The following is a 54,818-nucleotide window of genomic DNA, read 5'->3' as shown; positions in this document are numbered from 1 at the left end:
GCCGAGCCCTGGGTCTCGACCTGCACGTCGATGCCCTTCTCCTTGCCCGCGGCCACGAGCGAATCGGCGGCCATATAGGTGTGGGCGATGCCCGTCGGGCAGGCGGTGACGGCGACGATGCGCTTGTGGCCGCCCGAGGCAGCATTCGCGAGGCCGACCTGTGCTGCGGCTCCAGCGCCGGCGGCTGCCGTCGTCGCGCCCGCGGGACCGAGCCCGAGGGCATCGTTCACCAGCGCCACGACGTCTTCGCGGGTTGCTGCCGCGCGGAGGGCTGCCGTGAAGTCCTTCTTGATGAGGCTTCGGGCGAGCTTGGCGAGGAGCTTGAGATGCTCCTGGTCTGCGCCCTCGGGCGCGGCGATGAAGAAGACGAGATCGGCGTTGCCGTCCTTGGCGCCGAAATCGACAGTTTCGGAGAGGCGGGCCATCGCGAGCGACGGCTCCGTCACCGCGGCGGAGCGGCAGTGCGGGATCGCGATCCCGCCAGGTACCCCGGTGGCGGTCTTCTGCTCGCGGGCGTATGCGTCAGCGAACAGGCCCTCCACCTCGGTGGCGCGGCCAGCGTCGGCCACGAGGCCGGCCAGATGCCGGATCACGTCGGCGGGCGAGGAGCCCAGCGACGCGTCGAGCACCACGAGCTCGGGGGCGATGAGTTCGGTCATGGTCAGTCCTTCTTCTACAGGGCCGTGATGTTCACGGCTGAGGGGGTGGTCTGGTTCGCTGCCGGGACGGTGGATCCCGGCAGGGACGCGGCGGCGGCCCCATGGGCCACTGCCTGGCGCAGGCGGCCCTCGGCGTCCGCCCCGATGGAGTCGGCCAGGAGATACCCGGCCAGGGAGGAGTCGCCGGCACCCACGGTGCTGACGGCCTTGATAGGGGAGTGCGTGGCGTACCACGCGCCGTCTGCCGTCACCAGGACGGCCCCCTTCGAACCGAGCGTCGCGAGCACCGCTCCGACGCCGGCATCCACAAGCGCACGGGCCGCTTTGGCCGCGCGCTCCGGTGAGGCCTCAAGCTCGGCCGGGGTGCCGGCGTCGTGCAGGCCTACCATCGCGGCCAGCTCGGCGAGCTCGTCCGCGTTGGGCTTGAGCAGCTCCGGCTTGCCCTTCAGCGACGCCGCGAGCGGGGCGCCCGACGAGTCGATGGCAATCCTCGGAGCCGACCCATCGGCTGCAGCGCGCAGGCGCTGCGCAGCCGTGGCATAGAAGTCCTCCGGAACACCCGGAGGAAGCGAGCCTGCGAGGACCACCCATGTGGCGCCCCGGGCCCGATCGACGAGAAGGGAGAGCAGCTGCTCCTGGAGCTCGGAGGAGAGCTCGGGGCCCGGCTCGTTGACCTTGGTAGTGACCCCGTCCGGTTCGGTGAGGGCCACGTTGGAGCGAAGCGGAGCGCCGATGGGGAGGGCGACGAAGGGCACGCCCGTCGCGCTGAGCCCGGCGAGGACCGGATCGCCGGCGTCTCCGGGAAGCACGGCGAGGGTCTCAAGGGCGGAGGCCCGCAGGGCGCGGGCAACGTTGACGCCCTTGCCCCCTGACTCCTGCCGCACGGACACTGCGCGCTGCACCTCTCCCCGCTCGAGGGGACCGCCGAGCTCGACCGTGCGGTCAAGGCTAGGGTTCGCGGTGAGGGTCACGATCATGGTGTGCCAGCCTCCACAACTTCAACTCCGGCCTCGGCGAGCGCCGCGGCCACGTCCCCTTCAGGGGCCCGGTCTGTCACAATGGCGTCCAGCTGGTCGAGCCGCGCGAACTGCACGAGGGTCTCGACGCCGAACTTGGTGTGGTCCACGAGGGCCACGACACGCCGGGCGCAGCGGACGAACGCGGCCTTGACCCCTGCCTCCTCTGCGTCAGGCGTGCTGAGCCCGAACGCGGCATGCAGGCCGTTGGTCCCCACGAAGGCGAGGTCGGGGCGCAGCCGTTCAACGGCTTCGACCGTCGCCGGGCCGACGGCCGCCCGGGTGAGCGGCCGGATCCGGCCTCCGAGGAGCTGGACGTTGAGGTTCGGGTCCGCGGCGAGCTTGTCTGCGATGGGCAGCGCGTTGGTCACGATCACGAGACTATTCCCGTCGGGACGCGTGCCCATGAGGCGCTCCGCAAGCTCCTCCGTGGAACTTCCGGCGTCGAGCAGCACGCTGCCCGCGCGGGACGATGCCACGAGTTCCGCCGCCGCCTCCGCGATGGCGTGCTTCTCGAGCAGGTTCTGGATCTGCCGCTCGAGAAGGCTCACCTCGGAGGTGACGCCGCGCTCGGCGGGGACAGCGCCGCCGTGGACCCGGCGCAGGGCACCGGCTGACTCGAGCGCCGCGAGGTCACGCCGCACGGTCTCGGTGGTGACAGAGAACCGCTCGGCGAGCTCGGTGACGCTCACACGCCCGACCTCGGCGACGCGGTCCGCAACGAGCCGCTGGCGCTCTTCGGCGAACATCGACATGCCCCACTCCCGCCCTTTTCCGAGCCGCTGACGCGGCGGATTCTGTCTGTGGTCTCCATCACACGAATGTGGGATTGATTGACTGTATCTTCGTATCCGTTGGTATGTCAACAGATCCCACAGAAACACAGATCGGCCCGGCGGAGCGCTGTGCTCCGCCGGGCCGATCCGGGCGGTGAATCAGGTGGGTATGTGCGGTGTGGGGCGGAAGCTGCCCGCCTGGACGCGCGCCGTCTAGATGTCCCGGATGTCGCGGTGGGTGACCGTATCTCCGGTCTCCGGATCGACGATCCGGCGGGACGAGCTCACGCGGCGGCGGGTGCCGGAGTTGAGCAGGGCAAGGGTCATGATGAGCCCGAGCACCCCCACGCCCATGAGGATGTAGCCCACGAGGGCCTGGTCGATGAAGGGGATCAGTCCCGGCGTGAGGGCGAAGGATAGGATCGCCCCGATGGCAATGAGGAAGATTGACGCACCGATGCCCATGGTTGGGGTCCTTTCCGTGCTGCAGGTCGTTGCTGCAGGTCGTTGTACGGAGGACTATTACCCGGAGGCGGACGATCCACACATGGTGCGGACCAGGCGGACCCGGGCGACCGCGATCATCCGAACGGTTGATGCCGCGTCCACTATGCCCACGGGATGCTGGAAGCATGCTCAACAGACTCCTCACCACCTCGTTCGTGTTCGCCGCCGTGGGCCTTGCCTCGGGCCTGTTCTTCCGCGCGTGGAGCAAGGCCTTCCACTTCGACGGCCAGACCCAGCTCGCCCTCGCGCACACGCACTTCCTGGCGCTCGGCTTCATCGTCACGTTCCTGGCCTTCCTCGCCGAGAAGGCGTTCCGATTCTCTGCCGCGGCCCCGCGGGTGTCGTCGTGGTTCGTGTGGACTTGGGTGCTCGGCGTGGCCGTGACTGGCGGCATGATGGTGCTCAAGGGCGCCCTTGAGGTGACCGGCGCGGATGTGTCCTCGCCCGGGTTCGCGGGGATCGCCGGGCTGGGCCACGTCCTGCTGACGGCCGCCTTCGTCCTGTTCTTCCTCGCCCTCCGCCGGTCGATGGTTGCCTCCGGCGTCTCCACGCACGACGCCGGTGGCTCGCCGTCGGCTTCCCTGCCCGGCGGCGGCGCGCCGTCGCGATCCGCTAGCTGATACGCCTACGCCCAGCGCGAAGCGGCCGCGGCGCGCGTCGGGGCCCGGCGCTACTCTAGGGGCCATGGCGAAGAAGAATGTGGCACTTCGTATTGCACAGGACACCGCCCACCAGACGATGTTCGACTCCCGAGGCCGGGCGACCCCGCGGGTGCACCGCGCACTCCTGCGGGCAGTCGATGTCCAGCGGCCGCTTGTGCTGGCCAATCTGAGACGCCTCCGGCGCCAGCGCCCGGGGTACACCCCCGAGCAGCTGGCGCGGCAGCTCGAACGCGACTACCTCACCGCAGTGGCCGGAACAGGCGCCGCTGTCGGTGGCACCGCCGCAGTGCCCGGCGTCGGCACCATGGCCTCGCTCGGCCTGTCCGCCGCGGCAACGGTCGGATTCCTCGAGGCGACCGCCGTGTACGCGGCGTCGATCGCCGAGCTCCATGGCGTGCACCTCGAGGACCCCGAGCGGGCGCGGACCACGATCATGGCCATCATGCTGGGGGAGGAGGGCACCTCCCTGCTCTCGGCGCTGAGCGGTCAGGCGCTCGGCCGGGGTGGGCACGCCACCAAGGCCTGGGGTGCGGCCCTGAACCGGTCTGTCTCCTCCTCGGCCGTCAAGGCGTTGCAGGGGACCGTCCAGAAGCGGTTCCTCAAGTGGATGCTCAAGAAGCAGGGCGGGGCGCTCGTGGGGCGCGCCCTGCCGTTCGGCATCGGCGCTGTGGTGGGTGGTGCGGGGAACCTCGTCATGGGCCGCGCGGTCATCAGATCGACACGCGAGGCCTTCGGTCCCGCGCCTTTGGTCCTTCCCGGCGAGTTCCACGTGAAACCGGAACAGGTTGAGAAGCGGCGCGGTCTGCTCGCGCTCATGCCCACGCCCGGGAGGGCCTCGGCTCTTGGGTCGCCAGCCGAGACGCCTGAACAGGCCGTCGAGCGCGAGATCGAGGAGCACCGCGCGCGTCTGCGGTCGGAGGGCGCGTAGGCCGCCGGTGGCTTCGGCTACCCCCCGAAGATGGCGTGTGCCACGGCGAAGATAAGCACCCCGGCGAGGGCGCCGACTACGGTGCCGTTGATTCGGATGAACTGGAGATCCTTGCCGACCTGGAGCTCGATCTTCTGCGAGGTCTCCTCGGCATCCCACCGCGCGACGGTGTCCTCGATGACTCCGGCGATGTCGTCTCGGTACGTCGCCACGATGTAGGCGGCGGCATCGGCCACCCACGCGTTGACCTTCCCGGCCAGTTCCTCGTCCTCGACGAGCCGGGCGCCGAAGTCCCGCACCGCCGTCGTGAACCGCTGGTGCAGCTCGCTGCGCGGGTCGGACACGGCCTCGAGGAGCACGCGCTTGATGGTGGCCCACGTGCGGCCCGCGAGGCTGCGGACCTGCGGGTCCCCGAGTACCTGCGCCTTGATGCCTTCGACCCGGGCGATCATCGCCGGCTCGTGCTGGAGGTCCAGCGCGAGCGAGCGCAGGTAGGCGTCGATGGACTGGCGCGCCTGGTGGTTCGGGTCGGACTGCACGGCCGCAACGAACTTGGACAGCTCGATGTAGACCTTGTCTCCCACGAGATCATTCGCGAAGTTCGGCACCCACGAGGGCGAGCGGTCCGTGACCACGCGGGTGACGGTCGCGTAGTTCGCGGCGACCCAGTCGGCGGCACGGTCCACGAGGAGGTCTACGAGCTGGTGATGGTGCCCGGCCTCGAAGACCTGCTCGGCCACCCGGCCGAGCGGGGGGCCCCACGGCGGGGTGAGCAGGTGCTTCCGGACCATGCCCTCGATGACGGACTGCACGTCATCGTCATTCAGAACGGTGAAGGCACCGCGGATGACTGCGGCACCCTCCTTCGAGACGCGCTCGGCGCCCCCGGGGCTCGCCAGCCAGGTGCCCGCCTTGCGGGCGACGTCGACGGTGTCGAGCTTCGCCCGCACGACGGCCGAGGAGAGGAAGTTGTCCCGCACGAACCCGCTCAGCGAAGCGCCGATCGCGTCCTTGCGGGTGGGGATGATCGCGGTGTGGGGGATGGGCAGCCCGAGTGGGTGCCGGAACAGCGCGGTCACGGCGAACCAGTCCGCGAGGGCACCCACCATCCCGCCCTCGGAGGCCGCCCGCACGTACTGAAGCCACGCGTACTGGCCCTGGAGCGCGAAGGACACGGCGAACACGACCGCCATCCCGAGCAGGAGGGACAGGGCGAGGGTCTTCATCCGGCGCAGCGCGGCGGCCCGCTCGGCGTCGGCCGGACTGAGGCCCGGCGGGGTGCCAAGGAGCCGATTCAGCGTCACCATGGGTCAACCCTACCGGCGGCCTCCGACACGGGAACGCGGTGTTCGCCGACGGCGGCGAGCCGGGAGCTAATCCCGGCCCGCCGCCGTCGTGCGTCGCCTTGTGCTTCGCTTTCGTGCGCCGAGGGCACCGACCACACCCGCACGTCGAGCCTCCGACGGGCCTACTCGGCGCGGACACGGGGTTGGGCGCCTGCGGGCTCAGGGCGGTCACGTCGGTGGCGTCAGCAGCTGTTGCTTCGCTGCGGCTTTGGGCATGGCACTGGGCCCGCCGGGGGGAGCGGGCCCAGTGCTGTCTGGCGGCCTCTGGAGGCTGGGGTCAGTTGGCCGTGACGGTGTCCTGAGTCGTCTTCCAGGCCTCCCAGCCCGCGTAGGATCCGTCGAGCTCGACCACGTCGTAGCCCGCGCGGCGCAGTGCGCTCGCGGCGACCGAGTTGCGGACACCGCTCTGGCAGTAGGCCACGATCGTGCCCTCTGCGGGGAGCTCGTCGGTGTGCCACAGGACGCGGGCTGCGCTCAGCTGGGACGAGCCGGGGATGTGGCCGTCGGCGTGCTCCGTCTTGTTGCGCACGTCGAGGACCAGTGCGGCGTCGAAGCCCTCGAGCTCTGCCGGGGCGAGCAGCTTCGGCGTGGCCATGGGGAGACCCTCGAGGCTCGGGGTGAAGCCCGCGACGTTGTCGATGCCCACGCGGATGAGGTGGTCCCACATGGTGCGCGCCGCGTCCTTGTCGGAGGCGAGGAGCACGAGGGGGCGGGAATCGGTCTCGGGATCGTAGGCCCACGCACCGTAGGTGGCGAACTTGCCGCCGGCGGGGATGTTGAGAGAGCCGGCCACAGTGCCCTCGTGGACCTCGCGGTTCGAGCGGGAGTCCACGAACGTGATCCTGTCCGCGGCGAGATCCTCGGCGACTGCGCTGTTCTCGAGCTCGGGGAGCTCGCCACGCTCGCCCAGGACGGCCGGCCCCTGGCGGTTCTGGCGCTTCATGCGGCCGAAGTAGGCGTGCGCGTCGGGCTGGCCGCTGAGGAGCTCGTTGACGAAGCCCTCCTCATCGTTCGCGGCGAGGTACGGAGCCCACCAGGCGAAGAGCCGCTCGTAGCCCACAGTGGTGGACGGGATCGCGCCAAGGGCCTTGCCGCATGCGCTGCCGGAGCCGTGGCCCGGGTGGACCTGGATGTGGTCCGGGAGGGTCAGGAACTTGTCCCTCAGGCTCGTGAAGAGCTGCTTGGCACCCGCGAAGCGCGTGTTCACGCCGCCGGCGGCCTCGTCGAGCAGGTCGGGGCGGCCGAGGTCACCAGAGAAGACGAAGTCACCGGAGAGCATGTAGCCCGGCTGGTCGGTGAACGCACCGTCCGTGATCAGGAAGGACAGGTGCTCGGGGGTATGGCCTGGGGTGTGGACGGCCTGGACGGTGATGTTTCCGAGCTTGACGGTGGTGCCGTCGTAGAGGCGCTCGGCCTCGAACCCGTACTGCCAGTCCTCGCCGCCCTCGCCCGAGACGTAGGCAGTCGCGCCGGTGGCGGCAGCCAGCTCGCGGGTGCCGGAGAGGTAGTCGGCGTGGATGTGGGTCTCGGTGACCGCCACAATCCTCATGCCGTTGGCCGCGGCCAGCTCCAGGTACGGCGCGATGTCGCGGCGGGCGTCCACCACGAGGGCCTCGCCCTTGGCCTGGCAGCCGATGAAGTAGCCCGCCTGGGCCAGATCTTCGTCGTAGATTCGCTCGAGCAGCATATGCTTCCCCTTCGTTCTGGATACCCCCTGGGGTATCTTCCTGAGTCAACGATATTACCTAGGGGGGTATCTTGCAAACTTTCTCGTCGGACGGGTCCGCTACCCTATGCGGCATGACCATCCGCCCCTTTGTCTATGCCCATCGTGGCGCGAGCGCGCGCTTCGCGGAACACACCAGGGCCGCCTATCTCCAAGCGATTGCCGACGGCGCGGACGGCGTCGAGTGCGACGTCCACCTGACCCGCGACCAGCACATCGTCCTGCTGCACGATTCCAATCTGGACCGCACCTCGAGCGGTACCGGGCCGGTCGGAGACCGCACGCTCGCCGAACTGCGCGAGCTGGACTTCTCCTCGTGGAAGGGGGCCCGGATCCCTGACGAGTTCGGCGCCCGGACCCAGCAGCTGCTCACGCTGCCAGAGCTGCTCGATCTCCTTGAGGCCGCGGGCCGCGAGATCGGCCTCGCGATCGAGCTCAAGCACCCGAGCCCCTACCGGCTCAAGCTCGAGGATCGGGTCCTGGAGGTGCTGCGCTCGCGCGGGTGGGACCCCCAGTCCTCGCGCGTGGGGAACATCCAGGTGAGCTTCATGAGCTTCGACGCCGAGGCTGTCGAGTACCTCCTCGGCACCGTGCCCGCCCGGCACGTCTGCATGCTCGTCGACGACATATCCGTCGTGGGGCTCCGCGAGTCCACTGCCCTCGGGGCCCTCACCGGCGGCGCGGTCGCGAACGTGCTCAGGGCCGCCCAGCTCGACGCCGAGGCGATCCTCGACGGTGCGCGCGTAGGCATCGCCGGCCCCGGGATCACCTACGTGAAGGATCACCCGAACCGGGTCCGCGCGTGGCTCGACGCGGGCCTGACATTCCGGGTCTGGACCGTCGACGCGCCCGAGGATGTGGACCACTGCGTCGCCGTCGGCATACAGCAGATCACCACGAACCGCCCCGCCGACGTCCTCGCCCAGCTCAGGGCGACGTTTGCCTGAGCACGATCCAGCCGTTCCCTCCCTCCCGTCCGCGGATTCAGCGCACGACGGCGCCGCGCGCCTTCCGCTGAGACGCTCGCCGGGCGTGCGGGTCGGCGTTTCGATCGCGATCGCCACGGGGCTCTACGGGATCTCGTTCGGTGCGCTCGGGGTTGCTTCCGGCCTTGACGTGCTCCAGACCATAGCGTTGAGCCTGCTCATGTTCACCGGAGGGTCGCAGTTCGCGTTCATCGGCGTGGTGGCGGGTGGCGGCTCGGGCAGCGCGGCTGCGGCGGCCGCGACGTTGCTCGGCGTGCGCAACTCCGTGTACGGGATGCAGCTCAACGCCATGTTCGGTCCCAAAGGCTGGCGGCGCTTCGCCGGAGCGCACGTCACCATCGACGAGTCCACGGCAACCGCCGTGGGCCAGGACTCGTCGGTCGAGCAGCGCCGCGGATTCTGGGCGGCAGGCCTCGGCGTGTTCGTGCTGTGGAACGTGTTCACCGCGGTCGGGGCGTTCGCGGGAAATGCCCTCGGCGACCCCAAGCAGTGGGGGCTCGACGGTGCTGCCGTCGCGGCATTCCTTGGCCTCCTCTGGCCGCGGCTCCGCGGTCGTGAACCGGTTGCCATCGCTGTCGTGTGCGGGCTCGCGACCGTCCTCGCGGTGCCGTTCGTCCCCTCGGGCGTGCCAATCCTCGTCGCCGCGCTCGTGGCCGCCGTCCTCGGATGGGTCAGCCACGCGCGGTCGGCGGCACGGGCCGCGGCCGGTGCTGGCGTCGAGGGCCTCGAGCCGGATCTCGATCCTTACTCGTCCCACGCCCACGGACGGCATGACGCGCTCGGTGAGCAACGCCGTCGTGCGCCGGAACCGGGGTCCACGGGGACTGAGGCTCCGCAGGCGGGGGAGGGGGAGGGCGCATGAGCCTGTGGATCTGGATCCTCGTGGCGTGCGCGGCGGCCTATGCGCTCAAGCTGCTCGGCTACCTCGTGCCCCGGCGCTGGATGGACAACACGCGCATGCTGCGGATCGCGGGCACCATCACGATCGGCCTGCTCGCATCCCTGACCGCGGTGAATGCGTTCGGCAGCGGCCAGTCACTCGTCCTCGACGCGCGGCTCGGCGCCCTCGTTGCCGCGGCGATCGCGCTGCTGCTGCGTGCGCCGTTCCTCGTGGTCGTCATCGTCGGTGCGGCCGCCGCGGCCCTGCTGCGGCTGGCGGGCTGGGGCTGAATCCCGCGCCGGAGGCCCGGGCGCGTCAGACCGGGAGTTCGACCCCGGGGATCGGCTCGAGCGGAGGGAGGGGGCGGTTCTCGCGGTGGGTGCGGATCGCGTCCTCGACGAGGGCCACGTAGCGCTGCCATGCGAAGGATCCCGGCTCCACGGTGTCCCCGGCGCCGATGAGCATTGCGACGAGCCGGACCATATCGACCAGCTGGAGTTCCTCGCGCAGCGTGCCCTGCTGCTGACCGCGCTGCAGGAGGAGTCCGAGGGACTCGATGAGCTTGCCCGCCAGCCCGAGCAGGAGGCCGCGGCGCCCTGCAACGGCGGAGAGCAGGTTGTACTCATCGTTGGCAACCTGCATCACGGCGCTCAGGACCTCCACGAGGCCCGCGGCGGCGTCGGGATTCTCGAGGGCCATTTCGGCCACGGGGTCGACCTTGACCTTGAGCTGGCGCTCGACCGCGGCCAGCACGAGCTCGTCCTTGTCCGCGAAGTTGCGGAACAGGGTCGCAGGGCCCACGCCGGCCCGGTCGGCGACGGTCTTGAGGGAGACGTTCGGGCCGTCTTCGCGGAAGCAGTCGAGCGCTGCGGTGATGACTTTTTCGATGTTGCGCGCGGCGTCAGCCCGCATCGGCTTGCGCCACGCTCGTTCCTGCTGCATGTTTCCACACTACATCCGAGAGTTTCGGTGTCGCCTATATGACGGTGCGCTCTCAACACGCGCACGACGGCGAGTGGCAGACTGGCGGCATGATTGTCGCCTTCTCCGTCGCGCCGTCGGGTGCCTCCTCCAGCGATTCGGTTCACGAGGCGGTCGCCGCGGCCGTGCGTGTGGTGCGCGAATCGGGCCTGCCGAACCACACGAGCTCAATGTTCACCGAGATCGAGGGCGAGTGGGACGAGGTCATGGACGTGGTCAAGCGCGCCACCGAGGCGGTGGGTCGATACGGGTCCCGCGTCTCGCTCGTGCTCAAGGCAGACATCCGTCCCGGGCACACGGGTGAGATTACGGGCAAGGTCGAGCGGCTCGAGAGGGCCATCGAGCGGCAGGCAGAAGGCGGCGCTGCCGCCCAGTAGCCTGGCCACCGGCGGGGTGCCAGATTGGCCGTGCAGGGTACGTGACGGGCCAGTTTGGATGTGAGGCCACTGAACGGCTCAAGTTAGATGGTGAGCCCAAAACCCGTCATCCGCCCATCCCTCGGGAATGCCCATCCCAGCGAGGTTCATCGCCGGACGGCCGCTCACGAGCCCGTGGAGGCGTCGTGCCCAGCTGCTGTGCGGCGAGACCACGGCAAGTACTGACTGCAACGACACCAGGACCGGATAGAGGCGTCTCCTCGAGCGCTCAGGAAGGGCGTCCGCGCCCCTCAGCCAGGAGATCGCGGATGAGTTGGGGATTGCTGGGTAGACGCCGAGGCCAACGTTCCACAACCGCCCGTGGTGCGCACAGATGTTCCGGACGCGCACGTAGGTCTGCATCCAGGACTCCAGCACCGGAGCGGTGAGGCCGATGCTCGCCGCGACCGCGGTCCTGTCGGCCCTTTGGCGCAGGTTGCGGTACATGCTGGTGAGCTGCCCGATGGTCAGGGTCTCCATCATGAGCCACGAAGGCGGCAGCTCGGGGGAACGGTAGGTGGTCAAGTAGTGCTCCAGGGCCGAGCGATGGACGAGCGAGTCTTCGCCCGCATCCGGCGTTCCGCGGAGTCGCTCTTCGCAGCTGTCCCTGACAATCCGGAGAAACCGCTCATACCTGACCCGATCTCGAAACAGCGAGGCATCCGTGTACCAGTGAGAGTCTCCGTAGGCCGTGGACATGTGGTCGGTGAGGGCCGCGCGCACCGCGACCTCGACGCGCTCGAGTGCGTCCATGACAAGCAGGCGCAGAGCGCGGTCGAATACGTAGAGGTCGAGCAGGTTGTCGAATGTGACGCCCTCGTTGAAGAGGGCGTCCGGACGCCCCTGCTGGAAGGGGATCGCGTAAGGCGAGAAACGGTAGTAGCCGATGTGTCGCAGATACCTGGCCGCTCTGTCGACGTCAGGGATACAGACCCCGTTCGGAGAGACGGCCCACGAGGTCGCCAAGCGCCAGCGGGGGCTTGTCGTAGTGAAGAGTGCCGCGCGGCCGCGGTGATCCGGGCATCGGCGCTCCTTGGCCCGTAGCGAAGAAAATCCCCCAAGTGCGCATCGTGGAGAGGCGTGGGGGATGTAGTGAGATCAGGCTAGCAGGCGTGGGCATCGCATGAGGGGTTCTCGCAGGCAGAAGACAACGAGGCCGCCCAGTAGCCTCGCCACCGGCCGGGTGCCAGACTGGCCGCATGATCGAGCATGTCGCGCAGCCCGAATGGATCGATGTTGAACGCTGGCTCACCCGCACCGTGGTGAAGCCCGGCCCGGAGCACGAGCGTGCATTGACGACCGCCCAGGAGCGCGGCATGCCGCCCATCGAGGTCCAGCCCACGTCCGGGAAGCTCCTGAACCTGCTCGTGAAGATTTCCGGTGCCCGGCGGGTGCTCGAGATCGGCACGCTGGCCGGCTTCAGCAGCATCTGGATGGCGCAGGCGCTCCCCGAGGGGGGGTATCTCGACACGCTCGAGTACCTGCCTGAGCACGCCGCCGTGGCCCGCGAGAACCTCGCGTCAGCGGGGCTGTCGGAGAAGGTCACCGTCCACGTCGGACCCGCGCTCGACTCCCTCCCGGGCCTCACCGGGTCCTATGACCTGGTCTTCATCGACGCGGACAAGCAGAACAACTCGCGCTACCTCGAATGGGCCGTGAGGCTCGGGCGGCCCGGCACCGTCGTCGTGCTTGACAACACCGTGTGGGAGGGCGCCCTCCTCGACACCTCGCGCGATGCGGCCAATGCGCCGTCGATCGTCGAGTCCCTCGAGCTGCTCGGAGGCCCGCTCTTCGACGCGACCGTCATCCAGACGACGGGGTCCAAGGGCTGGGACGGCTTCGCCCTCGCGATCGTGAAGTAGAGCAAGGGTGCGCGGTGGCTGAGCGGAGAGCCTCAGAGTCGAAACCCTTCGAGATCGCGGACGCCCTGCCCGACGACGCCGAGGCCATCCTCGCCGTCAAGGATGCCGGCTGGCGCGAGGCCTACGCCGACCTCCTTCCGGCCGAATTCCTGGCCGGCGGCCTCGGTGCGGGGCCCGAGCGCACGGAGCGGTGGCGAGGGTTCATGACGCCCGACGCCGCCGGCCGGTTTGCGCTCGCCCGTTGCGGCGGGCGCGTGGTCGGCTTTGCGGGCGCGGGGCCGGCGCGGGACGACGACGCCCCGGCGCCCGAGCAGCTCTACGCCGTGTACGTGCTCGCCGAGATGCACGGAACCGGGGCTGGCCGAGCATTGGTCGAGCGTGTCTTGGGCGACCGCCCCGCGTGCCTGTGGGTGTTCGAGGACAACCCGCGCGCCCGGGCCTTCTACGCCAAGCTAGGGTTCGCACCGGACGGCGCCCGCAAGCTGGATCAGTTCGGCGGCCGGTTCCTCGCGGAGATCCGCATGTCCCGGGTGGTGTAGGAAGGAGAGCATGAAGGCGCTTGTGTACCACGGTCCGCACCGGAAGGAGTGGGAGGACGTCCCCGATCCGGTGATCCATGGGCCCGCGGATGCGATTGTCCGCATGGAGGCCACGACGATCACCGGCACCGACCTGCACATCCTCAAGGGGGACGCGCCGTCCGTGCCCGTGGGCCGGATCCTGGGCCACGAGGGTGTCGGCGTCGTGACCGAGGTTGGCCCGGAGTGCCGGAAGGTCCGCGTGGGCGACGTCGTGATCATCTCGTCCATCACCAAGTGCATGGGCTGCGATTCCTGCCTGTCGGGGCTGACCTCGTACTGCAAGACTCTCGGTGGGATCGGATGGGTCTTCGGCCATCTCATCGACGGCACTCAGGCGGAATACGTGCGGGTGCCGTTCGCGGACAACGGGCTCGTCCCACTGCCCCGCGGCGTGACCGTCGAGCAGGGCACCGTGCTCAGCGACATGCTGCCCACGGGGTACGAGATTGGCGTGCTCTACGGCGGCGTGGGCGAGGGGGACGAGGTGGCGGTGATTGGAGCCGGACCGGCGGGGCTGGCCTCGATCATGACTGCCGGCGCGCTCGGGGCCTCGAGGATCATCGCCGTGGACCGCAACGACTACCGGCTCGAGAGGGCGCTCAGGTGCGGGGCCACCGACACGGTCAGGGTCGCGGACGGGGTCGACCTCGGAGCGGCGGTCAGGGCGCTCAGCCGCGACGGCCTCGGCGTCGACGTCGCCGTTGAGACCGTTGGCCTGCCGAGGACCTACGCCGAGGCGCTCGACACGATCAGGCCCGGCGGCCGCGTGGCCAACGCCGGTGTGCACGGCAAGCCCGCGGTCTTCCCGCCGGACCGAGACTGGATCGCCAACCTCACCGTCATGACCGGACTCGACAGTCAGGCGGAGGAGCCAGACCTCCTCGAGCGCATCGCCGACCGCGAGATCGATCCGGCCAAGCTCGTCACGCACCGGTTCCCGTTCGCCAGGATCCTCGACGCGTACGAGGTGCTCGGGAACGCGGACGCCAGGCGCGCCATCCGGGTGATCGTCGGGTCGGGGAAGTGATGGCGCGCGTTGCGGCCGGTGGCCCCGTTGCCGGCATCTACCCGATCAGCACGGGCACGGCAGAACTCGTCCAGGACGGCGACTCGCCCGACGGTTGGCTCCTGAAGATCAACGGGGTGCAGAGCTCGCACATCGTCCTCAGCGACCCCCTGCGGCTCGACTTCGAGTACATGCGCTGGATCGTCGCCCTCATCGAGGACCGCTTCGAGCCCCATGCGGTGGACAGGCTGCGGGTCCTCCACCAGGGCGGCGGCGGGTGCTCGATGCCCCGCTACCTCGCGGCGCGCTATCCGGAAGGGCGGCAGGTCGTCGTCGAACTCGATGCGCAGCTCGCCGAGTACGTGCGCGAGTGGTTCGACCTGCCCAAGGCGCCGCTAGTGCGCCTCCGGGTCGGCGAGGCGCGGGAGGTGACGGAATCGCTCACGCCGGCCACGCGCGACGTCGTGATCCGTGACGTGTTCGCTGGCGCGCGGACGCCGGACCCGCTCACCACCGTCGAGTTCATCGGGGCATCCGCCCGGCTCCTCGACACGGGCGGACTGTTCGTCGCGAACATCGGCAGCGCACCGAACCACATCACGGCCCGTGCCGAGGCCGCGGCGATCGCAGCCGTGTTCCCGCACACCGCGATCGTCTCGGATCCGGCGATGCTCAAGGGACGTCGCTACGGCAACATCATCGCCGCCGGAAGCACGACGCCGATCCTCGCCTCGCCTGCGATGCGTCGCCGTCTCCTGGGCGGGGGCGTTCCTGCCCAGTTCTGGGACGACGCCCAGGTTCGGGCGTGGATCGGCGCGGCGGAGGCGCGCCGGGACCCGTCGCCTGGGGCAGACACCCTCGACCCGGACGCGCTGCCCTGAAACAGACGCTACCCTGACCCGAGGCGCCTCAGTCGAGCGGGAACCAGGCCGTGGCGGCCGTGCGGGCCCTGTCGGTCAGGACGGTCCACCGGGCGGCTTCGTCCGGGTCTTCCCTGAGGGCTGCGTCGAGGTAGTCGCGCAGGGCCCACACGTCCACCGGCGAGACGTCGGACCCCACCGCGAGGGTTGCGTCGAACCGCTCACGGGTCCATCCGAGGTCGGTCTCGACCGTGCCGCGGGGGATGCCGCTGCGGCGCAGGTTCTCTGCCAGATCCGTGCTCGTCTGCCGGCGTTGGGCTGAGGTCAGTGACATGCGGCCAAGCCTATGTCGAGGCACTGCCGGCGGCACGCCCGCTTGGGGCGCTGCCGAGCAGCATGGGCCGGGCGATCTCCATCTGGGCCTGCAGCGCCTCGGCCACAGCCGCCACGGCAGGCTGGCGGTAGGAGTCGGCGCGCAGGACCATCCAGTAGGGCAGCCGCTCGCTGAAGTAGTCGGGCAGGATGCGCACGAGGTCCTCGTGGCGGTCGGCCATGAAGCAGGGGAGGAAGCCCACCCCGGCGCCGGCCCGGGTGGCCTCGACGTGAACGAACACGTTGGTCGAGGTCAGGCCGTCCCGCATCTCGGGGGCGAGGCGCCGGGGGGCGTCGAGGTCATCGACCTGCAGCATCGAGTCCACAAAGTACACGAGCCCGTGGCGGGCGACCTCGCTGGGCGTCTGGGGCCTTCCGTGCCTCGCGAGGTAGTCCCGCGAGGCGTACATCCCGAGCGTGTAGTCGCCGAGCCGGATGGCCTGGGCGCGGTGGACCTGGGGCTCGCCCACCACGACTTCGATGTCCACCCCCGAGCGCTGCTGCATCGCCCGCCGTGTCACGGTGATGAGCTCGACGGTCAGCCCCGGGTGCTCGGCCCTCAGGGCCGCGACGGCGGGGGATGCGATGTAGGCGCTGAAGCCGTCGGTCGCCGTCATGCGTACTGAGCCGGTGACCGGGTCCTCTTCGCCTTGGCCGAGGCGGCCCATCGCCTCGGCGATCTGCACCGCGACGCCCACGGCGCGCTCGCCGAGCGGCGTCAGCTCCCAGCCGCCCGCCGCGCGGGCGAGCACGCGCCCGCCGAGGGCCTTCTCGAGCGCCGAGATCTTGCGGGCGACGGTCGTGTGGTTGAGGCCGAGGCCCTCGCCCGCCGTCGTGAATTTCCCTGAACGGGAGACCTCGAGGAGGACCAGCAGCAGCTCGGGCGAGGGCGACGTCATGGGCTCAGCCTACGAGTGATCTGCACATCTGCACACGACCCTTGCCTGATTGGTCATTGAGTGCGCAGCAATGCGCAGGGAATACTCGTCCAAGGCATGTGACGGGCGTCATACCGTGGTGGCGTCCGCGAGACTGCCAGTTCCGACCCAGGAGGGCAAACATGAGCGTGAACCAACGCTCCGCCGGTTCCGCCGGCTCCGAGACTTCGCTTCTCAAGAAGATCGTGTCGGCCTCGATGGCCGGCACGGTCGTCGAGTGGTACGACTTCTTCCTCTACGCGACCGCCTCGACGATCGTGTTCAACAAGGTGCTCCTGCCCAAGATGGGCAACGAGTACGACGCGATCATCGCCGCGTTCCTCACCTACGCCGTCGGCTTCGTGGCGCGTCCGCTCGGCGGCATCGTGTTCGGCCAGATCGGCGACCGGATCGGCCGCAAGCAGACGCTCCAGATCACGATCATCCTGATCGGCGTCGCGACGGTCCTCATGGGCTGCCTGCCCACCTACGCGCAGATCGGGGCGTGGGCGCCGATCCTCCTCGTTCTGCTCCGCTTCATCCAGGGCCTCGCGCTCGGCGGCGAATGGGGCGGTGCCGTCCTCCTGGTCGCGGAGCACGCACCTGACAAGAGCCGGGCGTTCTGGGCCTCGTGGCCGCAGGCCGCGGTCCCGCTCGGCAACGTCCTGGCCACCGTAGTCCTGTGGCTCATGACCACGACCCTCTCCAATGATGCGTTCCTGGCCTGGGGCTGGCGGGTCGCATTCTGGCTGTCCGCGATCGTCGTGGTCGTGGGCTACTACATCCGCACCAAGATCGACGAGGCCCCCATCTTCCAGGAGGCCAAGGCAGAGATGGACTCCGAGAAGGCGGCCGGCTACGGCGTGTTCGAGGTCCTCAAGCGGTACCCCAGGGGCGTCCTGACGGGCATGGGCCTCCGCTTCGCGGAGAACATCATGTACTACCTCGTTGTGACCTTCTCGATCGTGTACCTCGGCACCGGCCTGAAGATGAACACCGGGTCGATCCTCGGCGTCATTGCGATCGCCCACATCTGCCACTTCGCGATCATCCCCCTGGTCGGCCGCCTTGCCGACCGCGTGGGCCGCAGGCCCGTCTACCTCGTCGGCACGATCCTGGGCGGCACGTGGGGCTTCTGGGCCTTCCCTGCCTTCGGCACCAAGAACACCGTGGTGATCCTGGTGACCATCATCGTGGGCCTCATGTTCCACGCACTCATGTACGCGGGCCAGCCCGCCATCATGTCCGAGATGTTCCCGACCCGCATGCGCTACTCGGGGGTGTCGATCTCCTACCAGGTCACCTCGATCGTGGCGGGCTCGCTGGCCCCGGTCTTCGCCACGGAGTGGCTCAAGGCGACCGGTTCGTGGTGGCCGACGGCCGTGTACCTTGCGATCGCCGGAGTGATCACGCTCGTCGCGGTGCTCTCCCTGCGCGAGACCAAGGGTGCCTCGCTCCACGCGCTCGACGCCGCCGATGCGGCCAAGCAGCGCAGCGAGGTCCCCGAGGCGGGGGCCCGCGCGTGAGCCTCGAAGGACGCAAGGCCCTGGTCACGGGCGGCGCCGCCGGCATCGGCGCCGCCGTGGCCCGGGGGCTCGCCGAGAAGGGCGCGCACGTGGTGGTCGCCGACCTCGACGGCGAGGCCGCGCAGAAGCTGGCCGCGGATCTCGGCGGGAGCGTCTGGGCGGTCGACCTGCTCGACACGATGCCGCTCGAGGACCTGCGTCTGGACTGCGACATCCTCGTCAACAACGCCGGCATCCAGAAGATCGCGCCCATCGAGGACTACGAGCCGGAGACGTTCCGCCGGATCCAGCGGCTCATGGTCGAGGCGCCGTTCCTGCTCGTCCGGGCGGCACTGCCGCACATGTACGAGAAGGGTTGGGGGCGGGTCATCAACCTTAGCTCGGTGCACGGCATCCGCGCGTCCGCCTTCAAGAGCGCCTACGTGACCGCCAAGCATGCGCTCGAGGGGCTCTCGAAGGTGACCGCCCTCGAAGGCGCCCCGCACGGGGTGACGTCCAACTGCATCAACCCCGGGTACGTCCGCACGGCCCTCGTGGAGCAGCAGATCAAGGACCAGGCCGAGACCCACGGCATCCCCGAGTCGGAGGTCCTCGAGAAGGTCATGCTCACGGAGATGGCAGTCAAGCGGCTCGTCGAGCCCGCCGAGGTCGCCTCGCTCGCGTGCTGGCTCGCCTCGGACGACGCAGGGATGGTCACCGGCGCGAGCTACACGATGGACGGCGGCTGGTCGGCCCGGTAGCCGGTAGCTGCGCGGGGCCGGACCCCCCGGAGCCGATGCCTCCGGAACCTCGGGCGTCCCGCACGACACCACTCAGCGCCGTTTCTGCCCGCATTGGGACGGAAACGGCGCCGAGTTGTGCCCGGCGGGACGCCTGTGCCGCGGCACCCCGATGAGGTCTCGGGCCGCAGACGGTCGTTATGTCTGGAATACCGGACGGTAGCCGGACAGCGGCGGATGCGCATAACCGTCGTCCGCGCGCACACTGGAGTTCGGTATTACAGACAGCGACCCGACCGAGGTGCCATGCCCGAGCTCGACCAGAAGTCAAAGGTGCCCGCCGCCGAGAGCACCCTGCGCATCCTGCGCCTGCTCGCCTCACGCCGTGGGCCGCAGCCGGCCTCCGCGATCGCGACGCAGCTCAGCCTGCCGCGCTCCACCGTGTACCACCTCCTGGCGGTCATGGAGGAGAGCGGATTCGTCATGCATCTGAAGGAGGAGCAGCGCTACGGTCTCGGGATCGGGGCGTTCGAGCTCTCGAGCGCCTTCTCGCGTCAGGAGCCCCTCTCGCGTCTGGGCCGACCTGTGCTCGCGGCACTCGTCGATGCGATCGGCGAGAGCGCGCACCTCGCCGTCCTGCACGGCCGGGACGTGCTGTACATCGCCGAAGAACGGGCCAAGAACCGGCCCTCCCTCGTCACCGACGTGGGCGTGCGCCTTCCGAGCCACCTCACGGCGAGCGGGCGGGCGATCCTCGCCGCGCTACCGAAGTCGCAGGTCCGCGCGCTCTACCCGAATGCCGCCGCGTTCTCGACCCGCACGGATGAAGGGACGCAGATCCGCTCGTACTCGACGCTCCAGTCCGAACTGGACCAGGTGAGGCAGCGCGGCTACGCCACCGAGGACGGTGAGATCACGCCGGGGCTCGCATCGGTCGCCGCCGCGGTCCTGGACCACACCGGGTGGCCCACGGCTGCCGTCGCAGTGACATTCGAGGGAGATCGTGTGCCTGCCGAGCGCCGCGAGGATCTCGCGAGGCGCGTCACGAGGGTCGCGGGCGAGCTCACGGCGAGGATCTACGGGCGCGGCTGACGCTCGAGGTGGTGCGCGGCCCGGTGGCCGGCGGTATGGTGTGCATCACATGTCGGTGCCCTCAAGTGGCGTTCCTCGCCACGCGGTGCGCCGCGCGGAAGGCAGCTCGCATGGGGGAGCAGGCACGCGGTACAGGCCGCCGATTCGCGCCGCGCCGGCGCAGGTGGCCGAAGGTCTTGGCCATCGTGGCGATCGTGGTCACGCTCGCGGCCGCCGGCAGCGCCGTCTACGTGGCGCAGCTGGCGGCGAGGTTCAACGGCAACGTGCGCCGCTCGGACGCGCTGTCCCGCGCGCTCACGGAGCAGTCCGCTAGCCCCTCTGCCTCCGCCGTGCCGAAGCTGTCCAAGGACACCAACGTCCTCATCATGGGTCTCGACTCGAGGCTCGACGAGAACGGCAACCCCCTCCCGCAGGACATCCAGGACGCGCTGCACGCAGGTGACGACAGCGTGGGCTTCTACAACGCGAACGTGCTCATGCTTGTGCATATCCCGGCCGATGGCTCCCAGTCCACGGCGGTCTCGATACCGCGCGACGACTACGTCCAGACCGCTGGCTTCCCCGGAGCTGGCTTCATGGCCAAGGTCAAGGAGGCCTACAGCTACGGCTTCGCGGCCGAGCAGTCCACGCTCCTCGCCCAGGGAAAGCCGAACGACGACGCGACGTATCAGTCGGCGCGCGACGCCGGCCGCGCCGCCGAGATCGCCACGGTCTCCCAATTCCTCGGCGGCGTGCAGATCGACCACTTCGTCGAGATCACGATGGTCGCGTTCTACCAGGTGGCCCTCGCCATCCAGCCGATCACGGTGTGCGTCAACCGGGCCACCCAGGACACGTTCTCCGGCGCGGACTTCCGTGCGGGAATGCAGCAGATCAACGCACAGCAGGCGATGTCGTTCGTCCGCCAGCGGCGGGACACCTCCGATCTCACCTACAACTTCACGGACCTCGACCGCTCGCGCCGCCAGCAGGCGTTCATCGCCTCGGTGCTGCACCAGCTCAAGCAGGCCGGGACGCTGACGGACCTGCCGAAGATGGAGGCGGTGCTCGACGCCGTGAGCAAGAACATGGCGATCGACCGCGGCCTCGATCTCCTCGAGTTCTCCCAGCAGGCCAGCTCGCTCACGGGCGGCAACATCTCCTTTACGACCCTTCCGATCCTCGGCTTCGGGACCTCTCCCGAGGGGGCGTCCATCAACCTTGTCGACGTCGGCCAGATTCGCGCGACCGTGCGAGACCTCCTCGCACCGAAGCCCCCGCAGCCCACGACGCCGCCCCCCGCCATTCCGACCCCGGCCCCTTCGACACCGGCAGCGTCGGCATCGGCCTCGTCGGAGTCGGGGGGCGAGGCCTCGTCCGGCGGGACGGACAGCACAGGGGCGGCCGCGCCGTCGTCGTCCCTGTCGCCGGACGCCGCGAGCACGACGGCGAGCCCCGCCCCCACGACCTACGCGGACTGGCAGGGCCCCCTCCAGGGCGGCGGAATCCCCTGCGTGAAGTAGCGACGGCGTCCCGCCGCGGCACGCCGCGCGTGGGTGTGGTGCCGGTCACGAGGCGAGTAGTCTCGGGGCCATGACCCTTATCTCGTCATCTGACCGTGTCCGACGATGGGGTGGCTGGCTGCCCGAGCAGCAGGACGACCTCGAGGAATGGATCTCCGGCCACCGGGAACGGGTCGAGGCGCGGGGTGAGGATGTTCCCCTGCATCCGGTGATCGTGGAGTTCCAGGAACTGATTGCCAGCGACCCGGTGGTCCGTCTCTACATGACGGAGATGATCGAGCAGGTTCCGACGTCGAAGCCCTACCGCAAACGGCACCTCACGAGCGTTGACCAGATGCTCCGGCTGATCAACGAAGTCCTCACGACGGCACCGGAGTTCAGCGAAGGCGGCATGGTGACCACCCCGTTGACGGCGATCCTCGATTGGACCATGGGAACCGAAGCAGGGTTCGCGGCCCACCGCGATCCGCGCATCATCGCCATGTTCCGCAAGATTCTGGACGCCTGGTGCGAGTTCTTGAGCAGCGAGGACTCGCTGTATGTGTTGAACACCTCGTCGTCGGGGTGGATGTCGGAGAAGGCGCGGCAGGTCGTCGGGATGGACGACTACCAGCACGATGCCCTCGCCGAGCACTGGGGCTTCACGTCGTGGAACGATTTCTTCGCCCGTCGGCTCACATCGACCGCCAGACCCGTCGCCGCGCCTGACGATGACAAGGTCATCGTCAGCGCCTGCGAGTCGACCCCATACAAGATCAGCTCCGGCGTTCAACGCCAGAGCCGGTTCTGGGTCAAGGGCCAGCCCTATTCGCTCGAGGACCTGCTCGCGCGCGACGAGTCGGTGGACCAGTTTGTGGGCGGAACGGTGTACCAGGCGTTCCTGAGCGCATTGAACTACCACCGGTGGCACGCTCCCGTCGCCGGAACGATCGTGCGCGCGTACCTCAAGGACGGCACGTACTTCTCCGAGGCAGAGTCCGAGGGGGCCGACGCCGTGGAGGCGAGTCTCTCGCAGGCGTATCTGGCCCATGTCTCGGCCCGGGCGATCATCCTGATCCAAGCCGACGACCCCGTGATCGGCCTCATGGCGGTGATTCCCGTGGGCATGGTCGAGGTCTCGTCCTGCGTCATCGACGCGGAGATCGTCCCGGGCCACCACGTGGACAAGGGCGACGAGCTGGGATACTTCCAGTTCGGCGGCTCGACGGAGTGCCTCGTCTTCCGGCCCGATGTCATCGACCAGTTCGCTCTGGCTGCCCTTCCCCAACCGCAGGATCCCCAAGCGCCTCTCGTGCGAGTTCGGTCCAAGCTCGCGACCGCCAGGTCCTGAGGGCCGCTTCGCGTACCTGTTGTCGGGGCGGCTCTGACGGCATCGCACTGCCTTCGGCGACTCGTCGGGCCCAACCAGCCGGTCGCCCTCGTGCGCTGAATATGCCTCTGGCCTCCGTCCGGAATCCCGGACAGCTCCCCTCCGATTCCCCTGTTTCTCCGCCTCTCGACGCGGTGTCATAGATGCAGAGGGCCGAACGGCCCAACAGACACCACTCACATCGACGCTGACGCAGGAGTCACGATGAGCACCCAGCCAGAGCCCACGGTCCGTCCCACGCCGAAGGCGGACTTCACCACCGGCGCCCGCCCGGTCCGCGCCCCCCGCGGCACCGAGATCTCCGCCAAGTCCTGGCAGACCGAGGCGCCGCTGCGCATGCTCATGAACAACCTCGACCCCGAGGTTGCCGAGCGCCCAGACGACCTCGTGGTATACGGCGGCACCGGCCGCGCTGCGCGCTCATGGAAGGCCTTCGACGCGATCGTCGACACGCTCAGGGACATGGACGACGACGAGACCCTCCTCGTGCAGTCCGGCAAGCCAGTCGGCGTCTTCCGCACCAACAAGTGGGCGCCGCGCGTGCTCATCGCCAACTCGAACCTCGTGGGCGACTGGGCGAACTGGCCCGAGTTCCGCCGCCTCGAGGCCGAGGGCCTCACGATGTACGGCCAGATGACGGCCGGCTCGTGGATCTACATCGGCACGCAGGGCATCCTCCAGGGCACGTACGAGACGTTCGCCGCCGTCGGCCGCAAGCTTGCCGCCGAGAACCGCCACACGACCTCCGCCACGGAAGGCCCCTTGGCCGGCACCCTCACCCTCACCGGCGGCTGCGGCGGCATGGGCGGGGCCCAGCCGCTCGCCGTGACGCTGAACGACGGCGCGTGCCTCATCGTCGACGTCGATGAGACCCGCCTGCGCCGCCGCGTCGGCAAGCGCTACCTCGACGAGGTCGAGACGGACCTCGACACCGCCATCGCCAAGGTCGTCAAGGCCAAGGAGGAGCGCCGCGGCTGGTCCGTGGGCTACGTCGGCAACGCCGCCGAGGTCTTCCCCGAGCTGCTCCGCCGCCACAAGGCTGGCGAGCTGACGATCGACGTCGTCACCGACCAGACCTCCGCCCACGACCCGCTGTCCTACCTGCCGACCGAGTACACGGTCGAGCAGTGGCACGCCGAGGCTGAGGCCGATCCGGAGGGCTTCACCAAGAAGGCCCAGAACGCGATGGCCCGCCACGTGCAGGCCATGGTCGAGTTCCAGGACGCCGGCGCCGAGGTCTTCGACTACGGCAACTCGATCCGCGACGAGGCCCGCAAGGGCGGCTACGAGCGTGCCTTCGAGTTCCCGGGCTTCGTCCCGGCCTACATCCGCCCGCTGTTCTGCGAGGGCCTCGGCCCGTTCCGCTGGGTGGCGCTGTCCGGGGACCCGGAGGACATCAAGGTCACCGACGAGGCGATCAAGGAGCTCTTCCCCGAGAACAAGCACCTGCACAAGTGGCTCGACGCCGCTGAAGAGCGCGTCGAGTTCGAGGGCCTCCCGGCACGTATCTGCTGGCTCGGCTACGGCGAGCGCCACAAGGCCGGCCTCCTCTTCAACAAGCTCGTCGCCGAGGGCAAGGTCAAGGCGCCGATCGTCATCGGCCGCGACCACCTCGACTCCGGCTCCGTCGCCTCGCCGTACCGCGAGACCGAGGCCATGAAGGACGGCTCGGACGCGATTGCCGACTGGCCGCTCCTCAACGCCCTCACCGCCGCGTCCTCGGGCGCCACGTGGGTCTCGATCCACCACGGCGGCGGCGTCGGCATCGGCCGCTCAATCCACGCAGGCCAGGTCTCCGTGGCCGATGGCACCGAGCTCGCCGCCGCGAAGCTCACCGCCCTCCTCACCAACGACCCGGGCATGGGTGTGATCCGCCACGTCGACGCCGGCTACGAGCGGGCCGTCGAAGTCGCCGCCGAGCGCGGCGTCAAGATCCCCATGGCCGGCCGCTGAGACCGCCGAGAACAGGAACTGACATGACTCTCACCGTTACGGAAACCCTCCCGACCGAGGTCACCCTCTCCACGCACGGCCTCACTGCCGAGGACGTCGTCGCCGTCGCCCGCCACGGCGCCAAGGTGACGATCGCGCCCGAGGCGCTCGTCGAGGTGGCCCGGGTCCGCGCCCACGTCGAGGCGCTCGCCGCCTCCGAGATCCCGGCCTACGGCATCTCGACTGGCTTCGGGGCGCTCGCGAACCTGCACATCCCGCAGGACAAGCGCACGCAGCTGCAGAAGTCCCTCATCCGCTCGCACGCCGCAGGCATGGGTCCGGCCGTGGAGACTGAGGTGGCCCGTGCACTCATGTTCCTGCGCGCCAAGACGCTCGCCTCGGGCCGCACGGGCGTCCGCCCGGTGGTCCTCGAGACGTTCGTCGCGTTCCTCAACACGGGCATCACGCCCGTGATCCGCGAGTTCGGCTCGCTCGGCTGCTCGGGCGATCTGGCCCCGCTCTCCCATGTGGCCCTCGTGCTCATGGGCGAGGGCGAGGCGTTCGGGCCCGACGGCGAGCGGTTCGGCGGCGCGGGCGAGCGTCCCGTCGCGGAGCTCCTCGCCGTGCACGGCATCGAGCCGATCGTCCTGGCCGAGAAGGAGGGCCTCGCCCTCGTCAACGGCACGGAGGGCATGCTCGGCATGCTGCTCATGGCCCTCGCGGACCTCCGCAAGCTCGTCAAGACCGCGGACGTCACGGCGGCCCTGAGCGTGGACGGACTCATGGGCACCGACCAGGTGTTCCTGCCCGAGCTGCACGCCGCCCTGCGCCCGCACCCGGGCCAGGCGGACTCGGCGGCCAATATGCTCGCTGTGCTGCGCGACTCCGCGATTGTGGCCTCCCACAAGGAGGGCGACTCCCGCGTCCAGGATGCCTACTCGCTGCGCTGCGCTCCGCAGGTGGCCGGTGCCGTCCGCGACACGATCGCCCACGCCGAGACGGTTGCGCAGCGCGAGCTCGCCGCCGCGATCGACAACCCCGTGGTCCTTCCCGACGGCCGGGTCTCCTCCAACGGCAACTTCCACGGCGCCCCCGTGGCCTACGTGCTGGACTTCCTCGCGATCGGCGCGGCGGATCTTGCCTCGATGGCCGAGCGCCGCACCGACCGCATGCTGGATCCGGCCCGCTCGCACGGACTCCCGGCCTTCCTGGCCCACGATCCGGGTGTGGACTCGGGGCTCATGATCGCCCAGTACACGCAGGCCGGCCTCGTCTCGGATATGAAGCGCCTCGCGGTTCCCGCGTCGGTGGACTCGATCCCGAGCTCCGCGATGCAGGAAGACCACGTGTCCATGGGCTGGCACGCCGCGCGCAAGCTCCGCAAGGCTGTGGAGAACCTGCGCCGCGTCCTCGCGATCGAGCTCGTGACGGCTGCCCGAGCGATCGACATCCGCACCGCGGCGTCCGACGGCGCACTGGTCCCCGGACCTGGCGGTGCGGCGGCCATCGAGGTGCTCCGCCAGACGGTCGCCGGGCCGGGCACGGACCGCTTCATGTCCCCGGAGCTCGAGGCGGCCGATCGGGTCCTCGCGGGCGGCGAGTTTGTCGCTGCGGTGAGTGCCGCCGTCGGCGGTCTGCGCTGACGAATGGTGCTCGCGCGCGGGCTGCCCTGTCGGGTTGCACAGCGGTTCTCCTGAATCGTGGTCGAACCCTACAAGGCGGCGCGCCGCAGAAGCCGATAGAAAGGAGTGTCCTACCTCACGGGGGGACACTGAGGGCATCAGGCGATCTCCGCCGGCACCCATCACAACAACAGACAAAGGTCTACACAAAGGAGTGGAGAGCAATGAAGGCACGTGGAGCGGTAGTGTCCCGACGGGGCGCCTACCAGGCGCCAGTGGAAAACTGGGCCGAGCTCGCGGTGGGGGAAGTTGTTGAGGTCGTGAGGCACGCGCAGGTCGTGTCCCGCGGGACGGTCGAGGAGGTCTCGCTGAGCGGAAACGTCATGTGGATCCTCTCGGACGGCCCGCACGACCGCCAGCTGTGCCTCAAGTCGGACGGGGTGATTGTCCGCCGCGGCTGAGCCACAGCTCGCCGCGCGGTCTGCCTCCTTGGAGGCTCGCAACCGGGAAGGGGCCCGCACCAACAGGTGCGGGCCCCTTCGCCGTTGGTGTCCCGGCGGCGTGCGGGCTCCCGTCGACCCGTTGGTCCCCTCGTGCGGCATGTCGCCGACCGCATGCGCGGCCCCGGGCCCGGGCAGGGGCCCGCGGCCGTAGGCTGGCCACGTGCTGTACGTCGCGCTGGCCGCACTCCAGCTCGGGATCGAGGTGGACCTCGCCCCGGGCCCGGAGGACGCGCCGGCCGCTCGGCTCGTCGCGGCGTCCTTCGCGGCCTTCGCCGCGTGGGCATGGTCGACCTCGCGGGACGCGCGTCTGCCTCTTCCAAGCCGTCTGGGTCGGCTCGCCCTCGCGGGAGCGGCCTCGTCGGCGGCGCTGCTGGCCGCCTCCGCTGCAGCGTGGGCGGTCGGGGCCCCGGGATGGCTGCACGGAGGCCTGACGGACCTCGCGGTGCTCGCGCTCGCGGGGTCGGGGGCAGCAGCCCGCACGCGGCTCGACGCGGCGGCCGCAGGGGACCCCCAGTTTGCAGGGGCCACGGTCGCGGGAGCCATCGCGCACGCCTTCGCGGGCTGGCCGACGCAGGCCGCGGCCGGAGTCGTGCGCTGGCGGCAGGGGTTGCGCGACCGGCCGGAGTCCGGGTGGATGGTGCACTCGCCCGGCGTGCACGAAGGACGCACGTCAGGGCGCCGGGGGCTCCTGGTCGCCGTCTTCCTGGTGTTCCTCGCGGCGGTCCTCGCCAATGGCCTCCTCGGGTACCACGTCGGAGGCGTCGTCGTGAGCCGGTACGCCGCGGTCACGGGCCTGAGCCTTCTTCTGGCTTCGACGCCCGGCATCGTCCTGACGTGGCTCATCCTCGTCACTGTGAGCGGCAGGCCGAGGATCGCCGCGTCCCTCCAGATGGCGGGGGACTACTCGGGCCGCGGGCTCGTGTGCGGGTTCGTCGTCGGCATCACCGGATTCGCCCTCGACCACGTGGCCGACCGTACCTCGAGCCCCGCGCTCGAGGGGTTTCGCGCGGCCGAGATCGGGGACTGGCTCGCGCTGCTCCTCACCCTCTCCGCGGCCGGCACCATGATCGGGTTCGCGCTCTCACAGCTGCGCCTGCTGGACTTGGCGTGCCAGTCGTGGCGCTACCCCAAGATCGCCTGGCTCGCGGCGCCGCCGCTGATCTTCGTCGTGCAGGCAGTGCTCGGCGCCGACCTCCTCGACGCCCGCCGCATCTACCTCGCACTCGCGACGGGGCTGACCCGTGGCCTCGCCCCCGTTCCGCCGGGCGGGATCACCGAGGACCTCATCGTGCAGGACGCGCGGTACGCATTCGCCGTCGACCAGACGAACATCACCGCGCTGATCCCGGATCCGGTGTGGCTCGCCGGGCTTTGGGGGGCCGCTGCTGCGGTGTTCCTGTGGGGTATGGAATGGCGGGGCTCGGCGCGGGCCAGTTCCGAGCGTGCCAGCCTGGGGTAGCGCTACCCCAGGATCGTGTCGACGAGGCGCGCCGCGACGCGCGCCGTCCGGCCGTCGATGTCGACGGCGGGGTTCAGCTCGGCGAGGTCGGCGTGCAGCAGCTTCCCGCTCGCGGTGACCCGGCGCACGACGGCGATGATCACCTCGAGCGGCACGCCCAGAGCGGCGGGGGCGGAGACGCCCGGTGCCACGGCAGCGGGGAGCACGTCCAGATCGATCGTCAGGTACACCGCGTCGAGGTCGGCGAGGAAGTCCTCGACAAAGGTCTCGGCGGTCTCGCGGGTCGTGTACTCGTCGAGGAGGTACCGCACGCCGAGCTCGTCCGCCCGGTCGAAGAGGGCCCGCGTGTTGTTGGGCCGGGAGATCCCGAGCACCGCGTACTGCAGCGAGCGTCCCTCCGCGGCCTCGGCGCGGGCCATCTGCAGGAACGGCGTGCCGGACGTGGCTTGCTCCTCGTCGCGCAGGTCGAAGTGGGCATCCAGGTTCAGCACGCCGACGCGCACCCCGCCCGAGCGTTGGGACCCGGCAACGCCCAGGTAGCTCGCGAACGCCGTCTCGTGGCCGCCGCCCAGGCCCACGGTGAGCGCACCGCCGTCGAGTGCCGCGGCCAGGGCGGTCCCGAAGCGCTCCTGGCCTCCCTCGAGGTCGCCGGGGAACTCGTCCCCGCCGGTCACCACGGTGACGTCTCCGGCGTCGAACACGTCCCTGCCGAGGTGGAACGCGAGCGGGCCGAGGGCGGCGCGGATGGCGCCGGGCCCCTCGATCGCGCCGAGCCGGCCCTTGTTCCGCCGCACGCCTTCCTCCGAGCGGAAGCCGAGGAGGACCGCGGGCCGCGACCGCACGCCGTCGGACGCAGCGGCGTGCGCCGACGCGGCGAGCGCCTCGGGCGAGTACGGCCGCACGGCCTGCCACCAGCGGCGGTGCTCGGGGGCATCGCCGTCGTTGCGCCCGATCCAGGGCTCGCAGGGGATATCGACCGTCAGGGGAGACACTTCGCTCATCCCCCCAGCACACCAGCATGGGAGCCCGCCGCGCCAGAGGCCCCGGCGACCAATGTCCGGTACCCCGGACCCATCTGAAGCTCACCTTCTGACGGTTACCTTCTCACGGTCACCTTCTGGAGATCACGTCCCGAAGGTCACCTCCCGTGGGTCCACCCGCGGGGCGTGACTCTCCGGACGTGACTCTCAGGAGGTGACTCCGAGATTCCCGGGCGGCGCCCCCTCGCCTCGGCGCTGCCCGAGGGGCAGGATAGGGGGAACGAGACCGGCTGGGGAGAGACCAGGAGGAACTCATGTCGGGCAGAGGCACCAACGGTTCGGCGAAGGGCTCTGGCCCGGTTGCGGTGAACCGTTCTGAACTGATCCGGAACGTGGCGCTCGTGGGCCACTCGGGCGCGGGCAAGACCATCCTGCTCGAGGCAATCCTGGCCTCGACAGGAGCGATCGCCCGCATGGGCACTATCGCCGACGGCACCACGCTGAGCGCCTCGGATCCGGCCGCCGTGCACCAGCAGCGCTCCGTGACCCTTTCCCTGGCCCCCGTGATGTCGGAGGACGTCAAGGTCAACCTGCTCGACACGCCGGGCTATGTGGACTTCGTCGGCGAGCTGCGCGCGGGGCTCCGCGCCGCGGACGCAGCGCTCTTCGTCGTCTCGGCGGCCGAGGACATCGATGCCGCGACCACCGCGCTGTGGGGCGAGTGCGAGCGCGTGGGGATGCCGCGCGCCGTCGTGATCAGCAAGCTGGACCACCCCCGCGCGGACTACGACGCCGCACTGGCCCGCTGCCAGGCGGCGTTCGGCGAGTCGGTGCTCCCGCTGTACGTCCCCGTGACGCACGACGGCGCGCTGACCGGTCTGCTGGGCCTGCTCACCCGCACGGTTTCGGACTATGGGGATCGCAGCGCGGCCCAGGCACCGCTGCAGCCAGAGATGCGGCCCGGGCGCCCCGAGGAACTTGCCGGCTGGGACGAGGCGCGCGGGGCACTCATTGAGGGCATCATCGCCGAGAGCGAGGATGAGACGCTCATGGACCGCTACCTCGGCGGCGAGGACATCGGCCTCGAGACGATCATCGGCGACCTCGAGAATGCCGTGGCCCGCGGGTCCTTCTTCCCGGTGGTGCCCACGTCCGCTCTCGAGGGGATTGGAACCGCCGAGGTGCTCGAGGTGCTCCGGCGCGGCTTCCCGTCCCCGGCGGAGCACGCGCTGCCGGCCGTGGCGGATCTGGACGGCAAGCCGGTCAAGGGGCTGCGGTGCGACCCGGACGGCCCTCTCGTGGGCGAGGTCGTGCGGACCACCGTGGATCCCTTCCTGGGGCGCGTGTGCCTCGTGCGGCTGTTTTCGGGGACGCTCCGCGAGGACACCTCCGTGCACGTGGCCGGCCATGGGCTCGAGGACCGTGGCCACCCGGACCATGATGCTGACGAGCGCCTCGGGCACCTCTACACGCCCTTCGGCGCGTCCCTCCAAGCGGCGCCGTTCGCCGTGGCCGGCGACCTGTGTGCCGTCGCCCGCCTGAGCGCGGAGACGGGCGATTCGGTCTCCGCCCGTGAGGCCCCCATGATCGTGGCGCCGTGGGACATGCCCGAGCCGCTCATGCCCGTGGCTATCGAGGCGGCCTCGCACGGCGACGAGGACGCACTCGCGAAGAGCCTCGCGAAGGTCGCCGCCGGTGACCCGACGCTGCGGGTGGAGCGCAACCCAGAGACGCACCAGCTCGTCCTGTGGTGCATGGGGGAGGCGCATGCGGACGTCGTGCTGGACCGGCTGCGCGAGCAGGGCGTGAAGCTGCAGACGGTCGACGTCGTCACCCCCCTGCGCGAGACGTTCGCCGCCCCCGCCGCCGGGCACGGGCGGCACGTCAAGCAGTCCGGCGGGCACGGCCAGTACGCGATCTGCGACATCGAGGTGGAGCCGCTCGCGCGCGGCGGCGGGTTCGAGTTCGTGGACCGGATTGTGGGCGGGGTGATCCCGCGGACCTATGTCGAGTCCGTAGAGAAGGGTGTACGCGCCCAGATGGCCCGGGGCGTAGCGGAGGGATTCCCCGTCGTGGACATCAAGGTCACGCTCGTGGGCGGCAAGACGCACAGCGTCGATTCCTCCGACGCGGCGTTCCAGGCCGCGGGGGCGCTTGCCCTGCGCGAGGCCGCCTCCGCGGCGCGGATCCAGCTGCTCGAGCCGGTCTCGACCGTGACTATCAGCGTCCCCGATGACTACGTGGGCGCCGTCATGAGCGACCTCTCCGCGCGGCGCGGGCGCCTCACCGGCACCGTGTCCGCGGGCGGCGAGTTCACCGACATCTCGGGCGAGGTGCCCGACGCCGAGCTCCTCCGGTACGCCGTCGACCTGCGTGGGCTCACGGCCGGGACGGGCACGTTCCGCCGCGAGTACCTTCGCCACGAGCCAGTGGCGCGCTGAACTATTGCGCCCCGGACCTTGGATGCCTAGATTGTCTAGGTATGGGACGAAGTGCAGTGAACGGACAGCTTGACCTCCTGCTTCTGGCCTCGCTCGGTGTGGGCGAAGCCCACGGCTACGCGCTCATCGCTCGCATCCACGAGCGAAGCGGCTCCGGGTTCGAGCTCCAGGAAGGCTCGGTGTACCCCGCCCTTCACAGACTCGAGGCGGCGGGGTGGGCCGCGAGCCGTTGGGGGGAAGACGACGCCGCGCGCCGCCGCGTCTATCGCCTCACCTCAACGGGGCGCGCCGAGCTCGAACGAAGGACCCAGGAATGGCGAGGATTCGCCTCGGCCATGGGCAGGGTGCTGGGGGCGGCACAGTGAGCGCGACGGGCGCGGGGCGCACCGAAGGCCAGAGCCCCATCGACGCCTACCTGGACGAGCTCTTCGCTGCCGCGCGCGATTCCGATCCGGGCGCGGCGCGCCGACTGCTCTCCGAGACGGAGACGCATCTGCGCGAATCGGCCGCACGCCTGCGCGCCCAAGGTCTCGTGCCCGAGGCTGCGGAGCTCGAGGCCGTGCGCCGGTTTGGGCCGCTCGGCACCGTCACGCCGTCTCTCCGGACGCCATGGCGTTCGGTGGGCCGGCTGCCCCTGCGTGCCTTCATGCGGCCAGCGGTAGGCCTCGCAGCGGTGGGTGCGATCGCCGTCGGCCTCAGCGGGCTGGTGTCCGAGCTGTTCGGCCGGCTGTGGGGCGCAGGGTTCGTCTCGGGCGACTTACCCGGCGTCGCGTACACAGCCGCGCGCTGCGCCGTCCTCCAGACCCCTTACCCGGGGCTCGATTGCGCTCAGGCGGCGGCCGCCCACCACTGGGGCGAGGTCGTCGAGTACCGCGTGGCCTTCGGGGTGCTCGGGCTTGTGCTCCTGATCGTGTGGAGGTACCTGCCGCGGTCGGTACGGCTTCCAGCCGGGCTCGCGCCGCTGGTCGGCGCAGCGGCCTTCCTCCTCGCCGCGGGCGGAACCGGCGTCCAGGCGCTCAACGCGGCCGTCCAGGGTGGTCAGGGCGTTGGCGCGTGGCTGAGCGCCGTGGCGGTCGCGCTGCCCCTCGCGGCGGCCTTCGCCGTGGCCGCACTCCATCGGCGCCCGTTCAGCCCTGCGGCAGCACCCTGAGGACCCGTTCCACGAACAGCCCGAACTCCTCCATGAAATGCCGCAGGAACTGCTCGGTGCTCGCGTCGCTGACTTCGCCGTCGTCCGTGATGAGCCCCGGTGTGAACTGGATGTAGGCCTCCGGTGCGCTCATCTGGGGCGAATTGCAGAACGCGAGGATCCCGCGCAGGTTCTGCTGCGCCACCGCCGTGCCGATCTTGCCCGGGGACGCGCCGATGATCGCGGACGGCTTGCGGTTGAGCGAGTTGGTGCCCCAGGGGCGGGACGCCCAGTCGATCGCGTTCTTGAGCGACCCCGGGATATCCCGGTTGAACTCGGGCGTGATGAACAGGACTGCGTCCACCCGTTCGATCGCCTCTTTGAGGGCGCGGCCCTCCGGCGGGTAGTCCGCGTCGAGGTCCCGGTTGTAGAGCGGGAGGTCCTTGATGGGGATCTCCTCGAAGTGCAGGGACTCGGGTGCGAGGCGGATCAGGGCCTTCGAGAGCGTGCGGTTGATCGACTTCGAGGAGAGGCTGCCGATGAAGTAGCCGACGGTGTAGGTCATCGAGGATTCCTTCCATTGCCGGGGGACTGCGAGCGGTGCAGGGACGGTGTGTCCGTCGGCAGCGCCGTCGTCAGCGTATGACTTCGGCCGTGCACCGGGAAGGTCCACGTTCTTCGGAAGATCCTGTAGCCCTCTCCGCGCGCCGGGAGGAGGGGCGTCGTCGCGAGGCGGCCCACCGCCGTCGTGCGTGGGCCCCGCGGCAGCCGGAGCAGCTAGAACCCGAGGAGTTTCTCGACCGGACCGATGCCGAAGAAGATGAGGAACGCCGCTGCGACGGCCCACATGAGCGGATGGATCTCCCTCGCGCGGCCCTGGAAGATGCGCACGAGCACGTAGGAGATGAAACCGGCGCCGAGGCCGTTGGCGATCGAGTACGTGAACGGCATGAGGCCGATCGTGAGGAACGCCGGGATCGCGATGCCCAGGTCATGCCAGTCGATCTTGGCGACCTGCTGGAACATGAGGAAGCCCACCACCACGAGAGCGGGAGCGACCGCCTCGAACGGCACGAGGTTGATGAGCGGTGTGAGGAACATCGCGACGATGAAAAGCAGGCCCGTGACCACGGACGCGAGCCCGGTGCGGGCGCCCTCGCCGATGCCCGCACCGGACTCGACGAAGATCTGGTTCGAGGACACCGACGTGCCGCCGCCGGCAATCGCGCCGAAGGCGTCGACGAGCAGCACGCGGTCCACGTTGGGGATGTTGCCGTGCTTGTCAATGTTCCCGGCCTCACGGGCCAGGCCCACCATGGTGCCCATGGCGTCGAAGAAGATGCTCAGGAGGATCACGAACGCCAGCAGGAGGGCGCCGAGTGTCCCGAGGTGCTGGAACGCGCCGAGTGGGTTGGCCTGGCCGAACAAGCTAAGGTCCACGGGGGCCACGTTGCCGAGGCCCGGGACCACGAGGGACCATCCGGCCGGGTTGGGCTGCTGGCCCGGGGCCACGGACGGCCCCACGTGGAACACGAGCTCGATGATGTTCGCGAGGATTGTCGCGGCGATGATGCCGATGAGCAGCGCGCCGCGGACCTTGCGCACCATGAGGGCGATCGTGAGCACGAGCCCCACGACGAACACGAGCGTGGGCCATCCCACAAGCCTGCCGGCGTCGCCGAGCCCGAGTGGGACAGTGGTCCCGGCAGCGTCCGGGATGCGCCGCACGAAGCCCGCGTTGACCAGGCCGATGAGGGCGATGAAGACGCCGATGCCCACCACGATGGCCGTCTTGAGGCCCTCCGGGACGGCCTTGAACACCGCCGTGCGGAACCCGGTCAGGACGAGCACGAACATGACCACGCCCGCGATGAGCACGAGGCCCATCATGTCCGGCCACGTCACGTTGGGGTGGGTCGCCACAGTGACGGCCACGAAGGCGTTGACGCCGAGGCCCGTGGCGAGCGCGAAGGGGTGCTTGGCCCACACGCCCATGAGGATCGTCAGGATGCCGGCCACGAGGGCGGTCATGGCAGCGACGCGTGGAATGCCGAGGTGGCTGCCGGCGGCGTCCGCTCCCGAGAGGATGAGCGGATTGAGGACCACGATGTAGCTCATCGCGAAGAACGTCGCTAGGCCACCGCGGATTTCACGGGAGACCGTCGAGCCGCGCTCGGCGATCTTGAAGTACCGGTCCATTGCGGTTGCCATGGGCGCTCCTGGGTGCGGGAGATGTTGTTGGGGTGGCCCGGAGGCCGGATCAATCCTACTCGCCAGTTGTTCTACAAAGGGCCCAAATCTAGGCTTGTGTGATGCAGATCCTTCGGCGCGTCCGGTCGGTGCTGAGGCCGTTGTCCGCGCTGGCGGCCGTCGGCTTCATTCTCGTTGTCCCGGCCCCCGCCTTCGCCCACGACGCGCTGGAAGGTTCGGCGCCGGCGTCGGGCGGATATACAGCGGTCTGGCGGGCGGTCTCCACGGACTCGCACCCGATCGAGGACACCCCCGGCTTCACCGTCACTTCGGGAAGCACCTCAAGCACGACGCCGGCCTCCCCGCCCGGGGCATCGACCTCGCCGTCCGTCGGGCCCGGGATCCAGGCGTCGCAGCCCGGGACCGCCCAGACGCCGCCAGCGGCCCCCGCCGCGCAGGGCGAACCGTTTCCGTGGGCAGTGGTGGTGTTCGCGGTCGTCGCGATCGGGCTGCTGGCCGCACTCGGCGTCGGGGCCAGGCGCCGCTTCCTGCGCGGGGAGGATGGCGGCCCCGGGCAAGGCTGACCCGCGGGGCCGCTTGCGTCAGGCCCGTCGCGTCAGGCTGGCTGAAGCCCGGGGCTGGCGCCCTGAGTCCCGTGTTCTGCCACCACGTGTTCTGCCACCTCGCGTTGTGCCACCTCCGTGGCCACGTGCTTCGCCTGCCGGAGAACCTCGCGCGTACTCGGCGCCGCGAGGCCAGTGATGCCCACGAGGTACAGGCCGATCTGGGCGAGGGCCTCGAGCAGGTGGTCGCCGAGGGAATAGCCGAGGTCGGCGAGGAATCGGCGGAGCTGGTTGTGCGCGCACCGCGTGAGGATCACGGCATCCGCGAACACCACGCCGTCGTCGGTGCGCACCGCCCAGCGCGCAGGAGCGGCGGCGGCCGGCCCTTCGACGAGCGCGAGATGGCGGGCCACGACGTGGTGACGGACATCGAGTCCGTGGCTTGTGGCGTACTTGCGGAGGTGGCGGAGCACCTCGAGGTACTCGGCCGATTCGGAACTCGCGAGGTCGGCGACGCGTAGCGCACTCGTTGCCGTGGAGGGGGAGGAGCTCTCCAGCCCGTCAACGGTGACGGTCCGGATCCCGTGCCGGTTGAGCTCTGCGGCCACTGCGAGGCCCGACAGCCCGGTGCCGATCACGATGGCGCTGGTGGACTCGACGCCGTTACCGCTGCCGCGACTGCTGTCCGCCCCAGATGCCGACGGACCGTGCGTCAGAGCGTCGACGGCGAGACTCTCCTGATGGCGCGGCGGTACAGACACGAGCTAGTCCTCCTGCGGAGTTCACGGATGGTTGCTGCTCGCGTGTTCCCCTCAGACTGCTCGCAGAACATCGGCCGATCCGAAAGCTTCCTTCCAGATCGACACGGACGATTGAAACCCTACATAAAATCGGGTGCTTTGGGTAGGCCGCCTCCACAGTCCGCAAAAGACCCTTCGAGACCCCCATCGAGACCCCTTCATGACACCCTCGGAGACCCGCCGCGCGGAGGCTTGACCACCCCCTGAAACCGGGGGACATTGGCCATGAGGGGCCGCGTTAGGCTCGCAGCGTTTGGAGGAGGTTGCCATGGAAGAGCGGCTTCAACCGCAGGGCGGCACGGCCGGGCAGGATCCGGATCAGGCCGACCTTCCCACCGGGATCGTGGTGGGCGTCGACGGTTCCGACCATGGGCGCTGCGCCCTCGCATGGGCCGCACGGGAGGCCAAGCGGCGCGGCCGCCCGCTGCACGTCGTCACTGCCTACAGCGTTCCGCTCTTCGCCGCATCCGGCCTCGACGGAGGCTACGCGAGCTTCGACGACACCGTGATCCGTGACGGCGCCGAGGCGGTCCTCAAGGAGGCCCTCTCGAATCTGGGCACGGTCGAGGGCGTCGAGATCACCTCCTCGGTCGAATCAGGCGATGCGTCGGGCGTCCTGCTCGAGTTCTCCAAGGCAGCCGAGCTCCTGGTGTTCGGCACGCGGGGCCGGGGCGGATTCGTCGGGCGGCTCCTCGGATCGGTCTCGAGCGCGCTCCCCGCCCACGCCCACTGCGTCACCGTCACCGTCCCTCTGCGCTTCGCCGAGCGGCTCGGCGAGGCGATCGGCGACAAGTACGTGGCCGCCGAGCAGGCCAAGGAGGGCAGGGCACCCGTCGAAGACGTTGTGGCGGTGGGTGTCGACGGCTCGGACCAGGCCCGCAGGGCAGTCCTCGTCGCGGCCGAGGAGGCCATGTTGCGGGGCGTGCCGCTGAGGGCAGTATGCGCGGTGCCGCAATTCAGCGGAAGCCTCGCCTGGGTCCCCGCGCCCGTGGACCGTGAGCAGCTGTTCGAGGACATCCGCGGCCAGCTCAAGGCTGGTGTGGCCTGGCTGCAGAGCCACTTCCCGGACCTTGAAGTGCAGACGAGTCTCGTCGACGGAGCGCCCGTCGACGTCTTGGTTGACGTCTCCCGGACGGTAGAGCTCCTGGTGCTCGGTACCCGTGGGCGTGGCGGCTTCACCGGGATGCTGTTGGGCTCGACGTCAGACGGTGTGCTGCACCATGCGAAGGGCCCCGTCATGGTGGTCCCGGACCAGGCCGACGAGCGGCTGGCGGATCGGCCGTCCTTCGGGCCGATGCTCGCAACCTGAGCGGCCTGGGCTAGGCGTGCTGCTCGGGCTCGTGCTCCCGGTGTGAGGCCGGCTCGAGCTGGAACGTGCAGTGTTCGGTGTCGAAGTGCTCGCCCAGGCACCCCTGCAGGCGGTCGAGCACGTGGTCCATCCCCTCAGCGTCCAGCACCGAGTCGTCGACGACCACGTGGGCCGAGAAAACCGGCACCCCAGAGGTGATGGTCCATGCGTGGATGTCGTGGACGTCGACCACTCCCGGCGCCGAGAGGACATGCTCCCGGATCGTCTCGAGGCTCATGCCCTTGGGCGTTGCCTCGAGCAGCACGTCGACGACGTCGCGCAGGAGGGACCATGCGCGCGGCACGATGAACACCGCGATCGCGAGAGAGGCAAGGGCGTCCGCTTGCACCCACCCCGTCAGGACGATCACGACCCCTGCCACGATCACCGCAAGCGATCCCACGAGGTCGCCGAGCACCTCCAGGTACGCCCCGCGGACATTGAGGCTCTCGCGGTGTGCGCCGTGCAGGATCAGGAGTCCCGCGATGTTCGCGGCGGCGCCGATCACCGCGCCGGTGAGCATCGGCGTCGTCTGCACCTCCGATTCGCCCTGGAGGCGGCGGACGCCCTCGACGAAGATGAAGACGGCCACCACGATCAGCACGAGGGCGTTGCCGAGGGCCGCGAGGACCTCCGCCCGCTGGTAGCCGAACGTGCGGTGGTCGGTGGCGGGACGCGCGGCGATCCACGCGGCGGTGAGGGCGATCGCGAGGCCCGCGGCGTCGGAGAACATGTGCCCGGCGTCGGCGAGCAGCGCGAGGGATCCGGAGACGAGGCCCGCCACGAGCTGTACCACGACGACGCCGAGCGTGATCGCGAGGACGAGCAGCAGCCGGCGCCGGTGCCTTCCAGTAGCGGTAGAGGCCCCATAGTCGTGTGAGTGTCCGTGGGAGTGGCTGTGATCGTGGCCCATGTCAGCCCCACCCCAGCTCGTGCAGGCGGGCGTCGCCGATCCCGAAGTGATGGGCGAACTCATGGACCACGGTCACGAGGACCTCCTCGATGACGTCCTCGCGGGTTTCGCAGATTTCCAGGATCGACTCGCGGAAGATCGTGATGCGGTCAGGGAGCGAGCCGGCGGCGTACCACTCGCCTCGCTCCGTGAGGGGGATGCCCTCGTAGAGGCCCAGCAGCACGGTGTGCGGATCCTCATGGGCGTGCGGGACGTAGTGGTCCTCAATGAAGACGGCCACGTTGTCCATGTGCTTCGCGATGCTCCTCGGAATCTGCTCGAGGGCGGCGTCGACCGCAGCCTCGAACTCGTCCTCGCTCATCCACGCCGCATCCATGTCTCAACTCTACTGATTTGTCTCGGCGCGCCGGCTCGCCCTATAGTTTGATGGTCTACGCGCCCCCATCGTCTAGTGGCCTAGGACACCGCCCTTTCACGGCGGCGACACGGGTTCGAATCCCGTTGGGGGTACGCACGGATTGGATTTTGGAAGGCCCCGCGCGGTCTGCTAGGATCTTAGTCTTGTGAGCGGGGGTGAGACCCCCAAATCAAGGCCCTGTAGCGCAGTTGGTTAGCGCGCCGCCCTGTCACGGCGGAGGTCGCGGGTTCAAGTCCCGTCAGGGTCGCTACGGCGACATGACTCCGGTCAGTTGCCTTTCGATGAGAGATCATCGAGGCTCTGTAGCTCAGTTGGTAGAGCGTTCGACTGAAAATCGAAAGGTCACCGGATCGACGCCGGTCGGAGCCACTAGGAAGAACCCCCTGCATCCCGCGGAAACGCTGGGAAGCAGGGGGTTATTGCGTTTTCGGGGCAACGTTCGGTTCACCGGTGTCCGCTTGATTAAGGGAGATTCCGGTAAGCGGCTCTGGTGGGCCCTTGGTAAGAGAGCCCTGCTCTCGCAGGAGGCACTGATCGCCCCGTTGGACGCGAAGCGGGTACGAGTCGTCAACAGGGCCATTCACTCTCTCACCGGGGAGACGCCGCTGAAGATCGAGCGCGCTGCACTCGCAGCGGACACCGCTATGAGGGTGAACCCGGGGAGGTGAATGGTGATTAGGGGCCACCTCCGGGGGGTGCGGCCAGCCGATGAGTGCGAACCTAACAACAGGCAGGCCTCTCCGAGTTCTCCCGCGATTCCGGAGAGGTCTGCACAGCTGGACAGACCAAGCGAGAATGACGAGGGCGAGCCTTGCGGTTCTCCGATCTGATCTACATGAGTACAATTTCGCTTCGGTTCTTGCCGTCTCTGTCCGTGATCACGAGAATGCGGTCATTCTTGGTCTCACCCCAGACAAAACGGTAGAGGGCAATCGCGCGGCGAACCACTTCTGTGATGGAGTATCCGCCGCGTTCGGCTACCTCTCGGAGCTCCCGGGCGGTCTTCTCGTTCATGTTCACGTTGAGGCGAACAAGCTGCTGTTCTGCAGCTGGGGCTTGTGTGGTGGGCATTATCGACTTCTTCTTCCTTGGCCGCAAGTTTGAGTGGTGGGCTTCCTGGCGCTGCGATGGGCCGTGTAGCCAGTTACACATCTCATCTGCATGATGTCAACACCTTAGGTGCACGTTCTATGCCCGACCCCTGCCCTCTGGCGCTGTCGCTTCCGGCCGAGATGGAGTCTAGGTGACTCTAGTGCGCAGAGGTGACTCTAGTGACAGATGATGCACAGAACCCGGGCTGACCCCCGGAGAAAGCGGGGGGCTCCTTGACTCTCAGCCCAGAGGCGGACGCTGAGGAAATCAGCGCCCACATGTCCGAGCTCCTCCAGAGTCTGGCTGTCTATGGGTGGACGGTCTCAGTGACCAAGGACGGCGAGGCCGCAACGCGCAATCCTGACGGTTCGCCCGAGCCTACTGAGGGCGAGGATGAAGAACCCGGCAGCGACGACACCTTCGACCTGCGGCGGATCCCCGATGAGAAGGATTGCTGATGACTGGGGAGGCGCCCGGAACGGAGGGGCGCGGCGGCGGTGACTTCATTGAAGACGTGATTCCCGGCTCTGGCGATGCGGCATACTTCAGTGAACGTAGTACTCCGCGTACCGCCGACACCCTGGATGTCAGAAGGAGCAAGGCGCACCCAGCCAGTATGCGCCGGTCTCTCGCCTTGCCAATCATGTGGTTCTTGCTGGGCTCATATGGGGTCACGATGGGTGTGTTCCTAGTGGCCCGATTCATACCCCACGATCCTGCCCTCTTCGGGTCAGCAGACCTGTCGGCTGCCATTGCTGGGGTTTCGGGTCTGCAGGGGCTAGCGGCTGCAGTGGTCGGCTTCTACTTCGGATCCAAACAAGACGACGATAAGATGTAGTCAGCGCCGCGGTCCACCCCAGGATGAACCCGCACGACGGTTTCAGCTGGCTTGGCCTCCGGCCCGGCACCGCGGACGCCGCAAGGCAGGGTCTGGCCTGTGCGGCGATCCTTGGGGTGTGGGCTCTGAGAGCCCCAGACATGGCGAGATAGAGGCTGTCAGCGATGGTCAGCGCCTCGTTCAGCCCCGGCGGCATCCCCCGCCTAGCTAGAGGAAGTTCGTCCGCGTCTGCCGGCGCCATGAGCGGATCGTACTGTCTGGCCGGTCGACGGCATCGACAGCAAGATCCCACCATCTGAGAGCGGTGCGCAGGGGAAGTTGAAGGAGTCGACTACCAAGCGTGGTGCCAGGCGCGACGACGTGATGTCGCGGAGGAGTGTCCCTGCCTGCTCGTGGGCGAGGCTTTCGAAAACGAGGTTAACTGTGAAGTTTGAGTTGACCGTGTGCCATGGGTGAATGCTGAAGGCGTCGGTGGCAGAGAGAAGGACGATCCTCCTCAGGATTGCGCTCTCGATGTCCACGCCGGCCGTCAACTCCGGGTACGGCTTCACGAAGACCCGCTCTTCGTTCGTCCAGTCGGAGGGCTCGCGGTGTCCGGGCAGGACCCCAGCACACGCTGGGGTCCTTCCGCTTTCCTGCCACTCCGGATTCAGGGCCAATCCGCATTCAGGGCCACGCTAGAATCTCGGGCCAGTCCAGTCCCTCTTCCGCGGCCACGTCGGGCGCACTCCCCTCGGCCCACCCCGCCTGATACTCCGCCGATTCACGCAGTGGCCCGAGATGCCGTTCGGTGAGGATCGCGTCAAACGGGTGCTGGACTACTCCCAGAGATCGGCGCACGACGGCGGCCCTCGTCTCTAGTGCGCCGGCTCGCCTCCCGTCGTGGCCGACTGCGGCGAGGTGGGCAAGGGCGGAGAGCGTCTCGGCAAGGCCGAAGCGGTCCTCAGCTTCGTGGACGGTCCGCAGGCTCTCCTCCAGGAGTCTGCGCGCGGGCGCTACCTCTCCGGCGAGGACCTGCACGGCGGCGAGGTGGCGGAGCGCCCGTGCCCGGTACGTCTCGTCCCCGAGGGCCGCGAACCTGTCCCGTGCCTCGGCAAAGCGCTGTGACGCCTCAGGGAGGCCTCCGGTATGCGTGAGGCCCACGCCGTCGTTGAGGGTTGAGATGGCAACAAGCCATGCGATGTGGCGATGGCCGGCCAGGCCATCCGCCGCGGGCTGGCCCGCGGCCCGGCCTTCTTCCGAGGCTGGCGGGTCGGCGGCGAGGATGTGGGCGGCCTCGAGGGCCTCGCCGAGGAGCCTGGCCGCGTCGTCGAGTCGGCGGTCCGCGAGGGCGACCATTCCCGTGAGGGTGAGCGCGTTGCGCCGCTCGGAAGTGCTGCCGCTCGCGGCGGCGAGCCGCGCGAGGGACGAGGCATGGATCCTCGCCTCGGGGTAGTCCCCCTGGAGGTACGCGAGCCAGCCCGCGCCCCAGTGGGCGCTCGCGCGCAAGGAGGGGTCGGCGTCGTGCGCTGCGGCCAGCGCCGAGCGGATCCACGCCCGACCTTCGGCGAATCCACCGTGCCAGAGCCAGAACATCCATAGTGCGGCCGCGAGCCGGAGGGCCTTCTCGCCGCGCTCGGAATCTTCGAGCCACCGGAACGAGATCCGGAGGTTGCCGAGGTCCGCCGCCATGTCCTCGTGCACGTCACGTTGGCCAGCCCTGCGCATGGCGCCCGCCGACGACTCGGCAGCGGCGAGGAACCATGCGGCGTGCTGATCGCGGACGGTGCGTTCGATGCCCTCGTCTGCGAGCCGCGCGAGCCCGAACTCCCGCACCGAGTCGAGCATCGTGTAGCGACCGTGCGGGTCGGACGGATCGGGCGCCGCCACGAGGCTCTGGTCGACGAGCGTGGTGACCTCAGGCAGTGGGTCCTTGGACAGGAGCGCCCCCGCTGCGGCGAGCGTCCACCCGTCGAACAACGCCAGGCGGGCGAGCGCCGCCCGGGCCGCGCCGTCGAGGAGCCCATAGCTCCAGGCCACCGTTGATTCGAGGGTGCGGTGCCGCGCGTCGTCGTCCACGGAGCCGCCGGTGAGCACGCCGAGTTGGCTGCCGAGCCGGTCCCGGAGATCGGCGAGGCCGAGATGGGCCACGCGGGCCGCCGCGAGCTCAAGCGCGAGCGGGACCCGTTGGACGCGCTCGCAGATATCCGATACGAGCGCACCTGAGCGGGCCAGGTCAACCCCGGGCCGTGCCGCTACGGCCCGGTCGGCGAAGAGCAGCGCGGCCGCGGCGGCATCCAAGGGTCCGAGGGGGCAGAGCCGCTCGCCGCCGAGCCGGAGGGGAGACCTGCTCGTCGCGAGGACCGTGAGGTTGGCGCAGCGCGCGAGGGCCTCTGCGACGAGCGGCGCTGCCTGCGGCACGACCTCGAACGTGTCGCAGACGATGAGCAGACGGCGTGCGCCGATCGCGGTGCACACGACGTCGGCGGTCGAGCCGTGCGCCGCATTGGCCCCGAGTGCCGTGGCGATCGCCAGACCCGCCGATTCGGCATCGTGGCAGCTCGCGAGCTGGACGAAGGCGACGCCGTCCGCGAACGACGCCGCGGCCTCGCCGGCCGCCGCGAGGGCGAGCCGCGTCTTCCCTACTCCGCCGGTGCCGGTGACCGTCACGAGCCCGGGCCCGGCCAGCAGTGCGGTGAGCGCCTCCAGCTCTCGGCCGCGGCCCACAAGCGCCGTGCGGGGCGCCGGGAGCGGGCCGAGCACGCCCCGGGCGGAGCGACCCCGGGCCACACCTGCGAACCGCTCCCGAACAGCCCCCGCGAGCCCGAGCGCATCGGCGAGCCGCGCCGTCGTGTCCGGGTAGAGGCGGGTCCGGAGGCCGCGCTCCGTGTCGCTGACAGCACGGATGCTCAGGCCCGCGCGCTCGGCAAGGCCCTCCTGGGTAAGCCCTGCCGCCGTGCGCAGCCGTCGGAGTTCGGATCCCAGTCCGGTGTCCGCCGCCATGGCGCCGCCCTTCGTCCCTCCAAGGGTAGGACCGGAGCCAGCGGCCCGCACTCGGTGGTCAAGTCGGTGGGTTGCCATCGTGTTCGCCGCCCCGACCCGCGCTGACACTGAAGTCACACCACTAGGAAAGGACGGACATTATGTCTACCGAAACGTCACGCGGGCTTGTCGGACGGTTCTACGAGGAGGTCCTCAACGGACGCCGCCTTGACGTGATCGACGAGATCGCGGTGGGGGACTACGCAGAGCACGATCCGCTGCCCGGTCAGGGCGACGGCCGCGACGGCCTCCGCAACCGCGTGTCCATGCTCGTGACCGCCCTTGACCCGCACTTCGCGGTCGAGGACGTCATCGCCGAGGGCGACCGCGTCGTGGTGCGCTGGCGCAATCAGGGCACCCAGGTCGAGCCGTTCCTCGGGCTGCCGGCCTCAGGCAAGTCGTTCGAGATCGCCGGGATCGACATCTACCGGGTTCAGGACGGCCGGCTCGCCGAGCACTGGCACGTGATCGATCAGTTCGGGATGCTCATGCAGCTCGGGTTCATTCCCGCACCGGAGCCGGCTGCGCCATGAGCGTGGCCACGGGACGCCTCGCGGCGGGCGCGGATCGCGCGCTCGCCGCGCTCGAGCCCGAGCTGATCCGGTGGCGCCGCGAGATCCACGCCCACCCCGAGCCGGGTTTCGAGGAGCATGCTACGGCCGAGCTCATGGCCGCCAGGCTTGGGGGCCTCGGGCTAGCGGTCCGCACCGGGATCGCGGGCACCGGGGTCATCGCGGACCTGGACGGCGCGCTCCCGGGGCCGCGCGTCCTCCTGCGTGCCGAGCTTGACGCCCTCCCGGTCCGCGAAACCACCGGTCTGGAGTTCGCGGCCGATGGGCCGGCCGGTCACCTGTGCGGCCATGACGCACATCTTGCCGCGCTCGCGGGCGTCGCGAGCGTCCTCGCCGCGCGCCGTGAGGCGCTGCCCGGTTCGGTGCGCTTCTGCCTGCAGCCCGCCGAGGAGCTTCTCGCAGGCGCGGCGCCCATGGTCGCAGCCGGGGTGCTCGACGGCGTCGGCATGGTCGTCGGTGCGCATGTCCTCTCCGGCGTCCCTTACGGGACCGTGTCGGCGAATCCCGGCACGGTCCTGGCCGGCGCGGACTTCTTCCGGCTCGTCGTGGTCGGCGGAGCAGGCCATGCGGGCACGCCGGGCCAGTTCTCGGACGCGATCCTCGCCGCGGCGCACGTCATGACGGCGCTCCAATCAGCCGCGGCGCAGGAGACGCCGATGGGCGAGGCCCTCGTCGTCGCCATCGGCTCGGTGCGCGCCGGCACAGCGGCGAACGCTGCCCCTGAGGACGCGGTCCTGCTAGGCAACCTCCGCTGGTTCGACCCAGCTCTCGGGGAGTACGCACGCCGGCGAGTGGCCGAGGTCGCGGCGGGCGTCGCCGGGGCGCTGGGCTGCTCAACACGTCTCGAATGGACAGGCCACGCTCCCGTCCTGGCCAATGACGCCGCCCTCGCGGCCACCGCTGAGGCCGCGATCGGCGCCGCCGGTCTCGCCACCGTCGTGCATGCTCCGCCGCTCTCGGCGAGCGACGACTTCGCCGAGTTCTCAACCCGCGTGCCGGGCGTCTTCCTCGGGGTGGGGTGCGGCACTGGGGCCAGCGCGCCGCACCATCACCCGATGTTCGCGATCGATGAGCGGGCGGTGCTGCTGACCGCCCGGGTCGAGTGCCGCGTGCTCCTCGCGCTGCTCGGCACGGCCTGAAGACCCGGGTCTTACGCCCGTGGTGGGTGGGCCGAGGCCTGAGTAGGTTCGAAGGTGAACCTTTCGATTGAGGAGGATGTCATGGGCCACATCAAGGTGAGCATGCCGATCGATGCGCCGGTCGAGCGCGTGTACGAGATCGCATCCGACCCCCACCGCTGGTCGTCCTGGTGGGTGAATCTCGGCGATGCCGAGAAGGTCGAGGGCGACGGCGGCGAGGGGACCGTCGTCGAGCACAAGTACCTCATGGCGGGTATCCCGTTCCACGTCACCACGCACGTGCTTGAGAACGGCCCGCTGCCGAACGGCGGCAAGCGCATACGCCTGCGCTTCGACGGCCCGCTCAACGGCTCCCAGGTCTGGGACTACGAGCCGACCGACACGGGCACCCTCGTGACGTCGGAGATCGACTACAACGTCCCGGGCAGCGTTGTCGGAAAGTTCGCTGACGAGCTGCTCATCGAGCGGATCCAGGAGCGGGCCCGTCACCAGGGCCTCGAGAACCTGAAGCTCTTGGTCGAGGCGGGCTGAGCCCGCCGCCTCCCCGCGACCGTCGCCACGGGCGGTCCCCACGGGCGTGCGCCCCCGGCCCAAGGGCGGCGGGGACGCAGGGCGGGCATCGCCGTCGTGCGCGGCTACGCCGACGCCCGCCGCCTGAAGGCAAGCCCCGTGGCGGCCGCGAGTGCGAGCGCCGAGAGGACCGCCGCCGAGACAAACCCGGCGCGCCCGCCCACGAGGAAGTCCCCGGGGACCGCGAACGCCGCGAACGTCGAGGCGACGATCGCGAGGCCAACGGCGCCGCCGAGCTGCTGCATGGTCTGGAACAGCCCGGAGGCGGAGCCTGCGTGCTCGGGCTCAACGTCCCTCAGCGCGAGGGACGTGAGCGGCATGAACGTGAGCCCGGCGGAGATCCCCGTGAGGAGGAGCGCGCCGATCACGACGCCGAAGGGCGTCTGCGAATCCAGCTGGGTGAGGGGCAGGAACCCGACCACGCGGAGAATCGCACCTCCGAGCACGAGCCGTTCGGCGCCGAAGCGCTCCACGAGGCGCGGAATGACCCGCGACATGACGAAGATGCTCAGCGGCATCGGCAGGAACACGAGCCCCGTCACGAGCGGCGTCAGGTGCAGGACGTCCTCGAGGTACTGGACCATGAGGAAGAACATCGCAAGCATCCCGCCGAACGTGGCGGCCATCGCGGCGAGTGCGCTGAGCCGGCTCGCGCTGCGGAGCAGACGCGGCTGCAGGAGCGGATGCTCCACGCGGAGCTCGGTGAAGGCCAGGGTCACGAGGAGCACGACGCCGAGCGCGAGCCCGCCGATGGTGCGGGCATCAGTCCAGCCGTAGTCCGCGGCCTGCAGAAGTGCCCACACGATGGCGACGGCGCCGCCGGTCGCCGTCACGGCGCCGAGCGCGTCGAACCGGCCGGACCGACGCGGCGTCTCCTGGACGAAACGGGGGACCGCCAGAAGGATCGCAATGCCGATCGGCACGTTGATGAAGAGCGTCCAGCGCCAGTTGGCCGCGTCGGTGAGGATGCCGCCGAGGATGAGGCCGAGGGCTCCTCCCATGGACGCGATCGCGGAGAAGAGGGCGAGCGCACGGTTCCGTGCGCCGTCGTCCTTCGCGTTCGTCGTGATGAGCGCGAGGACGTTGGGGGCGGCGAAGGCCGCGCCGAGACCTTGGAGGGCACGGGCCACGACGAGCAGGAGCGGTGAGGTGGCAAGCCCGCCGAGCAGCGAGAACACCGTGAAGGCGGCAACCCCGAGCAGGAACGTGCGGCGCCTGCCGATGACGTCGCCGATGCGGCCGCCGAGGAGGAGGACGCCGCCGAACGCGAGGGCGTAGCCGTTGAGGACCCAGCTGAGGTCGGCGCGGGAGAAGTGGAGATCCGAGGCGATATGCGGGAGGGCCACGTTCACCACCGTGCCGTCGAGGACGAGCATGAGCTGGGCGAGCATGACGAGCCAGAGGCCGGTGTTGCCGGCCGTGGCTGTGGTTGGCGCGGGAGACACGCGCAGTGTTGTTGAGAGAGGCATCGGGGAAGTGTCCTGTTCTGGCCTGTGGGCTGACGTACACTAAGAGGAGAGTAGCTCCGGTTAGAACTATACGGAGAGACTCTCCGCTTTGCAACCTCTCATGGGAAGGTGTTGTGACCGTGCGTGCCGATGCCCGCCGCAACCGCGATCGGATCGTGGAGATCGCGCGCGCCCTGTTCAAGGCCAAGGGCTTCAACGACGTCTCGATGGACGAGGTCGCGAAGGCCGCCGAGGTCGGCGCCGGCACCCTCTATCGACACTTCCCGACCAAGGAAGCGCTGTATGACGCCGTCCTGGAGGCCTGGGCGGAGCGGGTCAATGCCGCCGTCGAACGGGCACTCGGGCTCGACGCACCCGCCCGTGAGCGACTGCTGAGCTGGTTCACGGACTACGTGGAGCTCCTCAACGGGCACAAGGGCGCTGCCGCTCGGATCACTCTCGCCCTCGGGGACCCTGGGTCTCCCTTCGCCGCCAAGTGCACGCGGTACCTCGGCGCCAATCAGCGGGTCATCGACGAGCTCGGACCCCTCCTGCGCCCGGGCGTGAGCGCGATGGAGATCTCACGGCTCGTCGGGGCCGTGGCCTCCGTGGCGGATGCGAGCGGGCTGTCCGAGACGGACCTCGCGTCCATGCTCGGAGTCGTCGCCGACGGGATCGTCGCGCCTGCGGACCTGCCGCGCCGCTAGGCTGGCCTTGCCCTGAGCCGAAGGTTCACGGCCGTCCGATCCTCTTGACCCTTGACGGATGGCATGTGCGCATGCCGGTTAGGCCGTGAAGTCCAGAGCCGCATGCCCGAGGCCGTGCTCGTCACAGCGGACCGTGAGGAGCACGAGGTGGGCGCCCCTGTCGCGCGAGGTGAGCGCGATGCGGAAGGTGGGAGCGCCGCCGTCGTGCTTCACCCCCGCAATCTCGGGAGGTTCGCCCCCTCGGAGGACCACGAGTACGGAGCAGCTTTCGGCGGGCACATTGCGGGGTCGCACGGCCGCGGTTCCGGGGGCCGGAGGTGTGGGCGCATCCAGCGAGTACGTCTCCATGAGCGCGAGCGTCAAGCCCTCGAACAGCTCGAGGAGCTCAGGGGGGAGCGGTTGGATGGGCAATCGCTCGAGGCGCCACCCGCCATCCGCCCACGCGTCAAGGATCGGGTCCCTCAACACAGCATCCTCCTCGCCGTGCGTCCGACTCCCCAGCCCGGCCATGGCGCATTGAATCTCAGGTCATGCTGGCACACGGGCCAGTCGGCCGGAAGAGCGCGTGCAGTGTGAGCGGTGCGTACTAAGGTAGTGCGCGTAGGCGTCCCGCCGCTGGTGCCCGCGTCGGCACGGGCGGGCAACGACGAGGGGAGGCGCGGTGACCCAGCAGGCAGGCCCGTTCGGGGACGGTGCCGCGCGCTCAGACGAGTACGCCGTGGCGGCCACTGGCAGGACAGTCGTCCATGAGGCGGCCGTGGCGAAGGTTGCCGCGGCGGCCGCACGTCAGGTGCCCGGTCTCCACTCGCTCGGGACCACGCCGTCCCGCGCACTCGGTGCCATCCGAGGTGCTGTGGGCCAGAACCCGGGCGACAGCGCCGCTGGGGTCCGGGTGGAGGTCGGCCAGAAGCAGGCCGCCATCGACGTCACGCTCGTGGCCCAGTACGGCATCCCCCTCCAGGATCTGGCGGATAGGGTCCGGGCCGCGGTGTACCGCGCGGTCGAGGCGCTCACCGGCCTTTCCGTCATCGAGGTCAACGTCGAGATTGCCGACGTCTATATCGGCGAGGCACGGCAGGGCGCCAAGCCGTCCGGAATCGAGGTCCAGTGAATCTGACCATAGTGGGTGCGGGCGCAGGCGCGTTCCTCGCCTTCATGTCCTTCCAGTTCGGCCTCTGGGGCTTTCTCGGCTCCCTCCTGTTCATGGTTGTCGGCGCGGTCCTCGGCCGGGCCGCCGACGGCCGGCTCGACTTGCGGCGCGTCTGGGAGGCTCTCATCGGGCGGCGATCCTCCTCGTGATCCCCGTTCCCGATTCCAGTGGCGAACCCGGGCGCCTGCCAGCCCCGCCCGCACGCTCGCCGGGCCGTGCCCTCGCGGGGCTGAACCGCGTGAGCACGCAGGCCCTCACGACGCTCGCGCAGGCCGCCGCGGCGGCGGAGCTCGGCGTGCGGCCAGCCGACGTGCGGGCTGATTGGTCGGACGACGCCGGCCTGCTCGCCCTCCGCGTCGTCGCGCCCGTCGCGATCCCGGACCTCGCAGACGTCTCGGGGCCAGCCGACATGCTCAGGTGGGGCGGAAGCGTGTGGGAGCGCGCGGCGTCGGCCAAGGCCCGGATCCTCGAATCCGTCATGACACTCAGCGGCGCCACGCTCTCGCGCGTGGACATCCGTATCTCCGGCGTGCGAGTGGGGAGGCCGGTACGCGGTCTAGCCCTCGGCGGCGGGACGAACCCTGCACGGGAGGCAACCCGTGGCTGAGAATTCTGCGCACGGGCTCGATTCCGCGGTGCGTCGCGAGATGAGCTCCTCGCGGGCCTACCTCGCGGGGTTCATCGCGCTGATCGTGGCCGCGGCGTGCGCGTATCTCCTCCTCGAGTCCACGCTCCAGGCGGTCGGACAGCCGGCGTGGCTCATCGACCCCGAATCGGCGGCCGAGTGGACCGCTCGGCTTCCCGAGGGCACCAACCAGGGCCTTCTGGGACTCGTCGGCGCCGTCGTCGCGATGGCCGGTCTCGCCCTTGTCATCGTCGCGGTACGGCCGGGGCGCCGGGGGCGCCGCTCCCTCCCCGGACGCCGGGTCGCTGTGGTGGTCGACGACGAGGTGCTCGCCTCTGCGCTGGCCCGCCGGGCGAGGGCGGCCGCAGTCGTGCGTCCCGAGCAGGTGACCGTGGTGCTGAGCGATCGGGAGGCGACGGTCAACGTCCGCCCGACCTCGGGCCTCCCCGTGCGGGGTGAGGACGTGCTCGCGGCGACCGAGGCCGAACTCGTGCGGCTCGCACCCGAGCCGTACCCGCAGCTCCGCGTCCGCGTCGAGGGCACCGGGGTGATCGGCGCGTGAACGGAACGCCGCGGACCCTCAACCGCGTTCTGATCCTGCTCTTCGGGCTGCTCGTCCTGACCCTCGGCATCGTTCTGGTGCTCCTCGCGAGTGTTCCCGCTGCCGGGACGTGGTGGCGCAGCTGGGCGCCCACGGCGGCAGAGGCCGTCGGGGCGGTCTTCCAGGGGTCGCGGGTGCCGGGAACCAGCGTGTCCTGGCTGTGGCTGCTCATGACGGTTGCTGCGGTCGCCGTCGTGCTCCTCATGATCTGGTGGGTCGCACAGCAGGGGACTGGACGGCGTGACCTTGTGGCCTCGACCGGACCCGACGGCGGTGCCCGGCCGGGCGGCGAGTTCGCGGAAGGCGAGGTTCCGGGACGTGTGAGCATCGCTGCGACCGCCGTCGAGCAGGCCATGCTTGCGGCGCTCGCGCCACGGAAGGACGTTCTCGGCACGAGCGTGGCCGCGGTCGAGTTCGAGGGACGGACCGCGCTGAAGGTCCGCCTCGTTGCCCGGCAGGGGGCCGATCCCGCTGCGCTTGCCGCTGCTGTCGAAGGGCTCGTGGACCGGTTCGAGATCGTGATGGGCGTCTCTGTCCCGGTCCTCGTGCACATTACGTCCGGCGCGCGCTCGAGATTCAGCCGGGCCGAGCGAGTCCGCTAGGAGTGCGGCTGGCCCGCTTTGGCCTTGGGCCGGATGGGCGCCGAACCGCTTGTGTGGGCATGGGCATGCGCCTACGTTGATGCGTGGGGCGCATTCTCGTCCACTCGAGCCGGCTCGGCCGGTCCTGACAGGGAGGGTACACATGAGTGAGAACCACGGTTTCGACGGCGCGAAGGACGGCTTGGACGCCGCCGTGGAGAAGGGCAAGGAGATCGCGGCAGACGCAGCCGAGAACGTCAAGGAATTCGCGAGCGATGCGACCGAGAACGTCAAGGAATTCGCGAGCGATGCGACCGAGAACGTCAAGGAGTTCTTCTCGGGAGACGTTGGCCAGCACGCCAAGGATCTGGCCGAGGACGTGACGGAGAACGTCAAGGGCCTCGGATCCAAGATCACCGGGATCTTCAAGGGAGACAAGGCCTAAGGGCCCTTCTGACCTCCCCATCGACTCACACAGGCAGGGCGTCCTCATGGAGGGCGCCCTGCTGGCGTTTCCCGGCGGAAGGGCCAAAGGTCACGGAGAGGAAACGATCTGCGTAAGCGCTTGCACCTCCTTGTGGTGCGACCTAGTGTGATGCTCACCACAGATCAATCGGGCGGTGACGCATTCTGCACGCCGCCTTGACCGACTCAGGAGTCGAGCATGAGAAACCGCAAGTTCTCCAGGTTTGCCCCTCCTCTCGCGACTGCGAGCGTCCTGGTCCTGGCACTCTCTGCCTGTAGCGGCGGGTCCAGCGGGGGCAGCGGGAGCACGAGCGGCGGCGACGCCGCCAGCAACGTCGACGGACGCGGCCCCATCACCTACGTCCAGGGCAAAGACAACTCCGATGTTGTCCGCCCGCTCGTCGACAAGTGGAACGCCGCCCACGCGGATCAGAAGGTCACCTTCAAGGAACAGTCCGACTCGGCCGACCAGCAGCACGACGACCTCGTGCAGCACTTCCAGGCCAAGGATGCCAACTACGACGTCATGAGCGTCGACGTGGTGTGGACCGCAGAATTCGCGGCCAAGGGCTGGCTGCAGCCGCTCAAGGACAAGACGGCCCTCGATACCTCAACCTTCCTGCCGGCCACGGTCAAGGCCGCTACGTACAACAACACCCTGTTCGCCGCGCCCGTCTCGTCCGACGGCGGCCTGCTCTACTACCGCAAGGACCTTGTCCCGACGCCTCCCAAGACGTGGGACGAGATGATGGGCATGTGCTCCATCGCCAAGACGAACAACATGGGCTGCTACGCGGGCCAGTTCCAGAAGTACGAGGGGCTCACGGTCAACGCTGCTGAGGCCATGAACACGTTCGGCGGCAAGATCGTCGACGATTCCGGCAAGGCCACGGTGAACTCGTCTGAGTCGAAGACCGGGCTCGGCAAGCTCGTCGAAGCATTCAAGAACGGCAACATCCCTCCCGAGGCCATCACCTTCAAGGAAGAGGACAGCCGTACCGCGTTCCAGGACGGGAAGCTCCTGTTCCTGCGCAACTGGCCGTATGTCTACAACCTCGCCTCCAAGACTGATGGATCGTCCAAGGTCGCTGACAAGTTCGGCATCGCGCCGCTTCCCGGCATGAGTGGCCCGGGCGCCTCGTCGCTCGGTGGCCACAGTGCGGCTATCAGCGTCTACTCCAAGAACAAGGCCACCGCGCTGGACTTCCTGAAGTTCCTCACGAGTGACGAGGAGCAGAAGTTCTTCGCGACCCAGGGTTCGCTTGCCCCGGTAATCGGCAACCTGTACAAGGATTCGGCCCTGACAGCCAAGCTGCCGTACCTCCCCACCCTGCTGACCTCGATCCAGAACGCCGTGCCGCGTCCCGTGACACCGTTCTACCCGGGCGTCACGAAGGCCATCCAGGACAACAGCTACTCGGCCCTCAAGGGCGAGAAGTCCGTGGATCAGGCATTGACCGACATGCAGTCGGCACTCGTCGCGGCAGGCGCCAAGTAACCGTTGCGGAAGGGCGGTCCGGCGCCTGCGGGTGCCGGACCGCCTGCCCCTGACGGACACTGAGAACAGGAGTCATCATGTCCACTGAGGTCCCATCACGGCCCTCTGAGAAGACCGCGCCGAGTGGAGTCCATCAGATGCCCGGCCGGGAGAGCGCTGACCGCAAGCAGGTGACCCAGGGACGCTGGGCCTCCATGCTCCTGCTGCCGACGCTCATTCTCCTGGCGATCGTGATCATCTACCCGGTCGTCAACGCCATCATCATGTCCTTCCAGAAGGACGCGGCCCTCAACCCGACTACAGGCCTCTTCGAGGAGGGCGGTTCAGCCGGATTCAGCAACTATTCCGATTGGCTGTTCCAGCAGTGCAGCGGCCAGTCGTGCCCTCCGGGTACGCTCGGCTCGCAGTTCTGGAGCTCGATGGGGACCACGTTCTTCTTCGCGGTGGTCACGGTGGCACTCGAGACCGTGATCGGCTTCTGGATGGCCATCATCATGGCGAGGGTCTTCCGTGGTCGCAGCGCCGTCCGCGCCGCCGTTCTCGTGCCCTGGGCCATCCCGACCGCAGTAACGGCCAAGCTGTGGTTCTTCATCTTCGCGTTTGAGGGCATCGCCAACAAGCTCTTCGGCACCCAGATCCTCTGGACCGGATCAGAGTGGCCCGCAAAGTGGGCCATCATCATCTCGGATGTCTGGAAGACCACCCCGTTCATGGCCCTGCTCATCCTCGCCGGGCTCCAGCTCATCCCGGACGAGGTCTACGAGGCCGCGAAGGTCGACGGCGCCAGCACCTGGCAGCGCTTCACCCAGATAACGCTCCCGCTCGTCAGGCCCGCGCTCATGGTTGCGGTCCTCTTCCGCGCGCTCGATGCGCTGCGCATGTTCGACCTGCCGTACATCATGACCCAGGGTGCGAACAACACGTCGACGCTCTCGATCCTCGTGGTCGATCAGATCCGCCAAGGGTTCAACAGTGCCGCCGCGCTCTCGACGATCACCTTCCTAGTGATCTTCATCGTCGCCTTCATCTTCGTCCGCTTCCTCGGCGCCAACGCCGTGGGCGCGGCGACCTCCTCGGGAAGGAAGTGACATGGCAGCCACCGCCACGCTCCCGCGAACAGCGACGATGCCTGTGCGCCGCAAGAAGTTCGATTGGGGGCAGGTCCGCACCTACGTCTCCGCTGTAGTGATCCTGGTCTGGTGCCTTGCTCCGGCCTACTGGATGATCGTTACTGCGTTCCGCGACACTGGCTTCACGTTTGACCCGTCCATCTGGCCCACGCACGTCACGTGGGACAATTTTGCGACCGTTTTCGACGAGAACCTCGGCAACCACTTCGGGAGGAATCTTCTCAACAGCCTCCTCGTCGCGGGTGTGACCACGATTGTGGCCCTCGTGGTCGGCGTCTTCGCCGCCTACGCCTTGGCGCGGTTGAACTTCCGCTTCAAGTTCGCCGTCATGGGCTTCATCCTCGGGGCATCGATGTTCCCGGGTGTCGCCATCGTGACGCCGCTCTTCCAGCTC

59 protein-coding genes and 3 tRNA genes (2 of these 62 cut by a window edge) are annotated in these 54,818 nt (G+C 69.4%); 42 read left to right on the top strand and 20 right to left on the bottom strand.

Annotated elements, in window-relative coordinates; translation table 11 throughout:
* From RBS60_RS08395 to RBS60_RS08380, 4 genes are all read right to left on the bottom strand, one after another.
* Positions 1-659, bottom strand: the 5' portion of a protein-coding gene (locus tag RBS60_RS08395) for a fructose-specific PTS transporter subunit EIIC (protein WP_307957085.1). It extends 1,390 nt beyond the left edge of the window; 659 of the gene's 2,049 nt are visible here — the first part of the coding sequence; its start codon is at positions 657-659; its stop codon lies beyond the left edge, outside the window.
* A gap of 14 nt (positions 660-673) precedes the next feature.
* On the bottom strand, positions 674-1,636 hold the full coding sequence (locus tag RBS60_RS08390) for a hexose kinase (protein WP_307957084.1): 963 nt from the start codon (positions 1,634-1,636) through the stop codon (positions 674-676).
* Positions 1,633-2,424, bottom strand: coding sequence for a DeoR/GlpR family DNA-binding transcription regulator (locus RBS60_RS08385; RefSeq protein ID WP_307957101.1), 792 nt, complete (start codon positions 2,422-2,424; stop codon positions 1,633-1,635). The genes RBS60_RS08390 and RBS60_RS08385 overlap by 4 nt, the downstream gene beginning before the upstream one ends.
* Before the next feature lie 240 nt (positions 2,425-2,664).
* The gene (locus RBS60_RS08380; protein ID WP_307957083.1) at positions 2,665-2,916 is read right to left on the bottom strand and encodes a DUF6458 family protein; all 252 of its coding nucleotides are present in this window, start codon (positions 2,914-2,916) and stop codon (positions 2,665-2,667) included.
* Between the two features lie 167 nt (positions 2,917-3,083).
* Here RBS60_RS08380 and RBS60_RS08375 point away from each other — a divergent pair, with 167 nt between their 5' ends.
* Together RBS60_RS08375 and RBS60_RS08370 are read left to right on the top strand one after the other, a co-directional pair.
* Positions 3,084-3,578 carry a DUF2871 domain-containing protein gene (locus RBS60_RS08375; protein ID WP_307957082.1) on the top strand — a complete coding sequence of 165 codons (495 nt, stop codon included), beginning with the start codon at positions 3,084-3,086 and terminating at the stop codon, positions 3,576-3,578.
* A 64-nt stretch (positions 3,579-3,642) separates the two neighbouring features.
* On the top strand, positions 3,643-4,548 hold the full coding sequence (locus tag RBS60_RS08370) for a hypothetical protein (protein ID WP_307957081.1): 906 nt from the start codon (positions 3,643-3,645) through the stop codon (positions 4,546-4,548).
* A gap of 17 nt (positions 4,549-4,565) precedes the next feature.
* Here RBS60_RS08370 and RBS60_RS08365 read toward each other — a convergent pair whose 3' ends face one another.
* A complete protein-coding gene (locus RBS60_RS08365; protein WP_307957080.1) occupies positions 4,566-5,855 on the bottom strand; it encodes a DUF445 domain-containing protein in 1,290 nt (429 codons plus the stop codon).
* A 316-nt stretch (positions 5,856-6,171) separates the two neighbouring features.
* On the bottom strand, positions 6,172-7,581 hold the full coding sequence (locus tag RBS60_RS08360) for an MBL fold metallo-hydrolase (RefSeq protein ID WP_307957079.1): 1,410 nt from the start codon (positions 7,579-7,581) through the stop codon (positions 6,172-6,174).
* A gap of 113 nt (positions 7,582-7,694) precedes the next feature.
* On the opposite strand from RBS60_RS08360, the gene RBS60_RS08355 reads away from it, so the two are divergent.
* From RBS60_RS08355 to RBS60_RS08345, 3 genes are all read left to right on the top strand, one after another.
* Positions 7,695-8,567 (top strand): glycerophosphodiester phosphodiesterase family protein, encoded by an 873-nt coding sequence (locus RBS60_RS08355; protein WP_307957078.1) that lies wholly within the window; start codon positions 7,695-7,697, stop codon positions 8,565-8,567.
* Between the two features lie 67 nt (positions 8,568-8,634).
* A complete protein-coding gene (locus tag RBS60_RS08350; RefSeq protein WP_307957100.1) occupies positions 8,635-9,468 on the top strand; it encodes an AzlC family ABC transporter permease in 834 nt (277 codons plus the stop codon).
* Entirely contained in the window at positions 9,465-9,776 is a 312-nt protein-coding gene (locus RBS60_RS08345; RefSeq protein ID WP_307957077.1) for an AzlD domain-containing protein, read from the top strand. The genes RBS60_RS08350 and RBS60_RS08345 overlap by 4 nt, the downstream gene beginning before the upstream one ends.
* Before the next feature lie 25 nt (positions 9,777-9,801).
* Here RBS60_RS08345 and RBS60_RS08340 read toward each other — a convergent pair whose 3' ends face one another.
* Positions 9,802-10,428 carry a TetR/AcrR family transcriptional regulator gene (locus RBS60_RS08340; protein ID WP_307957076.1) on the bottom strand — a complete coding sequence of 209 codons (627 nt, stop codon included), beginning with the start codon at positions 10,426-10,428 and terminating at the stop codon, positions 9,802-9,804.
* A gap of 89 nt (positions 10,429-10,517) precedes the next feature.
* On the opposite strand from RBS60_RS08340, the gene RBS60_RS08335 reads away from it, so the two are divergent.
* Positions 10,518-10,844: a thiamine-binding protein gene (locus tag RBS60_RS08335; protein ID WP_307957075.1), complete on the top strand. Its 327-nt coding sequence runs from the start codon at positions 10,518-10,520 to the stop codon at positions 10,842-10,844.
* 78 nt (positions 10,845-10,922) lie between these two features.
* Here the strand turns inward: RBS60_RS08335 and RBS60_RS08330 are convergent, their stop codons facing one another.
* Positions 10,923-11,849, bottom strand: coding sequence for an Abi family protein (locus RBS60_RS08330; RefSeq protein WP_307957074.1), 927 nt, complete (start codon positions 11,847-11,849; stop codon positions 10,923-10,925).
* A gap of 233 nt (positions 11,850-12,082) precedes the next feature.
* Between RBS60_RS08330 and RBS60_RS08325 the strand changes: the two genes are divergently transcribed.
* The 4 genes from RBS60_RS08325 to RBS60_RS08310 are packed head-to-tail and all read left to right on the top strand — an operon-like array spanning position 12,083 to position 15,213.
* On the top strand, positions 12,083-12,745 hold the full coding sequence (locus RBS60_RS08325; RefSeq protein WP_307957073.1) for an O-methyltransferase: 663 nt from the start codon (positions 12,083-12,085) through the stop codon (positions 12,743-12,745).
* Between the two features lie 14 nt (positions 12,746-12,759).
* Entirely contained in the window at positions 12,760-13,284 is a 525-nt protein-coding gene (locus tag RBS60_RS08320) for a GNAT family N-acetyltransferase (RefSeq protein WP_307957072.1), read from the top strand.
* 10 nt (positions 13,285-13,294) lie between these two features.
* A complete protein-coding gene (locus RBS60_RS08315) occupies positions 13,295-14,353 on the top strand; it encodes an alcohol dehydrogenase catalytic domain-containing protein (RefSeq protein ID WP_307957071.1) in 1,059 nt (352 codons plus the stop codon).
* Complete coding sequence (locus RBS60_RS08310; protein WP_307957070.1) at positions 14,353-15,213, top strand: fused MFS/spermidine synthase; 861 nt, start codon at positions 14,353-14,355, stop codon at positions 15,211-15,213. The genes RBS60_RS08315 and RBS60_RS08310 overlap by 1 nt, the downstream gene beginning before the upstream one ends.
* A 28-nt stretch (positions 15,214-15,241) precedes the next feature.
* On the opposite strand, the gene RBS60_RS08305 is transcribed toward RBS60_RS08310, so the two are convergent.
* Both RBS60_RS08305 and RBS60_RS08300 read right to left on the bottom strand, forming a co-directional pair.
* Positions 15,242-15,526 carry a DUF2316 family protein gene (locus RBS60_RS08305; protein ID WP_307957069.1) on the bottom strand — a complete coding sequence of 95 codons (285 nt, stop codon included), beginning with the start codon at positions 15,524-15,526 and terminating at the stop codon, positions 15,242-15,244.
* 10 nt (positions 15,527-15,536) lie between these two features.
* The gene (locus RBS60_RS08300; RefSeq protein WP_307957068.1) at positions 15,537-16,463 is read right to left on the bottom strand and encodes a LysR family transcriptional regulator; all 927 of its coding nucleotides are present in this window, start codon (positions 16,461-16,463) and stop codon (positions 15,537-15,539) included.
* Positions 16,464-16,624: 161 nt separating this feature from the next.
* On the opposite strand from RBS60_RS08300, the gene RBS60_RS08295 reads away from it, so the two are divergent.
* The 9 genes from RBS60_RS08295 (at position 16,625) to RBS60_RS08255 (ending at position 28,205) form a co-directional block, all read left to right on the top strand.
* On the top strand, positions 16,625-18,007 hold the full coding sequence (locus tag RBS60_RS08295; RefSeq protein ID WP_307957067.1) for an MFS transporter: 1,383 nt from the start codon (positions 16,625-16,627) through the stop codon (positions 18,005-18,007).
* On the top strand, positions 18,004-18,747 hold the full coding sequence (locus tag RBS60_RS08290) for a 3-hydroxybutyrate dehydrogenase (protein WP_307957066.1): 744 nt from the start codon (positions 18,004-18,006) through the stop codon (positions 18,745-18,747). Before RBS60_RS08295 ends, RBS60_RS08290 begins: the two co-directional genes overlap by 4 nt.
* Positions 18,748-19,032: 285 nt before the next feature.
* Complete coding sequence (locus RBS60_RS08285) at positions 19,033-19,818, top strand: IclR family transcriptional regulator (protein ID WP_307957065.1); 786 nt, start codon at positions 19,033-19,035, stop codon at positions 19,816-19,818.
* 110 nt (positions 19,819-19,928) lie between these two features.
* On the top strand, positions 19,929-21,320 hold the full coding sequence (locus tag RBS60_RS08280) for an LCP family protein (protein WP_307957064.1): 1,392 nt from the start codon (positions 19,929-19,931) through the stop codon (positions 21,318-21,320).
* 70 nt (positions 21,321-21,390) lie between these two features.
* Positions 21,391-22,650, top strand: coding sequence for a phosphatidylserine decarboxylase family protein (locus tag RBS60_RS08275; protein ID WP_307957063.1), 1,260 nt, complete (start codon positions 21,391-21,393; stop codon positions 22,648-22,650).
* A gap of 243 nt (positions 22,651-22,893) precedes the next feature.
* Positions 22,894-24,642, top strand: coding sequence for a urocanate hydratase (locus RBS60_RS08270; protein ID WP_307957062.1), 1,749 nt, complete (start codon positions 22,894-22,896; stop codon positions 24,640-24,642).
* A gap of 23 nt (positions 24,643-24,665) precedes the next feature.
* Positions 24,666-26,264: a histidine ammonia-lyase gene (gene hutH / locus RBS60_RS08265; RefSeq protein WP_307957061.1), complete on the top strand. Its 1,599-nt coding sequence runs from the start codon at positions 24,666-24,668 to the stop codon at positions 26,262-26,264.
* A gap of 254 nt (positions 26,265-26,518) precedes the next feature.
* Positions 26,519-26,704 (top strand): hypothetical protein, encoded by a 186-nt coding sequence (locus RBS60_RS08260; RefSeq protein ID WP_307957060.1) that lies wholly within the window; start codon positions 26,519-26,521, stop codon positions 26,702-26,704.
* A 202-nt stretch (positions 26,705-26,906) separates the two neighbouring features.
* A complete protein-coding gene (locus tag RBS60_RS08255) occupies positions 26,907-28,205 on the top strand; it encodes a hypothetical protein (RefSeq protein ID WP_307957059.1) in 1,299 nt (432 codons plus the stop codon).
* 2 nt (positions 28,206-28,207) lie between these two features.
* Here the strand turns inward: RBS60_RS08255 and hutG are convergent, their stop codons facing one another.
* A complete protein-coding gene (gene hutG / locus RBS60_RS08250; protein ID WP_307957058.1) occupies positions 28,208-29,206 on the bottom strand; it encodes a formimidoylglutamase in 999 nt (332 codons plus the stop codon).
* Positions 29,207-29,499: 293 nt separating this feature from the next.
* Between hutG and RBS60_RS08245 the strand changes: the two genes are divergently transcribed.
* The 3 genes from RBS60_RS08245 to RBS60_RS08235 are packed head-to-tail and all read left to right on the top strand — an operon-like array spanning position 29,500 to position 32,776.
* The gene (locus tag RBS60_RS08245; RefSeq protein WP_307957057.1) at positions 29,500-31,626 is read left to right on the top strand and encodes an elongation factor G-like protein EF-G2; all 2,127 of its coding nucleotides are present in this window, start codon (positions 29,500-29,502) and stop codon (positions 31,624-31,626) included.
* A 41-nt stretch (positions 31,627-31,667) separates the two neighbouring features.
* Entirely contained in the window at positions 31,668-31,991 is a 324-nt protein-coding gene (locus tag RBS60_RS08240; RefSeq protein ID WP_307957056.1) for a PadR family transcriptional regulator, read from the top strand.
* Positions 31,940-32,776, top strand: a complete 837-nt coding sequence (locus RBS60_RS08235) for a hypothetical protein (protein ID WP_307957055.1) — start codon at positions 31,940-31,942, stop codon at positions 32,774-32,776. Before RBS60_RS08240 ends, RBS60_RS08235 begins: the two co-directional genes overlap by 52 nt.
* Here RBS60_RS08235 and RBS60_RS08230 read toward each other — a convergent pair.
* Both RBS60_RS08230 and RBS60_RS08225 read right to left on the bottom strand, forming a co-directional pair.
* Entirely contained in the window at positions 32,754-33,320 is a 567-nt protein-coding gene (locus RBS60_RS08230) for an NADPH-dependent FMN reductase (protein WP_307957054.1), read from the bottom strand. The genes RBS60_RS08235 and RBS60_RS08230 overlap by 23 nt on opposite strands.
* A gap of 212 nt (positions 33,321-33,532) precedes the next feature.
* Positions 33,533-34,966 (bottom strand): NCS2 family permease, encoded by a 1,434-nt coding sequence (locus RBS60_RS08225; RefSeq protein ID WP_307957053.1) that lies wholly within the window; start codon positions 34,964-34,966, stop codon positions 33,533-33,535.
* Positions 34,967-35,067: 101 nt separating this feature from the next.
* Between RBS60_RS08225 and RBS60_RS08220 the strand changes: the two genes are divergently transcribed.
* Entirely contained in the window at positions 35,068-35,529 is a 462-nt protein-coding gene (locus tag RBS60_RS08220; RefSeq protein WP_307957052.1) for a copper resistance protein CopC, read from the top strand.
* Between the two features lie 32 nt (positions 35,530-35,561).
* On the opposite strand, the gene RBS60_RS08215 is transcribed toward RBS60_RS08220, so the two are convergent.
* Entirely contained in the window at positions 35,562-36,269 is a 708-nt protein-coding gene (locus RBS60_RS08215; protein ID WP_307957051.1) for an FAD-dependent monooxygenase, read from the bottom strand.
* A gap of 307 nt (positions 36,270-36,576) precedes the next feature.
* Between RBS60_RS08215 and RBS60_RS08210 the strand changes: the two genes are divergently transcribed.
* A complete protein-coding gene (locus tag RBS60_RS08210; RefSeq protein ID WP_307957050.1) occupies positions 36,577-37,617 on the top strand; it encodes a universal stress protein in 1,041 nt (346 codons plus the stop codon).
* Between the two features lie 10 nt (positions 37,618-37,627).
* Here RBS60_RS08210 and RBS60_RS08205 read toward each other — a convergent pair whose 3' ends face one another.
* Together RBS60_RS08205 and RBS60_RS08200 are read right to left on the bottom strand one after the other, a co-directional pair.
* The gene (locus RBS60_RS08205) at positions 37,628-38,569 is read right to left on the bottom strand and encodes a cation diffusion facilitator family transporter (RefSeq protein WP_307957049.1); all 942 of its coding nucleotides are present in this window, start codon (positions 38,567-38,569) and stop codon (positions 37,628-37,630) included.
* A gap of 1 nt (position 38,570) precedes the next feature.
* Positions 38,571-38,945: a metallopeptidase family protein gene (locus RBS60_RS08200; protein WP_307957048.1), complete on the bottom strand. Its 375-nt coding sequence runs from the start codon at positions 38,943-38,945 to the stop codon at positions 38,571-38,573.
* 61 nt (positions 38,946-39,006) lie between these two features.
* Between RBS60_RS08200 and RBS60_RS08195 the strand changes: the two genes are divergently transcribed.
* The 3 genes from RBS60_RS08195 to RBS60_RS08185 all read left to right on the top strand — a co-directional run bounded on the left by RBS60_RS08195 (position 39,007) and on the right by RBS60_RS08185 (position 39,356).
* A tRNA-Glu gene (locus tag RBS60_RS08195) sits at positions 39,007-39,079 on the top strand.
* Positions 39,080-39,160: 81 nt separating this feature from the next.
* Positions 39,161-39,234 (top strand) — tRNA-Asp (locus RBS60_RS08190).
* Positions 39,235-39,283: 49 nt separating this feature from the next.
* Positions 39,284-39,356: transfer RNA gene (locus RBS60_RS08185), tRNA-Phe, on the top strand.
* Between the two features lie 462 nt (positions 39,357-39,818).
* Here the strand turns inward: RBS60_RS08185 and RBS60_RS08180 are convergent.
* On the bottom strand, positions 39,819-40,058 hold the full coding sequence (locus tag RBS60_RS08180) for a ribbon-helix-helix protein, CopG family (RefSeq protein WP_307957047.1): 240 nt from the start codon (positions 40,056-40,058) through the stop codon (positions 39,819-39,821).
* A gap of 299 nt (positions 40,059-40,357) precedes the next feature.
* On the opposite strand from RBS60_RS08180, the gene RBS60_RS08175 reads away from it, so the two are divergent.
* Positions 40,358-40,537, top strand: a complete 180-nt coding sequence (locus RBS60_RS08175; protein WP_307957046.1) for a hypothetical protein — start codon at positions 40,358-40,360, stop codon at positions 40,535-40,537.
* Complete coding sequence (locus RBS60_RS08170) at positions 40,537-40,917, top strand: hypothetical protein (RefSeq protein ID WP_307957045.1); 381 nt, start codon at positions 40,537-40,539, stop codon at positions 40,915-40,917. Before RBS60_RS08175 ends, RBS60_RS08170 begins: the two co-directional genes overlap by 1 nt.
* Before the next feature lie 666 nt (positions 40,918-41,583).
* Here RBS60_RS08170 and RBS60_RS08165 read toward each other — a convergent pair.
* On the bottom strand, positions 41,584-43,899 hold the full coding sequence (locus tag RBS60_RS08165; RefSeq protein WP_307957044.1) for a helix-turn-helix domain-containing protein: 2,316 nt from the start codon (positions 43,897-43,899) through the stop codon (positions 41,584-41,586).
* A 140-nt stretch (positions 43,900-44,039) separates the two neighbouring features.
* Between RBS60_RS08165 and RBS60_RS08160 the strand changes: the two genes are divergently transcribed.
* From RBS60_RS08160 to RBS60_RS08150, 3 genes are read left to right on the top strand one after another with little or no spacing between them, the layout of a single operon-like run.
* Positions 44,040-44,471 carry an ester cyclase gene (locus tag RBS60_RS08160; RefSeq protein WP_307957043.1) on the top strand — a complete coding sequence of 144 codons (432 nt, stop codon included), beginning with the start codon at positions 44,040-44,042 and terminating at the stop codon, positions 44,469-44,471.
* Positions 44,468-45,649: an amidohydrolase gene (locus RBS60_RS08155; RefSeq protein WP_307957042.1), complete on the top strand. Its 1,182-nt coding sequence runs from the start codon at positions 44,468-44,470 to the stop codon at positions 45,647-45,649. Before RBS60_RS08160 ends, RBS60_RS08155 begins: the two co-directional genes overlap by 4 nt.
* 54 nt (positions 45,650-45,703) lie before the next feature.
* Complete coding sequence (locus RBS60_RS08150; RefSeq protein ID WP_307957041.1) at positions 45,704-46,180, top strand: SRPBCC family protein; 477 nt, start codon at positions 45,704-45,706, stop codon at positions 46,178-46,180.
* Positions 46,181-46,284: 104 nt separating this feature from the next.
* On the opposite strand, the gene RBS60_RS08145 is transcribed toward RBS60_RS08150, so the two are convergent.
* Positions 46,285-47,688, bottom strand: coding sequence for an MFS transporter (locus tag RBS60_RS08145; protein ID WP_307957040.1), 1,404 nt, complete (start codon positions 47,686-47,688; stop codon positions 46,285-46,287).
* 119 nt (positions 47,689-47,807) lie between these two features.
* Between RBS60_RS08145 and RBS60_RS08140 the strand changes: the two genes are divergently transcribed.
* Positions 47,808-48,374 carry a TetR/AcrR family transcriptional regulator gene (locus RBS60_RS08140; RefSeq protein WP_307957039.1) on the top strand — a complete coding sequence of 189 codons (567 nt, stop codon included), beginning with the start codon at positions 47,808-47,810 and terminating at the stop codon, positions 48,372-48,374.
* Between the two features lie 78 nt (positions 48,375-48,452).
* Here the strand turns inward: RBS60_RS08140 and RBS60_RS08135 are convergent, their stop codons facing one another.
* Positions 48,453-48,839 (bottom strand): hypothetical protein, encoded by a 387-nt coding sequence (locus RBS60_RS08135; RefSeq protein ID WP_307957038.1) that lies wholly within the window; start codon positions 48,837-48,839, stop codon positions 48,453-48,455.
* A gap of 196 nt (positions 48,840-49,035) precedes the next feature.
* Between RBS60_RS08135 and RBS60_RS08130 the strand changes: the two genes are divergently transcribed.
* From RBS60_RS08130 to RBS60_RS08090, 9 genes are all read left to right on the top strand, one after another.
* Positions 49,036-49,485 (top strand): Asp23/Gls24 family envelope stress response protein, encoded by a 450-nt coding sequence (locus RBS60_RS08130; RefSeq protein ID WP_374049250.1) that lies wholly within the window; start codon positions 49,036-49,038, stop codon positions 49,483-49,485.
* On the top strand, positions 49,482-49,673 hold the full coding sequence (locus RBS60_RS08125) for a hypothetical protein (protein ID WP_307957037.1): 192 nt from the start codon (positions 49,482-49,484) through the stop codon (positions 49,671-49,673). The genes RBS60_RS08130 and RBS60_RS08125 overlap by 4 nt, the downstream gene beginning before the upstream one ends.
* An 89-nt stretch (positions 49,674-49,762) precedes the next feature.
* Positions 49,763-50,131 (top strand): hypothetical protein, encoded by a 369-nt coding sequence (locus tag RBS60_RS08120; protein ID WP_307957036.1) that lies wholly within the window; start codon positions 49,763-49,765, stop codon positions 50,129-50,131.
* Positions 50,124-50,711 (top strand): DUF6286 domain-containing protein, encoded by a 588-nt coding sequence (locus RBS60_RS08115; RefSeq protein ID WP_307957035.1) that lies wholly within the window; start codon positions 50,124-50,126, stop codon positions 50,709-50,711. The genes RBS60_RS08120 and RBS60_RS08115 overlap by 8 nt, the downstream gene beginning before the upstream one ends.
* Positions 50,708-51,352 carry a hypothetical protein gene (locus RBS60_RS08110; protein WP_307957034.1) on the top strand — a complete coding sequence of 215 codons (645 nt, stop codon included), beginning with the start codon at positions 50,708-50,710 and terminating at the stop codon, positions 51,350-51,352. The genes RBS60_RS08115 and RBS60_RS08110 overlap by 4 nt, the downstream gene beginning before the upstream one ends.
* Before the next feature lie 142 nt (positions 51,353-51,494).
* Positions 51,495-51,776: a hypothetical protein gene (locus tag RBS60_RS08105; protein ID WP_307957033.1), complete on the top strand. Its 282-nt coding sequence runs from the start codon at positions 51,495-51,497 to the stop codon at positions 51,774-51,776.
* Positions 51,777-51,995: 219 nt separating this feature from the next.
* A complete protein-coding gene (locus RBS60_RS08100) occupies positions 51,996-53,294 on the top strand; it encodes an ABC transporter substrate-binding protein (RefSeq protein ID WP_307957032.1) in 1,299 nt (432 codons plus the stop codon).
* 137 nt (positions 53,295-53,431) lie between these two features.
* Entirely contained in the window at positions 53,432-54,382 is a 951-nt protein-coding gene (locus tag RBS60_RS08095) for a sugar ABC transporter permease (RefSeq protein ID WP_307957098.1), read from the top strand.
* A 37-nt stretch (positions 54,383-54,419) separates the two neighbouring features.
* On the top strand, positions 54,420-54,818 hold the 5' end (the start) of the coding sequence (locus tag RBS60_RS08090; protein WP_307957097.1) for a carbohydrate ABC transporter permease. Its footprint extends 447 nt past the window's final position; the window shows 399 of its 846 coding nt (coding positions 1-399); it begins with the start codon at positions 54,420-54,422; its stop codon lies off the right edge, out of view.

Source organism: Sinomonas sp. ASV486 (assembly GCF_030908215.1).
In the GTDB taxonomy this organism is placed as follows: Bacteria; Actinomycetota; Actinomycetes; order Actinomycetales; family Micrococcaceae; genus Sinomonas; species Sinomonas puerhi.
Note: the sequence above shows the minus strand (reverse complement) of the source record. Positions and strands in the feature narration are given on the sequence as shown.

Coding starts and splice junctions, on each gene's coding strand:
- RBS60_RS08390 (WP_307957084.1), bottom strand. CDS start 1,636: ATGATCGTGACCCTCACCGCGAACCCTAGCCTTGACCGCACGGTCGAG.
- RBS60_RS08385 (WP_307957101.1), bottom strand. CDS start 2,424: ATGTTCGCCGAAGAGCGCCAGCGGCTCGTTGCGGACCGCGTCGCCGAG.
- RBS60_RS08380 (WP_307957083.1), bottom strand. CDS start 2,916: ATGGGCATCGGTGCGTCAATCTTCCTCATTGCCATCGGGGCGATCCTA.
- RBS60_RS08375 (WP_307957082.1), top strand. CDS start 3,084: ATGCTCAACAGACTCCTCACCACCTCGTTCGTGTTCGCCGCCGTGGGC.
- RBS60_RS08370 (WP_307957081.1), top strand. CDS start 3,643: ATGGCGAAGAAGAATGTGGCACTTCGTATTGCACAGGACACCGCCCAC.
- RBS60_RS08365 (WP_307957080.1), bottom strand. CDS start 5,855: ATGGTGACGCTGAATCGGCTCCTTGGCACCCCGCCGGGCCTCAGTCCG.
- RBS60_RS08360 (WP_307957079.1), bottom strand. CDS start 7,581: ATGCTGCTCGAGCGAATCTACGACGAAGATCTGGCCCAGGCGGGCTAC.
- RBS60_RS08355 (WP_307957078.1), top strand. CDS start 7,695: ATGACCATCCGCCCCTTTGTCTATGCCCATCGTGGCGCGAGCGCGCGC.
- RBS60_RS08345 (WP_307957077.1), top strand. CDS start 9,465: ATGAGCCTGTGGATCTGGATCCTCGTGGCGTGCGCGGCGGCCTATGCG.
- RBS60_RS08340 (WP_307957076.1), bottom strand. CDS start 10,428: ATGCAGCAGGAACGAGCGTGGCGCAAGCCGATGCGGGCTGACGCCGCG.
- RBS60_RS08335 (WP_307957075.1), top strand. CDS start 10,518: ATGATTGTCGCCTTCTCCGTCGCGCCGTCGGGTGCCTCCTCCAGCGAT.
- RBS60_RS08325 (WP_307957073.1), top strand. CDS start 12,083: ATGATCGAGCATGTCGCGCAGCCCGAATGGATCGATGTTGAACGCTGG.
- RBS60_RS08315 (WP_307957071.1), top strand. CDS start 13,295: ATGAAGGCGCTTGTGTACCACGGTCCGCACCGGAAGGAGTGGGAGGAC.
- RBS60_RS08310 (WP_307957070.1), top strand. CDS start 14,353: ATGGCGCGCGTTGCGGCCGGTGGCCCCGTTGCCGGCATCTACCCGATC.
- RBS60_RS08305 (WP_307957069.1), bottom strand. CDS start 15,526: ATGTCACTGACCTCAGCCCAACGCCGGCAGACGAGCACGGATCTGGCA.
- RBS60_RS08300 (WP_307957068.1), bottom strand. CDS start 16,463: ATGACGTCGCCCTCGCCCGAGCTGCTGCTGGTCCTCCTCGAGGTCTCC.
- RBS60_RS08295 (WP_307957067.1), top strand. CDS start 16,625: ATGAGCGTGAACCAACGCTCCGCCGGTTCCGCCGGCTCCGAGACTTCG.
- RBS60_RS08285 (WP_307957065.1), top strand. CDS start 19,033: ATGCCCGAGCTCGACCAGAAGTCAAAGGTGCCCGCCGCCGAGAGCACC.
- RBS60_RS08280 (WP_307957064.1), top strand. CDS start 19,929: ATGGGGGAGCAGGCACGCGGTACAGGCCGCCGATTCGCGCCGCGCCGG.
- RBS60_RS08275 (WP_307957063.1), top strand. CDS start 21,391: ATGACCCTTATCTCGTCATCTGACCGTGTCCGACGATGGGGTGGCTGG.
- RBS60_RS08270 (WP_307957062.1), top strand. CDS start 22,894: ATGAGCACCCAGCCAGAGCCCACGGTCCGTCCCACGCCGAAGGCGGAC.
- hutH (WP_307957061.1), top strand. CDS start 24,666: ATGACTCTCACCGTTACGGAAACCCTCCCGACCGAGGTCACCCTCTCC.
- hutG (WP_307957058.1), bottom strand. CDS start 29,206: ATGAGCGAAGTGTCTCCCCTGACGGTCGATATCCCCTGCGAGCCCTGG.
- RBS60_RS08245 (WP_307957057.1), top strand. CDS start 29,500: ATGTCGGGCAGAGGCACCAACGGTTCGGCGAAGGGCTCTGGCCCGGTT.
- RBS60_RS08240 (WP_307957056.1), top strand. CDS start 31,668: ATGGGACGAAGTGCAGTGAACGGACAGCTTGACCTCCTGCTTCTGGCC.
- RBS60_RS08235 (WP_307957055.1), top strand. CDS start 31,940: ATGGCGAGGATTCGCCTCGGCCATGGGCAGGGTGCTGGGGGCGGCACA.
- RBS60_RS08230 (WP_307957054.1), bottom strand. CDS start 33,320: ATGACCTACACCGTCGGCTACTTCATCGGCAGCCTCTCCTCGAAGTCG.
- RBS60_RS08225 (WP_307957053.1), bottom strand. CDS start 34,966: ATGGCAACCGCAATGGACCGGTACTTCAAGATCGCCGAGCGCGGCTCG.
- RBS60_RS08220 (WP_307957052.1), top strand. CDS start 35,068: ATGCAGATCCTTCGGCGCGTCCGGTCGGTGCTGAGGCCGTTGTCCGCG.
- RBS60_RS08210 (WP_307957050.1), top strand. CDS start 36,577: ATGGAAGAGCGGCTTCAACCGCAGGGCGGCACGGCCGGGCAGGATCCG.
- RBS60_RS08205 (WP_307957049.1), bottom strand. CDS start 38,569: ATGGGCCACGATCACAGCCACTCCCACGGACACTCACACGACTATGGG.
- RBS60_RS08200 (WP_307957048.1), bottom strand. CDS start 38,945: ATGGATGCGGCGTGGATGAGCGAGGACGAGTTCGAGGCTGCGGTCGAC.
- RBS60_RS08180 (WP_307957047.1), bottom strand. CDS start 40,058: ATGCCCACCACACAAGCCCCAGCTGCAGAACAGCAGCTTGTTCGCCTC.
- RBS60_RS08175 (WP_307957046.1), top strand. CDS start 40,358: ATGTCCGAGCTCCTCCAGAGTCTGGCTGTCTATGGGTGGACGGTCTCA.
- RBS60_RS08170 (WP_307957045.1), top strand. CDS start 40,537: ATGACTGGGGAGGCGCCCGGAACGGAGGGGCGCGGCGGCGGTGACTTC.
- RBS60_RS08165 (WP_307957044.1), bottom strand. CDS start 43,899: ATGGCGGCGGACACCGGACTGGGATCCGAACTCCGACGGCTGCGCACG.
- RBS60_RS08160 (WP_307957043.1), top strand. CDS start 44,040: ATGTCTACCGAAACGTCACGCGGGCTTGTCGGACGGTTCTACGAGGAG.
- RBS60_RS08155 (WP_307957042.1), top strand. CDS start 44,468: ATGAGCGTGGCCACGGGACGCCTCGCGGCGGGCGCGGATCGCGCGCTC.
- RBS60_RS08145 (WP_307957040.1), bottom strand. CDS start 47,688: ATGCCTCTCTCAACAACACTGCGCGTGTCTCCCGCGCCAACCACAGCC.
- RBS60_RS08105 (WP_307957033.1), top strand. CDS start 51,495: ATGAGTGAGAACCACGGTTTCGACGGCGCGAAGGACGGCTTGGACGCC.
- RBS60_RS08100 (WP_307957032.1), top strand. CDS start 51,996: ATGAGAAACCGCAAGTTCTCCAGGTTTGCCCCTCCTCTCGCGACTGCG.
- RBS60_RS08095 (WP_307957098.1), top strand. CDS start 53,432: ATGCCCGGCCGGGAGAGCGCTGACCGCAAGCAGGTGACCCAGGGACGC.